Below are 57,671 nucleotides of genomic sequence, written 5' to 3'. Positions count from 1 at the left end.
GAGCGGTCGATCGGTGCGCCCAACGGTCGCCATTTTCCTTGACAACGATTGACCTTCCGACCGGCCGAAAGTTTCTGCCGCGGTCTTGTCGATCCGGGCGGCTCTGATCCGACGTACCAGTAAGAGCGAGAAGCCGAGGGAGAGGGTCAGCATGAACGAGAACAGCGCCAACCAGATGATCGTCACCATGCTGGCCGAGGGGAACCCGGTCTGGTACGTCGCGGCGATGGTGAACATGCGCAGTCACGACGTGTACCTGATCGGCCAGGCGGCCGGGTATCCGGACCAGGCGAAGCTGCGGCGAACTGTCTGGGCCGAGAAGAACCGGGCTCGCGCCGCCGCGTGAGGCGGGTGGGGGCGGTGCACCCGGGGCAGGGACCGGATGCACCGCCGGCTGTCATGCCGTCTTCAGCAGGGACTCCATCCACCGGGTGACCGTCGGTAGCATCAGGCTGCCCGAGTGCGCGGCGCCCTCGACCACGTCGAAGGTGACGTTCAGGCCGTGGGTGCGGAAGTTGCGCTCCAGGGTGCGCAGGCGCTCGATGCGGGTGCTGCCGGTCTTCTCGACGCCGTCCATCCAGTTGGACTCGCCGGGGTTGTTGATCTCCCAGGTCTCGACGTCCTCGGAGCCGACGACCATCTGGATCGGGACCCGGCGCAGCGCGTCGAAGTCGATCGTCTGGCCGAACTTCTGCTCGAAGCCCTTCGTCCCCAGCCACCACTCCAGCGTGTCGTCGAGCTGCGTGATCCGCCCGGGCGCGCCGATCGACGCGGCGGCCAGCCGGTCGGGATGCAGGTAGAGGAACCGGTGGGTGAACTGCCCGCCGCCGGAGAAGCCGTGCAGGTAGAACTTGTCCGCCGCGACCGGGAACCGCTCGGCGACCTCGTCGACGATCGACAGCAGCATGTGGTCGAACCGGATGCCGTGGTACTCGATGAACTTGAAGTTGTGCAGGTCGTTCGGGTCGATCAGGCCGGCCGGGAAGATCGGCGTCAGGATCACCACGCCGTGCTCGTCGGCGAACGGCTGCAGGTGGTCGCGGTACTTGGCCGCGGTCCGCGCGGTCCCGTGCTGCACGACCAGCAGCGGCGCCTTGTCGTCGTCCCGCAGCTGCTGGGGCACGTACAGCAGGTAGTGCAGCCGGGGATCGACCTGTGAGGCGAAGATCGGGATCGAACCGCGCTGGTAGAACGTCGCGGTCGGGGCGACCCTTTGGGTGTCGGTCATGAGCGTCCTTCGGTGAGTGCGAATGCCGCGCGCAGCTCGGCCACGCGTTCCGGCTGCCAGCCGGGTCCGGGGGCGGAGGAGAGCAGCATCTGGGTGTAGGGGTGGCGGGGCCGGCGGAGCAGCTCGGCGGTGGTGTTCTGCTCGACGTCGTCGCCGCGGTACATCACCAGGATGTGGTCGGTGACCTCACCGACCACGGCGAGGTCGTGGCTGACGAAGACCAGCGCGATCCCGAGCGCGTCCCGGAGGTCGTTGAGCAGGGCAAGGATCCTGGCCTGCACCGAGACGTCGAGCGCGGAGACCGCCTCGTCCAGCACCAGGACCTTCGGCCGTACGGCGAGCGCCCGCGCGATCGCGACCCGTTGCCGCTGGCCACCACTGAGCTCGTGCGGCCGGGACGCCACCAGCTTGCTCGCCAGGCCGACCTGGTCGAGCAGCTGCCCGACCTCGGCGGCCGCGGCCGACTTGTCCAGGTCCGGGCGGTGCCGGTTCAGGACGTCGCGCAGGCAGGACTCGACGCTGAGCCTGCGGTCGAGCGAGGTGTAGGGATCCTGGAACACCATCTGGATCTCCCGGGCCCGGCGCAGCCGGGCTGCCTTGCCGCGCTCGGACCGGCTCGTCTCCCGGCCGTCGACCGTGACCGTGCCCTGGTCGGGGCTGGACAGGCCGACGAGCATCCGGGCGACGGTGGTCTTGCCGGAGCCGGACTCGCCGACGACGCCGAGCGATCCGCCGGCCTCGACCGCGAAGCTGATGTCGCGCGCGGCCACCACCGGCGCCTGGCCGCGCTTGCCGTGGAAGGTCTTGCACAGCTTCTCGACCGTCAGCACCGTCATTGCGCCACCACCTCGTCCTGCGCCGGGGATTGCTCGGGCAGCGTCGGTACGGCGTCCGACAGCTGCCGCGTGTACTCGTTGGCCGGGTTCTCGAAGATCGTCGCCCCGGGCTGGTGGTCGACGATCAGCCCTTCCCGCATCACGTACACGCGGTCGCAGTACGCCGCCGCCAGGTGCAGGTCGTGGGTGATGAACAGGACCCCGAGATCGCGCTCGCCGCGCAACCGCTTGAGCAGGGCAAGCACTTCGGCCTGCGTCGTCACGTCGAGCGCGCTCGTTGCCTCGTCCGCGAGCAGCAGCTTCGGGTCGATGCTCAGCGCGGCCGCGATCACGACGCGCTGCAGCATCCCGCCCGACAGTTGGTGCGGGTACTTCTTCAGCAGGCTCTCCGGATCTCGCAGTCCCACGTGCTCGAACAGCGTGAGCAGCTTGGACCGCGCGGCCTTCTTGTTCAGCCCGTGCACCTGGACCAGCCGTTCGGTCGCCGAGTCGCCGATCCGCCGCACCGGGTTGAGCGCCGTACGGGGTGCCTGGAAGATCATCGCCGCGTCGTTGGCGCGGATCCGTTGCACGGTCGCGTCGTCGGCGGACAGCACGTCCACTCCCCCGACGCTGACCCGGCCGCCGGCCTGGGCCTCGTCCGGGAACAGCCGCAGCGCGGCACGAGCCGTGGTCGACTTGCCCGAACCGGACTCGCCGACCAGCCCGACCGTCTCACCGGTCGCGACCTGCAGCGAGATCCCGCGCAGGATCTCGACCGTCGGGACGCGCAGCGTCAGGTCCTCGATCTCGAGCAGCATGCTCATTTCCTCACCGCCAGCTTGTCGGACAGCCGGACGCCGACGACGTTGGTCGCGACCACCACGATCGCGATCGTCAGACCGGGGATCAGCGCCGGGCCGACGATGCCCTGGATGACACCGGTCCGGCCCTCCTGCACCATCAGGCCCCACTCCGAGCTCGGCGGCTGCGAGCCGAAGCCGAGGAAGTTCAGCGACGCCAGACTCATCAGGCCCTCGCCGAACAGCACGACCAGGTAGCCGACGAGCGTGGGCATCAGGTTGGGCAGCAGGTACCTGGCGCACAGGACGGCCCCGCCGACTCCCTGCAGGCGGTACGCGTCGACGTACGGGCGAGCCATCTCCTCGAGCGCGATCGACCGGGTGAACTTCGCGATCGCCGGCGCGTAGGCCAGCGCCATCCCGAGCACCGAGGTCAGCTGACCGCGGTCGAACACGGCGATCACCAGGACGACGAACAGCAGCCCCGGGAACGCGAACATCACGTCGGTCACCCGGCTCAGCGCCGTGTCGACCCAGCCGCCCTTCCAGGCCGCGGTGATGCCGATCAGTACGCCGAGCACGGTCGCGACCGCGAGCAGCGCGATCGCGCCGAGCAGGCTCGGCCGGGCCCCGTGGATGATCCGCGACAGGATGTCGCGGCCCAACTGGTCGGTGCCGAGCCAGTGCGTCGCGTTCGGCGGCTCCCAGAGCGCGCCGAAGTCGGTCTGGGACGGGTCGAACGGCGACACGACCGGCGCGAAGACCGCGGCGATCACGGCCAGCGCCAGCACGGCGGCGCTCAGGTAGAACGGCCACTCCTGGCGACGGCGGGCCGTCGTCGCGGTCAGGACGGGCGCGGACAGATCAACGGTCATGAGACGCTCCTGGCCAGGACCCTTGCGTCGAGCAACGGATAGATCAGGTCGACGATCACGGTGACGGCCATGTAGGCGATCACCATGTAGAGCAGAATCGCCTGCACCACCGGGAAGTCGTGGGTGTTGATCGCCTCCACCAGCAGGCTGCCGATCCCGTTCAGCCCGAAGACTCCCTCGACCACGACCGTGCCGGCCAGCATGCCGGCCAGGATCAGCCCGCACATCGTCACGATCGGGCCGAGGGAGTTCCTGAGGACGTGCCGCAGTACGGTCTTCCGGGACTGAAGACCGTAGCTGCGGGCCGCCTCGACGTGGTCGAGACTCTGCTGCTCGACCATCGTCTGCCGGGTGACCCGGCTGACCACCGCGATCGCGCCGAGCGCGAGCGCGATGGCCGGCAGAGTGAGGTGGTGGATCCGGCCGAGGAACCCCTCGCCCGGACCCGACACCGAGAACCAGCGCAGCTTCACCGCGAACACCGAGATCAGCACCACCGCGACGACGAAGTTGGGGATCGAGGTCGCGAACGTGGTGACGCCCGTGATGAGCGAGTCGACCGCGGTGCCCTTGCGCAGCGCGGAGAGCACCCCGAGCGCGACACCGATCACGATGAACAGCACCCCGGCGTACGCGACCAGGGACAGCGTCACCGGCAGCCGGCTGCCGAGCAGGTCGGTGACCGGCTGCTGGTAGATGAACGACGACCCGAAGTCCCCGTGCAGCAGGTCCTTGGCCCAGATCAGGTACTGCTGCAGGAACGACTGGTCCAGGTGGTACTCGGCCCGCACCGCGGCGATCCGCTCCGGTGTCATGTTCTCCGGGTTGCCGATCAGGAACGCGACCGGGTCACCGGGCGCCGCGTACATCCCGGCGAAGATCACGAACGAGCTGATCACCAGGGTGAGCACCATCGCGCCGAGGCGCCGCAGTGCGACCATCGGTCAGGCCCCCTTGGTCCCGAGGTCGGCGGCCCACGGCGAGTAGCGGTAGCAACCACTGGCCGGTACGCCGGTCACCTTCGACGACAGCGCCACGGTGCTCGGGCTGTCCACGACCGGGATCCACGGCATCGCCTCGGCCCACTTCTTGGCCAGCTCGATCGCGATCCCGGCCCGCTCGGTGTCGTCCAGCGCGCCGCGGCCCCGGTTCACCAGCGCGTCGTAGGCCGGGTCCTTGAGCAGCCACTGCACGGTCGAATTGCTGGCGCCGTTCTTGTAGAAGCCGACCGGGTCGTTCTTGGAGACGAAGTAGTCGTCGGTGAGGATGTCGACGCTCTTGCGCACGGTCTCGTCGTACGGGTCGTACTGCGCGGTCGGGATCTGGGTGATCGTTGCCTTCAGCCCGATCTTCTGGGCGGCGTCGACGAACGCGTTGGCGATCACGTTGCGGACCGGCGAACCGTCGCTGGCGATGATCAGCGGCTGGGTCTGACCGACCTCCTGGACGAGCTTCTTGGCCGCGTCCAGATCAGCCTGCTCGGGCTTCGCCGGGAGGCCCGGCAGGGCGTCGTACGCCGCCTTGAACTTGTCCTTCTCGTAGCCCCAGGCACCGGAACCGACCGGCTCCTTCCACGGCTGACCGAGTCCGGAGAACGCGGCCTTCGCGACGCCGGCACGGTCGATCGACATCGCCAGCGCCTTGCGCAGCCGGACGTCCTTCAGGCCGCCGCGGTCGGTGATCATCAGGCTCCAGACCCGGGTGTCCGGGCCCTGGCTGACCGTCGTCGTACCGCCACCGGCGAGCTGCGTCGCCGACGACAGGTTCTCCAGGTACGAGCCGGTCGCCTCGCCGGTCTTCAGGGAGTTGACGATCACGTCGTCGCTGCCCCACTTGAAGGTGATCTCGTCGGTCTTCGCGGCCTTCGGCTTGTTCCAGTAGTTCGGTGCCTTGGTCAACGTGATCGACTTGCCGGACTGCCACTCCTTCAACTGGAACGGACCCGTGCAGGCGTCGGTGCCGGTCGGCGTACCGAACTTCTTGCCCTGGGCCTCGACACCCTTGCGGCTCAGGACGACGCCCGCGTCACCGGCGATCGCCTCGACGAAGACGGCGTCGGACTGCTTGAACTTGACCGTCACCTCGTTCGGCCCGGTCTTGGTCACGCCGGTCACGTTCACGTACTCGTCGGACTCGGCGGCGCCGTCGGCGCGGTGCCGGTCCAGGCTCCACAGCACGTCGTCGGCGGTCAACGGGGTGCCGTCGTGGAACGTGACGCCCTGGCGGATCGTGAAGACCAGCGTGGTCTTGTCCTTCCAGGCGTACTTCTCGGCCAGGCCCGGCTTGAGCGTCAGGTCCGCCTGCAGCTGCAGCAGCCGGTCGCAGACGTTGGCCATGATCAGGTCGCTCTGCGAGTTCGCCGCGTCGTTGTCCAGGTCGAGCGAGCGCGGCTCCTTCGCCATGAACCAGATCGCCTTGTCGAGCTGACCGGCGGCGGCCGGAGTGCTGTTGACCAGCTTGATCTGGTCCAGGGCCGGGGACTGCGCGGGGCTGCTGCCGTCACCGCACCCGGCGGCGACGAGCACACCGGCCGCGGCCAGCGCCGTACCGGTGGTGAACCTCTTCCAAGAGGAGGCGGACATGGGTGCTCCTAGTCGTAAAGATTGAAGGGCACGAGCTCGTAGTCGTGCTCGCACGGAGTGCCTGCTGCGACGCGGTAGTCGCCGGTGGTGAGATCGACCAGGCTGGACAGCACGGTCGACCATTGGCTCAGCGCGCCGAGCCGGTCGTCGGGATGGGCGCAGAGCGAGTCGGGCTGCCCCAGGTGGTCCGACATCGCCGTACGGACTGCTTTCGGTACGTCGCTGGTGGTGGCCGCCTCTTTCAGGCCTCTCCGGGCCTGCGGCACCCGGAGCAGGGAGTTGGGTGACATCGGGCGGTGCTGTGCGGCCAGCTGCGGCGGCACGAACGCCTGGTAGTGGTTGCCGTGGACAAGCAAGCCGTCGACCGGGTACTCCCAGCCGTGGGCGCCCGGCGTGGTCTCGAGGTCGATGCAGAAGCCGGATCGGTCGGTCAGCAGGGCGTTGCTCGCGATGTGCGCTCTGGTGCGGATCAGCACCTGGAGGGCGTCGGAGATCGTCGTGGAGTCGAGAACGAGGCGGCGGATCACCGTCTGCGGGACGCCGACAGTGTCGTCGAAACGGCCGCCGAGGCCGTTCGCGTTCAGCGCGAACCCGTTGCTGCTGGCACCGTGCCGGCCGATCTGGCCGGCCTCGGTCTGGATGATCACGGTCGGCTTCGGGGGCTGGACGATCTTGAGGACGACGACGGTGTCCCTGACGGCGTGGCGCCAGTCCCAGTTCTGGCCGGCGTAGACGTGGGCGTCGGAGGTCGCTTCGCCGGTGAGTGCGAAGGAGGTGCAGCCGTCGGTGCTGTCTTCGTCTGGGCGGCTTGCTTTTCGGTACGCCGCTGCGTCGTACACGATCTCGCCGCGGCAGTTGAGCACGACGACCTCGCGGACCGTCGTACCGGCACCGGCGGCGATGCCCCGCATCTCCTCGTACAGTTCGGGGAAGTCGGAGGCGATCAGTCGTTCCCACGGCGCGGACAGGGCCTGGATCTCGGTCCAGGTCCGGCCGAGCTGGCTTTCGAACGCGGCCGCGTAGTACGCGATCGACGCTCCGACCAGGTCGGCAGCTGCGCGACCGTACTGCAGTCCGCGATCATAGGCCGACGGACTCGACACCTCGATGATCCTCATCAGGACGGAACTCCTTGTGGGGACTTACCATTGCATTACAGGGGGGCCGTCTTTTGAACGGTTTGTTACACGCTCGATGGGATCGGATGATACACAGATGACCGATGAGGTAACAGGGGCTACAGCGAAGAATCCCGCGATCGCGGAGCTGCGAGCGCGGATCCGTGACCACTGGGACGAGTTCACCCCCGCCGCGCAGGCGGTCTGCCGGTCACTGTCCGAGATCTCCCCCGAGCGGCTGCTCTACCTGTCGGCGGCCGATCTGGGCGTCGAGAGCCGGACCAGCAACGCGACCGTGATCCGGACGCTGCAGGCGCTCGGGTACAAGGGCCTGGCCGAACTGAAGGACCAGGTCGCCATGCCGTTCGGCACCGCGCACCGCGAGCAGCGGCTGCGGGACCGGATCACCTCGACCGGCGGCGACCCCAAGCACGTCTGGGACAAGGTGATCACCGAGGCGCTCGAGCGGATCGAGTTCCTCAACGAGGGCTTCCCGCTGGACGCGTACACCGAGGCGGTGCGCCTGCTGCTCGACGCGCGCGAGATCGTCTCGTACGGCTTCGGCGCGAACTACGTCGCCGCGGAGCACCTGACCCTGAAGCTCCGCCGCCTGGGCCGCCCGGCCCGCGCGATCACCACCTCAGGCTTCCGCCTGGCCGACGACCTGCTCGGCATCCAGCAGGGCGACGTCGTCCTGGTCATCGCCCCCGGCCGCCTGATCCTCGACGCCGAGGCCGTCATCGCCCGCGCCCGCGCGGTCGGCGCGCACATCATCCTGCTCAGCGAGCAGAAGGTCGCCGAACGCCTGGCCGGCGACGTTACCGTCGCCATGCACGTCCCGAACACGGTCACCGGCATCACCGCCGAGGTCCTCACCTCGATCGTCGTCACCGACGCGCTGGCCCAGGCGGTCGCTGCGGCGGACACGGAACACACGCTGGAGTCGGCCCACACGCTGGCCACGATCCGCCAGCAACTGGGCTTCTGAGCGCACACCCCGGCCCGGGCAAGGAGCTGCCGCTTCCAGCCGTGCACCAGCCACTACGCCTGACGTTCCATCCCACGGCGGAGTGGTCAGGCAGTACAACGACCGGCAGGTGCCCCGGGGGCTGCCGCATCCAGCCCTGCACCAGCCACCACGCCCGACGTTCCATCCCACGGTTGGGGTTGGGGCAGACGATGGTCGGCAGGTGCGCCCCGCCCCCGCGGGAACGCTTCGTCGGGGCGCCGCGCGCCTCACGGCCCGGCGCACTGCGGCTAGCCGCCGCACACCCTGCCTAGGCCGCCGCACTGCCGGGGCGGAAACCTGCCCGGGCGGCTCAAGTCCTTCGCGCTCGGCCAGTGCGACCTCGGCCCAGGCAACCTCATCGGCCGCCTGCCCGCCGACGTACGGCAACCGATTCGTCCGACCGAGCGCGCCCCGAACCGCGCGTACGTCGGTAACATCCGCTCCATGATCTTCATCACCGCGAAGTTCCGTGTGCTGCCCGAAGATGCCGGCAACTGGCCGAGCATCACCGCCGACTTCACCACGGCGACCCGCAACGAACCAGGCTGCCTGTGGTTCGACTGGTCCCGCTCGGTCGACGACCCCACCGAGTACGTCCTCGTCGAAGCCTTCGCCGACGACGACGCCGCCTCGGCCCACGTCACCTCCGACCACTTCAAGGCCGCCCAGACGAGCCTCCCGCCGCACCTCGTCGAGACCCCCCGCATCGTCAACTTCAAGCTCGACCAGAACAACTGGTCCGAACTCGGCGAACTAGCCGTCAACCGCTGACCCGTCCCCCAGCCGCTCCATCCCCGCGACGATGGAGGGCTGGCCCCGGACGAAGCACGAGGCCCCGAAGGTGTGCTTCGGTGGCTCCCGGACGCCGGTGCGGCGGCCGGGCGCGACCATGCCTACCACCGATTCGTCACTGTGCGCGACGGTTCGGCGGACCCGATCCGCGAACCTTGTCGGTTTCGTTACTCGGCGACGACGACCGTGTTCTGCGCGGCCGCGATCCGCCAGACGCCGTCGTCCTTGGCGAGGAAGTACACCGGGCTGCCGTGGTCGAGCACCTTGTCGCCGTCGCGCCGCAGGTAGGTCTGGTTGACGTTGAGCACGGCGATGTCCGGCCGGACGAAGAGCAGATGATCGGCCTCGTACGTCGCGTAGGTCTCGGCGGTCGCGCCGGGCAGGACCTTGCGGGTGAACTCGCCGATCGTGTCCCGTCCGTACAGCCGCTTGCCGTGCCCGGTCACCCAGAGCCCGTCCTCGCGGAAGACCCCGAGGAACGCGTCGGCGTCCTCGGTGCGTTGCGCGCGGTCGACCGTGGTCAGCAGCGCGAGGATCTGGGCGACGTCGTCCTGGCCCGGGATCGTTCCGATGATGTCCATGGCAACGATCCTCGGAGTTGAAGTCCCCTTGAGGTCAACTCCGGCTTTCGATCTCGTACTGGATCCGCAGGTCCTCGAACTCCCCCGGCCGCCCGGGCCGCAGCTCGACCCGCCGGTCGCCGACGACCGGCGCCACGCGCCGTACGATCTCGTCGGCCTTCTCCGCCGACGTGTAGAGCTTGAGCACCAGTACGTCGTCAGCGTCGTCGTCGCCCACCGTGAACCCCCACGGCACCTCGCACGGCCCGTCGTGCTCCTCCACCGGGCAGATCGTCCGCGCCACCGGCTCCTGCCACTCGAGCCCCGCACCGTGGATCCATACCTCGTAACCAGCAACCATGGCCCCGACCGTAGTCGGCGGTAGTTGCCCAACGCATCGGGATAATCCCGTTGACTCCCCTGACCCGATCGGGTGGGATCCCCTGATGAGCCCCCGACTCGTCGTTCTCTGCGGTACGTCGTACTCCGGCAAGAGCTCCTTCGCCGCGGCCCTTGCCGAGCACCTCGGCGCCCAGGTCGTCAGCCTCGACGAGATCAACGAACGCCGCGGCCTGTGGGGCGGCGACGGCATCCCGCTCGAGGAGTGGCAGGCGACCCACACGATCGCCACCACGGAAGTCCGCGACCGCCTGACCGCGCCCCCGACGCCCGACCGGGATGCTGTGTCGAGCCCGCCGGTCCTCGCAGCACCGACCGTGATCCTCGACGACACCAGCTCACCCCGGTTCCTCCGCGACGGCTGGCGAGCCCTCGCCGCGGAGCTGGGCGCCGAGTTCCACCTCATCCACCTCGACGTCGACCACGCAACCATCCACCAACGCCGCACCGCCAACCAGGCAAACCCCGACCGCCGCCACGTCTCCGACGCCGTACTGGCTCACCACCTGGCCGACTTCGAACCCCCCGAACCCGACGAACACCCCATCCGAGTCCGCCCCGACGACCCACTGCCCGACCTCTGAACGCCGCCGCGCCGATCGCTCCCCCAGCGACCGGCGCGTTGTCGTGTCAGCGGCGGCGGCCCCACTTGGTGGACGAGCCGATGCCGGCCAGGTGGAGGGCGATGCAGAGCAGGCCTGCCATGAGCAGGGTCTGCGGGGTGAAGGCGTCACTGACGGTGGCGTTGGCCCAGTCCAGAATGAGGGCCAGGCCGAAGATCACTGCGGCGATGATCGCGAACATCTAGTGCTCCTTAGCGGATACCAGCAGGCGGAAGGCGCTCATCTAACTCCCGAGCTGACGGCCGCACAAGAGCAGGGACCGTTAAGCCGCCGAAGACCTGAAGGACGGTTGAACTGGCTCGGCGAAGCGGCGTACGGGTCCGCCTTCGAGCGACAACCTCAGGTGGGCTCGAAGGGTGGGAGGTCGAGTACTGGGAGCAGGGCGGCCGGTGGGAAATCGGGCCAGTGGGTTGGGGCCGACTGGTTGGGATTGCGGAGGTGGCGGTCGATGAAGGCTTGGGTGTTGCGGAGGACCTTGACGGCGGTGAGGGTGTCGATCGCGCCGGCTTGGAGGGCGTCGCCTAGTTCGTCGAGGTCGAGGAGGTCGTAGCGGATGGCCTGGGGTGAGATGAGGAGGTCGACGTACAGGTCGTGGACGATCAGGCGGTTCGGGTGTTGCTCCTCGAGGTCGATCAGGTCGATGTACCAGCCGCCTTCGTAGGTGCCGGTGAAGGTGTTGGGCTTGGTGAGTTGGACGCCTTCGTCGGGGAGGACGAAGCAGCGGTCGGTGGTGGGGCGGCCGGGGGCTTGCCACTGCGGGAGGATCGGTACGTCGTACGCGATGACGTTGCCGGGTGTGCGGACGCCGGGGCACCACTGGTTGGTGCGGTGGAGGACTGTGACCTCTTCGAGGATCACGGGTGCGAGAGTCGCAGGATGAAGTAGTCGGCGTCGGGGGCGGCGGGGTGGCCGGATTCGTCTTCGATGGCGGTGACGCGCAGGCCGGTTTGGTCGCAGAGGGTGCGGGCTGTGGACTGGGTCTGCCAGTGGATGACCCAGTCGCGGTCGGCGGACTCGGCAGGGCCGGCTGGGGTGTGGCGTTCGTAGCGGACTGTTGTGGTTCGGGTCCGGTGGAGCTCGTCGTAGGTTTCCGAGAGTGGCGTGTAGGTGAGGGTTGCGCCCTCGTCGTCGATCGCCTGGCGTTGGACGCCCAGCTCGGACGGTGGGGTGGGCTCGGGGATCCAGAGGGGGATCAAGGCCTGGCCGTCGGGAGTGAGGTGGTCTCGGATGGACCGGAGGGCTTGCTGGGCGGTGTCGTCGTCGGGGAGCAGGTTGAAGGTGGGGCCGGCCAAGTAGATCGAGCGGTAGCGGCGGGGCAGGCTCAGGGCTTCCATGCGCTGGTGGTGCAGGGTGACCTGCAGGCCGAGAGCCGCCGCGTTGGCCTGGCAGCGGGTGAGCATGTCCTCGGACGAGTCGACGCCTTCGACGTCCAGACCTGCCTGGCGCAGCGACAGCATCGGTTCGCCGTCTCCGCAGCCGATCTCGAGGGCCGGTTCGCCGGCCGCGGTGACGAAGTCGGCGTACGGCGCTGGGTCGAAGCTCGACGACTTCAGCTTGGCGTAGGCGTCGACGACGATTCCTGTGTAGAACTCTGCGGCATCCATGTGCTCCGGAGCCTAGGGCTCCCCCACAGCCGGCGGCCAGCGGGTTTTCTCGCGTCAGAGACCGGCTCTGACCGAGGCCGCTGTGGCGGGCGGGGTTCCCAGGTCCTCGACCGGTACGTCGGTAGCAGGCTGGGTGGTGAGGGTTGCGCGGTCGACGCGGTCGAGCCGGAACCAGCGGATGGCTTCGCGGGTCCGGCAGTAGGCGATCAGGAACCAGTGACCGTCCCTGAAGGCGAGCAACTGCGGGTCGACCCGGCGCGATGTCGGTTCACCGAGCTGGTTGCGATAGCGCAGGGAGAGCACCTTGCGTTCCTGGAGGGCGCGTTCGACGGCTGTGCGGTGACGTGGGGCCGCCGGCTCGGTGGTGGTGTGGTTGATCCAGATGCGTTCGGTCAGGGCGTCCGTCTGCTGGCGAGCGTGCGGGTCCATCACGCCCAGGACCTTCACCAAGGCCGCGCGGGCTTGCTGGTCGAACGGCTGGCCGCGGTGGGCGGCGATCGCCGCGGCGAGGGCGGAGGCTTCGGCGGCGGTGAAATTCACCGGCGGCAGCGTGGCGGCGGGATCGACGACGTACCCGCCGATCCGGCCCGTGCGGGACCAGATCGGGAACCCGGCCTGTTGCAGGGCGGAGATGTCGCGCTTGACCGTACGAACGCTGATCTCGAACGCCGTCGCGAGCTGCTCGGCGGTGCGGCCTCGCGGGCCGGCGCGGCGGAGGTCTTCCCGGATCGCGTACAGCCGGTCGGTGCGATTCATGGCTGAACAGTGCCATAAGGGTGACATCTGTTGCCTGGAGAATCTGGGGTATGAATCAGGAACCCCTGCTGTTGGTGAGCGGTGCCGGACTTCCGAGCTGGATCTGGGATCAAGTGCGCAAGGAACTGGCCCCATCACACCCGACCGTGGTCGCCGAGCGGCCGCGTGATGCCGGCGCTTCGCTGAGCCAGTACGCCGCTGCCGCGCTGGCCTCGGCACCCTGGGAGCGGTTCGCGGTCGTCGCGCACTCCAGCGGCGGGACGGTCGCGGCGGAGATGATTGCTCTCGCACCTGACCGGGTGACCGCGCTGCTTGCGGTCTCGGCCGTCGTACCGGAACCCGGGCACAGCTTCATCACCTCGATGCCGTTCCCGCAGCGACTCGTCCTGAGCTTGGCGATGCGCCTGGCCGGAACTCGTCCGCCCGACGCGGCGATCCGGCGCGGCGTGGCCGGCCGGGTCGACCAGGAGACCGCCGACCGGATCGTGGCCGACTTCATCCCCGAGTCGCCCGGCCTCTACCGGAACAAGCCACAGGGTCGCGCTGTCCCCGAACGCCGGGGCTACCTCTCGACCAGCCAGGACGCGGAGCTTCCGATCACGCTGCAACGCCGCTTCGCCCTGAACCTCGGTACGCCGTGCAACGAGTCCCTTGCCACCGGCCACCTACCGATGCTCGAAGCGCCCGAGGCGCTCGCTCAGCAGATCGAGAGCTTCCTGGCCGGCTAGGACGTCACCCGAGGTCGGGCATCGACCCGAAACGGCGAACCTCCTGGGGCCAGCCGCAGCCTTCCGCCACCTTGCCCGCCCACACCTTCGCGGCCTCGTCGTCGGCGACGTCCACCACACAGAACCCGCCGAGGAACTCCTTGGTCTCGACGTACGGTCCGTCGGTGATGAGCGTCTCGCCGGAGGTCGCGTCGGCGCTGTAGATCGGACCGTCCTCCTCGAGTCCTCCGGCGAACAGGTAGACGCCGGCCTCCTTCATGTCGTCCACGACCGCCTTGGCGAGCGGCCCGCGGCTGCGGAACCACTCCTCGGTGTGGTCGCCAACCCACTGCTGGTTGAAGTAGATGAGGTACTCGGGCATGCCGGCTCCTTCGGCTCGAGCGGACCCGCTGTCCGCCGCTACCTACGCTACGAACGGCCCCCGGCGATTCCGACAGGCGACCCGCGGGGATCTTCCCGGAACACGACGAAGGCCCGGACCTGTTGGTCCGGGCCTTCTGTGGTAGCGGGGGCAGGATTTGAACCTGCGACCTCTGGGTTATGAGCCCAGCGAGCTACCGAGCTGCTCCACCCCGCGCCGCTTTCTTACCTTCGTAAGTCTAGATCATGGCCCCTGAGCGTCCAAATCGGGTCCCCCGAAGGCGAAGGCCCGGACCTGATGGTCCGGGCCGATCACCACTCCAGATCACTGATCTTGACTCAGGATTCCTGTTCTAGACCGTAGCCTTACCCGTAGATTTCAAGTCGGTGTTGTGGCGCTCTCGATAGGCTGCGGTCACCGCCCTGATGTCGGTCTTGTCGGTATAGCTGGTCTCGTTCGTCTCGACGTCGTGTCCGAACTGAGCGGCGCGGTCGGCCTGCGAGACGCCGGCCTCCTTCAGGCGCATGTTAAGGGTCGTCCGCCACAGGTGGGTCCGCTGAAAGTCCATATGGACAGCCCGGGCCTTCTTGGCCACCTTCATGTACAGCTCCGCCAAGATCTGGCTGGCACCGCCGTTGCCTGTCTTGCCCCATTGCTTTAGAGGATCGGACGGAGCGCCGACAACGAACTCGTCATCACGCCGAGCACGCGCACGACGCTCCTCGAGACGCGTCTGTACGCGACTATCAAGCACCGCGGGTTGACGCGCGATACCGGTCTTTGCCACATCCTTGGACACGTTCACACGCATGACACCGTCTTCGTCGTAGAAGACGTCAGTCCACCGCAGCGCCAGCGCCTCCTTGAGCCGTAGACCAGTCCCGATCTGCAGAAGCGTCAGGTCGATGGCACACTGCTGCTTGGCTCTCCTGGTCTCATACGACCAACGCCCTCGCTGCTTTTGCGGAATCCCCTCGCCAGGGTCCAACTCGAGGAGATACACGAGGACCCGTTCCTGCTCAGCCTCGCTCAGGGCCACCCCACCGCGCTTGGGCCCTGTCAATTGCGGAGCGTGTATCCGCAGATTCAGGCTCATCCCCTCGATCGGATCATGAGTCAGTAGCCTGTGCCGCCGGAGCGGCTGGGCGACGTACTTTGCATGGAAGTGCTGCGCCTGTCGCCCGGTCTCGTGGCCATGCTCGGCGGCGATGCGCTGGATAGCCGTGACCAGAACGTCAGGCACCTCGGCTGTAGCGATGGCGTGGCCGGCCAGCTGCTCACGGAGCAGCTTGAGGAGCCGCTGATACTTGCGCCTCGAGTCGGGACGCAAACGCGCGTTCAGGATCTCCTGCGATGAAACCTCGTCGAGGTAGCGCTCAATTGGATCAGTCGGCGTCCATTGACTTCCGCCACCTTCGCTGGCGAGCAGTCTCTTGGCAGTCGCCTTGGCCTTGCGTCGAACCTCAGTGGCCGTACGGCCTTGGGTGCGCTTGTTCTCCAGCAGACGCCCGCTGAGGAGTCGAATGGACCAGTCCAAGACGATTACCTGTTGCCCCTTGAGAACCCGTTCGGTCGGCGTATTTCGGTCGATCGAGTGCTCACCCGGCTCAAGACGGGTCGTTGCGGCCCGACGCCGCGGCTTGCTTGTCATGGGCCATCACCGTGGCAGCGCTCAGCAGTCTCAAGGCCTTGAGGGTACGCACCCAACACCTCGACACGGCAGAAGACTCTGCCGTGTCGGACGCTCGCAAGGTTGCCCCCTCCGCGCCATCGGTCGAGTACGTGGGCAGCGTCAACCCGTTGAAGCGTCAACAACTCTTTGAATGGCAGACCAGCGCCCATCAGCAAGTGCATGAGGTCGACAGCCCACCGCTGTGTGTCAGTCCTGGACTTATACGTCGAGCGGCCATGCTGCTTCTGCTGAGTCCCCCTACCAGGGATCTGCAAGAGCAGGCGCATGAGAAACCGCTGCTGCTCGGTCTCTCTCAATTGGGCGGGCTTGGGCCTGAACATGGTCGCCTGAAATGCGTCTGCCTGCGGGTCCACGATGGGCCGACTGCGGATCATCGCGCGCTTCGTGCAAGAAGTCGGATCGAGGAATGCGGCTCGGTCGTTCGGTTCAGGACAGGTCGTGGCAGCCCCAGGAGAAGGCAGTTGTGTCACTGGCTGCCACCATGCTGATCGATCTCATGATCGCGAAGGTAAGCATCTAGGGCCTCGACGCGGTAGTAGATCTTCCGGCCAATACGGCCAAACGGCGGGCCTTCACCGCGGTGACGCCACTGAGCCAGTGTTCCTTCTGTCGAGTCGATGTACGCCGCGGCGTTCTTCGGTGACAGTGCCCCACGTCGATTCATAGTCGGTTCCAAGGATGTCGACATCGTATGGCTCCTCTTCCGCCCGGCGGAGAGGTGTCTCGATCTGCTCGCAGCAGGACACCTCGCCGGCGCCTCAAACGCACCGCCTGCTTGGCGGACGCCCAGTTGTCCAACCGCTGCCCCACCAACCTCGAACGAGCTGAGGGCAACAGTGGCCAACTCGACCGCAGTCGACTGCGGCTGTCATAGATAATACGGATAGATCATTCGGAGTCAATCCCAATGATCATCTAATGATCTATCGACAGAGGCGAGGTCTGAACTCGCTCACCGTCTGAAGACGCTGCTCGGCATACCCGGACATGCAGTGGCTCGTGGCCTCGACATCGAGCCAAGCTGGCTCCAAACAGTCTTGGCTCCAGCGGAGCCACGGCCGCCCGGATACGTAGATTCCGAGCAGCCACCGATGGGCGCACGAGGGGCTGCACCGTGTCTCTACAGCGTGCGTAGCCGGTCTCTGGGGCGTACTCACAGGGACAACGAAACCTCCTGGACTATCCCGGGTTCTTATCTGGTCGCAACGACGGCGTTCCCCCGTCTCAAAGCAGCGCTCAGCGCCGTATGGTCTAGCGACCAGGTCCGACTCAGGGCTGATGACTGTCAGATCTAGCCCGTCCCCGAACACAGTCGAAACCATGAGGGCCCTCTGATGCACAGGCGGTGGTCGCCTTCGGGTCTCGACGCAAAACGGGTTCCGAGCAGCCTTATTTCTGCTCGGGCCTGGGTAACGCGTGCTCGCGGTATGTGAGGGCGCTTTTGACCTGCCGCCGGGCAGGCTTTGGCGGCGTCGATGATGGCGAGGTGCGACATACTCGCCCCATGACGCTCGTGGAGTGGACCCGCCTCGAACCTGGCCAAGTAGAAGCCGTGGTCGCGATGTTGATCAACCGGGAGCACCCAACGTCTGTGCGCATAACGCCCTCGCGCGGAGACGGTGGCGTCGACATCCTGGACCGTGGACAGGGCTCAACCGGCGGCGATGTCGTCTACCAGGTCAAGAGCTACACCGAGGGTCTGATCCAGCGACAGAAGGACAACATCGAGGATTCCCTCACCACGCTCGGAACCGACGAGCGATGGGCCGGCCTCACTGTTGAGGAGTGGCGACTGGTCACGCCGTGGGACCCCTCGCCCGAGGCCGAGAACTGGCTATACGACCTCGGCCAGGCCGCCGGTCTAACGACCGTGTGGCACGGCCTGGACCATGTGGAGCAGCTCGCTGCCAAGTACGGCGACGTCATCGACTACTACCTGCGCGGCGGCCAAGCGCGCATCGCTGCCGCGCAGGCCGAGGTTCTCTCGCTTGTGGGCCTCGAGCGCGTCAATGACCAGCTTACGGTTGAGGAGGTGGCACAGCGCATCCAGCAGGCTCTCGGTGTCCTCGACCACGACCCGCATTACCGGTTCGAGTTTCGCTTCGGTCAAGGCCCATTCCCGGCGCCCAGCGAGCGGCCGGGGCTCGTCATGCACAGCCTTCGAGGAGACCAGGCCGCCGACCGATGGGTCACGATCGACATCATCGCGCGATGCGCAGCCTCAGCCGATGTCCACCCCATAACCATCAACGGCACCATCAACATTGAACGCGGCACATCGCTGGCCGAGCAGTGGGAGGCCTTTGTGACCTATGGAGCCCCGGTCACCCTTCCCGCTGGCTCATTCGCCGGTGAAGTGAACGCGCCGGCGGGGCTGGGCGGGTCGCTCGACGGCGCCGTCCTTCGAACCGGTCCCGCCGCGCACGCCGAACTCGGCGACAACCCCGAGATGTACCTCGAAGTACTGGACCCCGAAGGGCACGTGCTCGCCTCCGCCGACATGGAACGGGTCGAGCGAAGCCAGGGCATCGGCGGCGGTATTCGCGCTGTGCTCCGCGAGACCCACGGCATTTTCACGATTGAGGACCGCTACAACCTCGCGGAGACAAGCACCTCTCGCAACCTCAGCGTCAGCGACATCACCGGCCTTCCCGTCAGGACCGCCCGAGCTGGCGTCGAGGTCGTTTTCCACCTCCACGCGCCCAACCAGCTCCGCATCAGCACCCGGCACACGCCGCCGGAGCGCGGAATTATTGACACCAATGTCGGGTTCGAGTGGGAAGCCGAACGGTCCGCCAACCTCGGAGCGATGCTCCGCATCCTCGAAACACTCTGCGAGATCCAGGCTGGCACTGACACGCTCCTGCGGGCGCCAGACTTCACCCGCGCGAACAGTTTCAGAACTGGCGAGTCGCCGCCGCCCTACTGCGTGGCGAAGAGGTCAGGGGCCTATACCCGGTGGGACACGGCCTGACCATCGACCTTGCCACCGAGGTCACACCAGGCGAAGACGGCCTCGGCATCTCGCTCCCGCACACGGTCCAGATCGACGACCAGATCATCAACCTCGGCCGCTACGAACTCTGGCTCGCGAATCCGACACTGGTCGATCGCCGAGAAAGTCCGGAGGGCGGCGTGGCGCACACGTTTACTACTGCCGATCGCTCCTTCATCTGGCGCCGCCACGACCCAACAGACGATTAGCCTTGGCGATGCCGTTGTTGCACCCGCAGGCCTCGACGAGCCAGAGGGCCGTGGTTATCCGCTCGTCGGCAGATCCGCTGCGGCCGGCTTCCCCATGTCGTTGCCAGACATCCCGCCCGCCGCACATCAGCTGACGGAATTGTGCAGCCAATCCATTAGCGGATCACAGGAGGCCAATCAGGACTTGCCGCAGGCCCAGCCCGTCTCTCGAAATACACGGCGCAACAACCTCGGAATAGACTCCACCAACGCGCAACAGCGCAATGTGTCCTGGCCCTGCGGCCGGGCCTTATTCGTCGCGGACCGGGGTTGCACCCGCGGCACCCGATCCGGGCCGGCCGCCTAGCTCGTTCGTTCCACTGACGCTCTGGATCAGTCGGGTGAGGCGGCCGATCTCCTGGCGCGTCTGCTCCCACTGGTGGTGCGCCGCGGCGAGATCCGCTAGGTATTGCTGCTTGAGCGCCTCGTTCTCTTCGGCACTCTGGTCGGCGAGGAGTGCAGCGAGCGGGACACCGAGGACCCTTGCCATCGCAACGGCCTCATCGAGCTGTATGGCGCGGGTCTGCTGCTCGATGCGCGTCACGGCGGATGGATCGATATTGGTCCCCAGCACCTCAGCCATCCCCTTGGCGAGCTTCGCCTGGCTCATGCCCTGCCTTTCTCGCTCGATCCGGAGACGGCGGGCGAAGGCATCGGAGGGCAAGGAGGACATAGGAGGCTTCCGGGTTCTGTCGGGGCGCTGCATGGGGTTGGCAGTACGCACCGTACCGAATGAGGCTGGCCGCATCTACAGCCCCCGCGCGTCGACCTCCGGCCCGATTCGGGTCGTATCCGTGCCAAAACCTGCGATCTAGTCCACGGATAGCCGGCACCCAGCCCCGGTGAAACTTCCACAACCTTTACGAAGCGACCGCCAGGCCTCCGATCCAGCAGCAGCAAGGTCGCCGCCAGGCAGGCGCCCACCCGGAGCCGTCCTCTTTGTCCGGGTATCGCAGTTGTCACGACTCATGTTTCAATAGTCATTCGATAGATCAGTCGATACGCTGTCGATTCAAGTCGAACCGTGCACACGGCTCTGGCGACTGGTCGATACATGAGGGGAAGAAGATGAATTGGATCTGCGAGACAGCCGTCCTTGCGCTCACTGGAGCCCAGGGATCCCTGCCTGATGCGGCCTGGGACGTCAAGTCGTTCCTGGAGAACGCCAGGACCTACATCCAGACGGTCGGTGGCCTGCTGCTGATGTTGCTCGGCGCAGCCGGCCTGATCTGGGGCGGTGTTCGGCTGATCCAGAAGCTGATGGGCGGTCAGCAGCACGGCCAGAGTGAGGGTTGGGGGCGAATCGCCGCCCTCATCCTTATCGGCGGTGCACTGGGAACCGGCGGCTGGACGCTCATCAGCGCGGTGGGTTCCGGTGGTCAGACCACGATCGAGGATCTCGGCGGCGGAACGATCGTCGTCGCACCCGGACCACTCGAAGGGCGGTAGCTAGTCCGCCGGCTCCACCCCCACTCGAACGGACGACGCACAGGACAGACATGGGCATCCAAGACAGGCTCGCGAGGTTCGGCAAGGTCTTCAGGCTCGACTCGCACCACACCATCGAGCGCTTCGGCCTCTTCTTCGGCGCACTCACCTTTGCTGGTGCGCTCATACTCATCGCGTCGGGTTTCTCGGCGCTCATGGCGGGTCGTGACACGCTCGCCGAGACCGCGTTGTGGACCCCGAAGTTCACGACGTCGAAGACCCAGCTCAGTGGTGTCGTGGACGGTGTCTACACGAACGAGCTCAAGAGCAGAGTGCTCGTGATGATGCACTTCGATGACCGGGCGAAGATCTCGTACGACGCTTCCGACTACCGGGCTTTCCTGCTCGGATCGGACGACAACCTGAAGTCCGAGAGACTGGGAACGCCTGGCGTCACTGGGTCCTTCTACGTCTTTGGTGCGACCGGGTACGTCGGTGTCGTTCTCGAGGCCAAGCAGCCGTTCGCGCCGCAGGTGCTCAATCTCACCGTCCGGGCAAACGCGGAACTGTCGTTCAGCAACTCGCCGACCGGCCGCGCGAACACCGAGGACTCAGTTGGTGATGAGTCGTTCGCGAAGTACGACCAGTGGCGCGTGTTCCTCAACCCGGGAGCGTCGCGTACCACGGCCATCGCTGCGCTGGAATCTGCGACGTTCGATCCGGCCAGCGCCTATTACGAGGTCGTTCTCAAGGCGCAGGAGGATGCGGCTCGGTCCGAGCTCGACGACAAGCTTGGCGAGATGCGCACGAACCTCACGCAGATCAGCTCGTATAGCAGGGATCTGGCCACCACGAAGGTTGACGGCCTCTTCCTGCGCCCGCCAGCCGTTCCGGCGATCATCGCCGGGGATCACGTCATCGGAGAGACAAAGGCAGAGTCCAAGAGTGGCGCTGCGACGCTCGCACTGAACACGAACCAGGTCGTGCCGGGTGGATTTCAGTTCGATTGGCGCTCGGGCAACATCGGCGACGGCTACCTCAATCAGCTCATGCCGAAGGGCCAGAGCTACGTCGAGTTCCTCCAGAACAAGGCCACGGAGACCTCGGGCACGAGCAGCACCTCCAGCGGGATCGGGAACATTGCCTGGATCTTGTCGAACGGGAAGAACCTCGCCGCCGACTACCGGACCTCGGACGTGACCTTGCGTCCTCTGACGACAGTGATGAACAACCTGTCCCAGGCCTACCAGGACTACTACACCAACAAGTCCACGTACCAGTCCGACCTCCTGCTTGACCTGCTCAAGCTCGAGGTGGACCTGCGCGACGTGCGTTCCAACAGCACGACCAACACCGGCGAGGCCTTTCTCGTCACCTACGACTGACCGCTCCGACTGCGCCGGACGACGGGGTGCTCGATCACTCGGACGATGTGGCGTCTCGTCGAGACAAGGAAGAGGGAGACATGGGGGACGACGTTTCGAGAGTCCCGGAAACCAAGGAGCACACTACGAGCGCGGCAGGACAGCACCAGGCGGACTTACGCGACGCACGGAAACGCGATGACGCTGCGACGCCGGCGGACGGCACAGGGAACACCGGACCCATTGGTGACGTGCCGGTCGACAGCCGTATTCCTGCCGCAAGCAAGTCCAGGGACAGCAAGAGCGTCGCGGCGGGAGCTGCAGCTGAGACCGCCGTTGACGGCGCCGTCGGCGAGCGACTTTCTACCAGTAAGAAGCGATTCCTGACTGCTGCGGCCCGTGGCGCCGCCGAAGGTGCAGTGCAGGGTGGCGCCGCAGCTGCGGGCACCGGGGCTGCGAAGGAAGCCGGTCTCGAGGCCGTGCGACATTCCCGGGAGCGGGAGGGCCCGGCCGTCGAACCAAGCATCAGTGACCGAGCCGGCGACGACCAGTCACATCCCTCGGCACCACCGCCCGGTGAGGCGAGGTCCGGAGAGGACCTCGGAGCAGGCGGAACGAGCTATGAGCGCGACCAGCTCGCCGCCGATGCCCTCGCGGGCGGAGCCAGACCTGGTGCGGGTGGACCCCCGACGGCCAGTCGCACCAAGGGCGCTGCCCTGGCCGGAGCCGCGTCCGCCACGCCCCCAGCTGCACTGCTCGCATTGCTCACTCTGTTTCTGAACTGGCTCAAGTCGTTCTTCTTCGCCATGCTCGCGCAGGCACTGTCGTTCCTGCAGTTGATGCTGCAGTGGATGATCAGCGCGGGCACAGCGGTATGGAACGTCGCCACGAAGCCGTTCTTGGCGGCCGGCGCCACAGTGGCCAAGGTTGTCGCTGCACTCTCCGGCGGAGCAGCGATCTCAACGACTGTCGCGGCGGCGGGCGTCGCAGCTGTGTCCGGGGTCAGTGTGCTCGCACTGATCGGCGGCCTCCTCGGCATCCTCAGCACGACCTTGACCGTGCACGACGGCACCCCCGCCGCGGACTGCAACCAGTCCGGCAGCAGCACGCTCCCGGTCGGCGACAGCGGGCGCGTCGATGCGAATGCCGACAAGAACGCTCGAGCCGTGTACTCGGTATTGAAGACCTGGGGCATGCCCGACGAGAACATCGCCGGCATCCTCGGCAACTGGACCCAGGAGTCCGGGATCGATCCGACCAGCGTGCAGAACTTCCCAACCGGGACGTACGTCATGACCGACAAGAAGAAGAGCGCTGCACAGAACACCAGTAACGGCATCGGTCTTGGCCAGTGGACCTTCGGCCGCAACACCCTGCTGCGCAACTACGCGACCGCTAAGGGCGCCGACTGGTGGGATCTCGGACTGCAGCTGCGTTTCATGGCCGACCCGAACGGCGGCGACAACCCTGGAGACGTCCAGGTCTTCAAGGGCATGCTCGTCACCTCCCAGGGCAGTCCGGCACGGGCGGCGGTCTACTTCCACGAGAACTGGGAACGGTCGGCCGACGGTTCTGCCGGGATCGTGGCTCGCAGCGCGAAGGCCGAGATGTGGTTCGCGAAGATGAGCGGCTGGACAGTTGACAAAGGGCTGGTCCGCCAGATCGTCGGCGACTTCCTCGATGGCGGAAGCCAGATCATCGATCTCCTCAAACCCGCAACGTGCGCCAGCGGGAACAACACCGGAGCTGTCTCGCCGAAGAGCGGCGGCATGTCCCAGGACGAGGCACAGGCGCTCGTCGATCTCTTCAACCAGGAGGGCGACAAGTTTCTCGACAGCAGGTACGGCGATCAAGGCGGTCCCGGATCGTGTGGCAGTAATCACGCCATGAACTGCACGAGCTTCAGCACGTACTTCGTGAACAAATACACGTCGTTCCAGGCCTACCCCGCAGGCGACGGCATCCGGACGGCGTACACGATCGCGGAACAGACCGGCAAGAAGATGCAGTCGACGCCCGTCCCGTACTCGGTCGGCTCCGGCCCGGCCTCGACCTCATGGGGTCACACGCTCGTGGTGCTCGGCGTCGAAGGCGACAAGGTTATCCTCGGCGAGGCGGGATATTGCGCCTACATGGGCAGGGTTCGCGTCGACAGCGCCGCAGCAATGGCGGCCGAGGGCTGGATGTTCGTGGACGTGTCGGACCTAATGCTTCCAGCCGACCAGGTCAAGAAGTCATGACGCCGAGGGAAGAGTCAGAAAGTCTCGAACAGGCCGAGATGATCGGCGAACCGAGCGACCCTCGGGCAGCCACCACCGACGCCGCCCCGGACAAGCCCTCCGTACCGAAGGTCGAGCACCGCAAACTGACCGGGCCCGAACTCGAGGCGCGGTTCTCCACCTGGGCGACCCGTCGACACGAACGCTTGGCCGAGCGGGCCGCCGCACGTACGCCCGAGATCCGGGCACAGACAGCCCGGCGAGGCATCGCTGTGACGCTGGGGCTGGTCCTGGCGGCCACCGCAGTGCTCAGCGCGGTCTCCAGCACTGCCTACGAAGACCAGACTGCGGCAAACGCGTCGCGGATCGCTTCGCTCCAGAGCCAGGTGCCTAGCCCGGAGACCACACCAGCCTCAACGGCCGAGCCCGTCGGCGCCAAGGCGCTCGCGGCTCTGAGCGTGCGAGCCGCACAGATCGCGCGGGAGGTGGCCGAGAAGCAGCAGCGGTACGCCGCTCTCTTCCACGCAGTCAACGATGCGCCGAGTGCCGGCAACGGTAGTCCGAACGAGGCAACGCTCAAGACCGTCAGTCACCGTAGGGCGTTGGCACCGTACTGGGACGCAGAGTCCTTTGTCGTCGAGGACTCCCTGGCCTACACCTTCACGACGACGCCGTACTTTGACCGGGACGACATGGACCCGCGCTTTCCTTGGTACATCCGCTACGACGGGCTTAAGGCCTCAGATCCACGCTCGTACAGCTGGAGAGTCGAGTCGGTGATGCCGACTATCGACGCACCGTCAACGGCACGCGTCGTGTGGGTCAGCAGGGATGTGCACGGCACGGTGCTCGCCTGGGCCAGCGCCACCTACACCGACTCAACGCGGAGATTCAGCCGCCTCGAACTCGTCGTCACGGCCGCCGGGCAAAAGCACCAGTACGAGACGGATACCGCGAAGGCCGACAAGATGCCGCGGCTCAGCGAGGGCACGGAGCAGACGCCATGACGAGGAGAGACATGACTGGATTCTGGGCAAGGAACAGCTGGGTCCTCCTGCTCGGAATCCTCGTGGCCGCCGGGGTGGTTGCGGCCGGCACGAGCGCCGCGACCCGGTCGACCGCTCTGGCAGCACAGAAGTCTCAGATCAGGTCCCTCGAAGACTCGCACTCCCACGAAACTCAGAGGAAGGCCGACATCTCAGAGAAGAACGGCCTTGAAGGACTCGGCCTCAGCGCATCCCGAATCAAGGCCGACTCAGCAACGATCGCCCAGTTGCTCACCATGGCATTCACCTGGGACTCCGGCCTGGCGTACGAGACCGCCCGCGAATCACTCCAAGACCGCTTCGACCTGTCTGACAAGAGCGCCTTCTTACAGACCTTCATGCCTCCGTCGCGGTTCAACCACGACGCCAATGGTAAGCGGTACTACTACATCGACGCGGTAGGTCTGAACTCGGCGCTCGGTCGCAACATCGACACCGAGGTCGTCGCAGTGACCGGCACGCGGTATCGCTACGCGGTCATGGCCGACGTCGTGGTCAGCGCTGACGGACCAGCACAGACAGATAGTCAGGGAACAGCACTCCCGCCATCCACGGCGACCCGGCGAATACTCCTCTACATCACACTCGACGCTCGCGGGACTATCTCGGACCTGGTCGGCGTCCCTCCATCCGGCCCAGCCCGGACCTCACGTTGATCCACTCTCTATCTGAATGCTCTTTCGACTCATCTATTGATAGCTTTGAACCGATCTTTGATTGATCCGCCGGCGCGTCCCACCGGTCACGTACCGGAGCGCTCTTGAATCGGCAACCACGAACCCAGACGAAGGACCGGACAGATGGCCACAATGACCGACGGCAAGAGGCCGGCTATGAAGACCGCAGAGCGCGCGGGCAGCACGCGCGCCCGGACAGGTGCCGTTGCGCGGATCCCGTTCGCAGCACGATGGGCGCGAGTCAAGATGGTCACGCCGGTCCTGGTGTGGGCGGTCGCGATCCGGCTGGCCACGATCCTCGTTGACTACCTGCTCGTCGTGACGACAGCGCTGAGTGTCATCCCGATGCTCGGGGCGTACCTGCACCGACAGTCGGGCGCGTCATTGGGCGAGCCGACAGCGAGCGGCGCGGTCGCACTGTGGCTTGTGCCGTTCCTGTTCGTTGTCGCCTTGCTCGCCGTCGCGCAGATCGCCTTCATGCGTTGGCTATGGCGGACCGGATCTGCCCGGATCGCGGGGATCAAGCGCGCCCGGCTCCACGACCAGAGACAAGACCTGGGCAAGGGCGGCCGCTGACATGAAGATCGCGGGAATTCCCATGAATGACATCTGGGCACACCGGGTGCTGCGCGAGCGGGGCGTGGAGACCGCACACACCGAGAACGGCAGCGCGGACATTGTGGTGCTGGTCGAGTCGATAGCACTGGGGCACCACGACGCCGGGCAGAACTACCGTCCGTACCTCCACCTGAACGGCGAGTTGCGCTCGGTGCGCCCACACCAGCGGTTGCCCTACGGTGTCGACGAGGTCACCTTTCCTGCCGGCGGTGGCGAGACTGTCGACGTCTTCTACGAGTTCGACGACGAACAGCTCGCACAGCTGACCCGGAAGGGGTACTTCTCCCCCGCGTTCACCCTGCCCAAGCAGGTGACGGGTATCGAATGGGAACTGCCGGCCACGATTGACGCGCTCGTGCTCGCCCCGGAGGGCGACCCGGTGACCTCGGCGTCGGACGCGCCTGACGTGCCCGTGGTGTTCGTCCGCGTCCACGACCTCGGCAGTCTCGACGTCGACCTTGAATCGTCGGGTTACGACCTCGCCGAGTACTTCGCCGACCGCAGCTCGGAGGCCGGGCAAACACCAAGGCAGCGTTCCGCCGATGAGGTAGGTATGCGCGCCCGTTCGGACGCGATCATCCCTCTGTTCGACGAGGCCGACCTCGAGCGGGCGCAGACGAACAGGGCTAGGTGGGTTCCTGCGACGGAGAGCGACGCCGCCAAGGGTGCTGTTGCCGCACGGATGGAGGCAGTCGCCACCGCGCTGAACGCCGAGGAGGAGCAATTGCGCCTCCAACGCGAGGCGCAAGCCGGCACTTCCGAGAACATCTACCGTTCCCGCGTCGCCGGCGCCCTGGCGGACCCGCCCACTGCGGCAGAGGCCACCGAGATCCTCACGCCTGTCAAGGAACCCGGAGTTCTGGACCTGAGGGGGGACGAGGCCAATCAGCTGGGCGTCGCACCGGTGCGTAGCGAACGTCCGGCTGACACGGTGCGGCTGAACGAACTCAAGCACGAGGTGACGCTGCGCGCGGCTGATCTGGACCTCGGCGACTCAGAGCAAGCTGCAGAGCAGCAGCTCTGACCCAAAGGCCGACCCACGGCTCCGGCACGCGACCAATTCCGCTGCTGTGACCGCGGTCATGGAACACCAGGAGACATCGACGTGGGCCTGAAGCAGGACGTAGTCGTCGTCAACGAGTTCTCGATCAAGATGCGGGATGGTTCAGGTTCCCGGGGCGCGACACCGGGCAGCTACGTCGAGCGCTACATGGCGCGACCGCAGGCCACCGAGTCGCTCGCCCCGGTGCAGCGGCTACGCACCGACGATTTCATCCTCCGCTACATGGCCCGGGCGTCGGCCGTCGAACGCGCAGGCTCACGCGTCGAGGTCAAAAACACGATGCGCCAGGCACAAGGCGACGGCGGCGTCGCGTTCGGGTACGGCTCGGTGTCATTGTCCGACGAGCAGCTGCGCGCGGCCAGCAAAGACATCCAGCGCCACTTCGACGCCGGGCGTACGGTGCTCAAGACCGTGCTCTCGTTCGACGAGGCGTACTTGAAGAAGCACCGCATCGTCGATCAGGACTTCCGCTGCGAGGCCCGGGGAGACTACCGCGGCCACATCGACCAGATGAAGCTACGCATGGCAATCATGCGCGGCCTGGAAAGAATGAGGTCAGGCAACAGCGGCTTCGACGACCTCCGCTACGTGGGCGTCATCCAGGTCGACACCGAGCACGTTCACTGCCATCTGGCGATGGTCGATGCCGGGACCGGCACAGTGACGCAGAACGGCACGCAGCGGGGCAAACTCTTGGACCGGCACAAGTCCAGACTGCGCAGGGGCATCGACTCGTGGCTCGACGAGAAGCAGGTGGTGGCGCACCTGTCCAGCGCCGTCGGCTACGAACGGCGCAACGTCACCACCTTCATCAAACGCTGGGCGCATGAGCGGATGCTCAATGATGCCCTGCCCCAGTTCCTGATTGCCTGCCTGCCTCAGGACCGCAGGCTGTGGCGCGCCGGTAGCAACGACCACAGAATGCGCAAGGCCAACCAGCTGGCGACCGAGCTGGTGACCGAGCAGCTCGAGCGTCCCGGCTCTCCAATGCCGCAAGCGATGGAGCGAATCGTCGACTATGCGAACGAACGTCGCGTGAAGGAAGCCTTGAGCACCGCCGAGTGGCGGCAGCTCGTGGACCGCGGTCGCGCCCGCGTCGTCGAGCAAGCGGTCAATGCCGTCTACCAACTTGTCAGATCACTGCCGGCCAACGAACTGGTCATCCGCACGCCCATGCTCGACGTCATGGGCATGGACTACGAGCAAATGGCCGCTCTGGCTCGCGATCAAAGCACCGACGGCTCGACCGAAGAGACAGATTTGATCTCGTTCGCCTTCCGGCTGCGCAGCTACAGCTCGCGGCTGGAGCACCACAAGGAGCGCGCCGCGGCATACCGGGATCTGGCCCGGCAATGGGCTGAAGCCGCAGCAGCTGGCGTCGCGGCCGCAGACTCACGTCCGCTGTACGACTTCTACCGCTTCGAGCTGGAGTACCACCGCAAGCTCATAGCCAAATACCAGCACTTCCTGCCGTTCGTCGCCGACACCGGGACGTGGTACGACAAGCACAAGCAACTCTCCGACTACGGGAAGCGACTCCGGTCACTGATCAGCCTGCGTGGGGACGCCTCGTTGCAGCGGATGAAAGACGCACACGAGGCCGAGCGGATCGGCAGGGAGATCTACCGACAGCCTGGGGGGCGCCTACTGACGGAAGGCACCAGCGGCAGGGCTGCGCTCGACCACCGGATTCTGACGATGCAGCGGCTCTACAACGAGCGTCTGGACCAGCTGCGGACCGATCTGTACGGATCCGGGCTGGCACTGAGACCTGTTCGCGCTGCCGGCGGGCCACCCGACGTAGAGATCAGACGAGGCGCAGACTACAAGTTCGACGACGTCAAAGCGCTCGACCTGCACCATCTGGGCTACGACTTCTTCTCCGATGTCACGGTCGGCGTCCAGGCCCGGACGGCCTTCGCCGCCGAAGCTGGGCAACGCCGGCGATTCTTGGTCGCAGCCATGGCCTATCTGGACGATTCCGGGCAGTCGCAGGCGATCGCGGACCTACCGGTCGACGACGTCGCGGCCATGACAAAGGTCGCCTCCCAGCTCGCACGCTCGGCGGACCCAGCGGGCCGAAGCGTGCTCCCGAGCCGCTTCGCGCAGCTGCGCGCCCAGCAGGAGCCCACCCACCGACAGACGACCTCGGCACTCGACGCAGGCCTGGTTGTCCGGCTCCAACAGCAGATCGATCAAGCCGTGGTCGAAGCGGGTATCCGGCCGAGCCCCAAGGCGCCGGACACCCACAGAAACGAGCCGGACCGGGAGTCCGAGACCAGCCGAACGAACCAATCATGGCTCGAATGATCATTCGAGGCTCTATCGACTCTTGCGCGAATCATTATTTGCGAACTAGTCTATGGATCATTCGCAGGCTGGGTCGAGTGCCCGCAGCGGATGTTGCCGATCGAGACCGGCTCGTGGTCGAGCTGGGCCGAACCAAGGAGAAGAGATCATGGCACTGCTCAAGGGCAAGGGCGCGATGACCGGCGTCAACCTGCTGGCCAAGACGTTCAACAACAACCTGACCAAGGACGGCAAGACGCGGTTCATCGATGTCCAGGTCGACCACCGCGACCCGCGCGGACCGGAGCAGACGAACCTGCACCTGGTCTCCCAGCGCACGCAGGACAAGGACGGCCAGACCCGTTTCAACAACGGCGCACCGTACTCGAGCGGCCAGTTCGTCAAGATCGTCGATGCGGCCGGTCCCAACTCCGAGCCGATCCTGGACAAGGACGGCCAAGAGGTCGGCCGCGTCTACGCGGTCAAGGCGAACGTGATGCCGTCATCCAAGGGGAGCGGGCTCGTCCTCAACTCGGAGTCACTCACCCAGTCGGACTTCAAGATCGACGCCAAGACAATGGACGGCCAGTTCGCCTCCATGAAGGCGGCGAAGGAGGCCGCGGGTAAGCCTGCCGAACAGCAATCGGCGGGGCCCGTCGCCGAAGCGCAGGCGACCGCCGAGCACGGCGACGTGCCGCTGTTCGAGGACTCCGCGATGTCTGCGGACGCCGAAGAGCTCGCGGTGGGCTAAGCGGGATCACGTCGCCCACCAGGCCCGGACGCGGGATGGGGTTCACCCGGTCCTCGCAACACCTCGATGGAGGCGTTGCGAGGGCCGTTTCATGACTGCAGACAAGGAGCAGCCGACGATGTTCGACGATGACCGGCTGGATGCGGCCTACGGACTGCTTGCTCGCCTATCCAGCCCTGTGAAGCAGCCCGAGCGGGAGGTCGTGGGCCGCGGATACGAGACGACGCAACTTCTGTCGGCGATGCGCCGGGCCGAGCTCTGCAACGCTCTCCTGCTGGCTCCGGCCGGTTCTGGCAAGACCGTCCTCGTTCAGGGCCTCAGCCAGGTGGATACCGAGCGGCTGTACCTCGAGGTCGACCCGTCGCGGATGATCTCCGAGGCCGGCAGCTCCGACCAGATGGCCGCGCTACTAAAACGCTTCTTCGACGATGCCGAACGCTTCGCCGCCGCCGAGGGGCGCGAACTGGTCCTCTTTATCGACGAGTTCCACCAGATCATCCAGCTCTCAGACGCAGCGGTCGAGGCGATCAAACCCGTGCTCGCGGCTTCTGGAGCCCGCGGCATCCGGGTGATCGCAGCGACGACCTACGAGGAGTTCCACCAGCACGTCGCACCGAACCAGCCACTTGTGGAACGTTTGCAGCGCATCAACCTCTCACCTCCGGACGAGGAGACCACGGTAAAGATCCTCCAAGGCATGGCCGCGCGCTATGGAGTCGTGGACCAGTTCCCCGACGACCACATCTTCCGGCTGATCTACGAGTACACCCAGAGGTACATGCCAGCGAGCTCACAACCACGCAAGTCCATCCTGGTGCTCGACTCGATGGTCGGCTGGCACCGGCACACGAAGCGGGCCATCGATCGCGACCTGCTCTCAGATGTACTCATGGAATCCCTGAACGTGAATGTAGCGTTTCGGGTAGATGGCACCATGATCAAGCAGCAGCTCGATCAGAAGGTGTACAGCCAGGATCTGGCCACGTCGGTCGTTGCGCGGCGGCTACAGCTTTGCGTTGCGGATCTCAACGATCCGTCGCGGCCGATGGCGTCGATGCTGTTCGCCGGGAGCACCGGTGTCGGGAAGACCGAGCTCACCAAACAGCTGGCGAAGTTGCTGTTCGGCGACGATCAGCGACACCTGATCCGGTTCGACATGACCGAATTCGCCTCGGACGACTCCTTCGGCCTCTTCCGCTCCGAGCTGACCAAGCGCGTATGGGACCTGTCTCACGCCGTGCTTCTGTTCGACGAGATCGAGAAGGCCTCGCCGATGGTCACCCGCGTTCTTCTCCAGGTCCTCGATGATGGCCGGCTGTCCGACGACAACAACCGCGAGGTGTCGTTCCTCAACGCCTACATCGTGCTCACGACGAACGCAGGCAGCGAGATCTTCGCGACGATCGCGCAGTACGAGCCAGATGACACCGGCTCGGGCAAGAAACTCAGGGACTACGACAAGCTGATCCGACGATCGATCTCGACCACCGCAGGCGACAATCGCTTCCCGCCCGAGCTGCTCGGGCGGATCGACTCGATCGTGCCGTTCCAGCCACTGTCACTGGAAACGCAGCGAAAGATCGTGAAGAACAAGCTGCGGAGCCTGGTCCAGGAGGTCCTGGTCAAGCACAACACGCGGGTCGTCGTCGACGAGCGGGTCCTGCAGTACCTGGTCGACGACAAGGGCGACTCCGACTCCGACGCAGGTGGCGCCCGGACGGCCGTGGCGAAACTGACCGACGAAGTCAGCACAGAACTGGCACGTTTCATCAACCAGTACCCCGGGGAGCGCCGACTACGGATCGACGTCGAGGGCCAGCTGGCTAGCGATCACAAGTCGATGCGGACCTCGGACGCGCACATCGTGGTCTCGGCGATGAGATAGCCAGCTCCCCACCTAGCGTACTCTCGAATGATCTATCGAGTGATCTATTGAATGATATATTCGGATGGTGTGGCATAGACCCCCTGGTAGACGAGGCAGATCGCGCTATAGATCGAAGGGACCCACTGGCATGAGCATCCTGACAGGGCCGAAGCATGCCGTCCGGAGGAAGGAACGGCAGAAGAAGCCAGACGAACTGCTGTCCTCAGTGGTCCGGGAGACCGCAATCCCGGCAGCGGTCGAGTTGCTCCGCAGCAACGAGCGCTTCACCTTCCCGAGCGGGACGGCATGGGTGGTGCTGGTGCTTTCGGCGGAGAGCATCGGCGGCCTGAGCAGACGCCACGGCCGCGACGAGGCCAGGGGTTCCATCATCGAGCTGATCGAGAACGACTCGATCCGTACCCTCGCGACAAGCGACATGCTGGACGAGCAGATCTTCGGGATCATCCCGACGCCCGGGACTCTCGAGCGTATGGACGAATACGGGTTGCTCACTGGCGCGGACTACACCTGGGCCGTGGTCTACCAGCGCGGCGCGCAGGAAGTTCAGGTCGAATTGGCGGCGGCAGCAACCTTCCCGCAGGCGCAAGGAGTCTCGCAGGGTCGGATCGATCTCAAGGACGTGGTCGGCGCCGAAGCGTGGGCCCAGCACAGCGGCGAAGCGAGCGTGGATGGCGGGTTTGCCGAGGCGGCGGACGGCGGCGATGTGGACCTCGGTACTCTCACCGCCGCCACGAACCCAGGACGTGGCGACGAGGGCGACCCCCTGTTCGACGAAGTGCCAGCATTCGGCACCGGACTGGACGAGGACCCTGACTTTTCGGTTGCCCTCGGTGATGACGAGGTTCTCGACTCCCCCGCCTTCGAAGAGGCTGGTATCCACGACGAGGTCTTGGATGGCCAGTCCGGGGAGATCATTGATCCCGGCGAGGCCCTAGGCGACGAGGCGTTCGCCAACGAAGCGTGGAGCCGGCCTACGGACGACCTGGTGGAGGCTCCCGTGGCAGACCAGGCTCAGGTGCGCGGAAATCTGGCCCGCAGGTTCCTCAGTGAGGACCTCGACTTGCAGATCACGCTGGACGAGTTCGCGGCATCGTTCGGTGTCGGCGCGCTGACAGTTCAGATCGAGGTACCCACCGAGGCGACCTCGTGGCTCGGGGACCAGATTGCGCAACTCGTTCGGCAGGCGAACGCCCAGCTGGCACAGCTGCACGCGGACGGCGAGACGACTTTGCAAACGCACTTCGTCACGCTGATGAGCCTGCACGCCGAGCAGGTCATTCGTGAGGTCTCCATCGACCGTGACGGCAGCATCTACCGGGAGCTCACGGCCGGCGCGAAGGCCGAGTACCGAGACAGCCTCGCCGCCAAGGAAGACACAAGCCGGCAGGCTCAGGCCGAGATCCTGCAGGCCTTCGAAGCGGCCATCACTCGGATCGGCCAGCAGGCCGCGGCTCACGCAGAAGGTCAGTACCGCGAACGGAACAGGGCACGGATCCAGCGTGAGCAAGTCGACGCCGTCGCGGCGATCGAAGCGAAGATCGAGAACGACTACGCCTACACCCAGCAGGAGATCCTTGGTCTGCGCCGCAAGGACGCGCAGCGCAAGATGGCCATCGGCATGACGCGGGTTTTCGAGGTGCTGGCCGAGCGTCAGGAGGAGAATCTGGCAGCCGAGCGTGCGCTGCTGGTGCACCTGACCGACGAGATCCAGCGTGTCATCGACGAGAACCGCAAGAACGACATCAGTCGTGCGCAAGCGCTGCTCACCGAGCAGGCCACCTTCGACCGGGTCAGCGCGCTCGAACGCGAACAAGCCGAGATGATCGCGCGGCTGCGCGCAGAGCACGCGGAACAGCTGCGGAGGGCCGAGGATGAGTTCGAGCGCGCGCGCCAATCCGCGATCGAGCAGTTGCGGGTCCGGGACGAGGAGTGGCAGCACGCCCTCAGCCTGGAGAGGGAGAAGTCGACCTCACAGACGAACCGTGTGACCGACCTGCTCGCCCAGATGGACCACATGGGCAAGTCGTTCCGCAAGCAGTACGACGCGCGGATCAATGATCTGCAGGCAGACCGCCAGGCCTACATCAAAGATCTGGAGCGCTCGAACCTGATGCAGTCGCGATCCAACGAGGCACTGATCGCGATGGCAGTGATCCTCGCGTTGCTCATGCTGGCCGGCGGGTTCGTCATCGGCGCGGCCGTCACCTGAACACATCGCAGCACCCGAGCGGCTTGCGGACAGAAGCAAGGATCGACAGCAGCGCCCGAGGATCATCTCGGGCGCGCCGTCGTCGACGACTCAGCGATAGCGGAACCACGAGGAGTGCACCATGGCGCGAGGTAAACGGAAAGCGGCGCGGCCGACGGCAAGCAACTGGGACAAGATCTCGGCCCGGGAGTCCGGCCAGACGCTGACCAACCGCGACGTGCACGAGGGCCAGCAGCTCGACCGTGGCCAACTCAGGACGAGGCGCTCCAAGCGCGCCGGGATCATCGCCGCGATCGTTGTCGGCATCATCGTCGCGATCGTGGCCTGGGTTCTGTACTCCGTGATCGCCCTGGCAGCGACAGGGCTGGGAACAGTGGTGTCGAACGCCGGCAACGGCGACGACCAAGGCCGAAAGTACTACGTCGAGTCGACGCGCACCGTTGAGGGTGGCGGTGTCCAGGCGTGCTACCAGCAGCTCGACAAGAACGGTCAGCCCGCCGGGAGTTGTTACCCGCAGATCGCCGACGTACCTGTGCCGAAGTGGTATACCGCCAAGCAACGCGACGCTACGAATCCCGGACATGAGGCCGCCGCTACGACGAGCCTCGGCACCGAACTGGCCGAGGGGTCCGGCCTCAAGCTGTTCGTCTCACTGGGAACCGGACTTCTGTCGGCAGTGGCGCTGGCAGCCTGGGCTTCCCGGCGGGTGGACGCCGCCAACCTTATGCACGACACCACAGACATCAACCAGTACGAGAACGACCAGCACATCGCACTTCCCGAGGAGATCCAGCGCAAGTTCGACTGGTTCCCCGATGCCGGCGCGCACTCGGCTGTGCAGGTCTCCTCGATGATCAGCCACATGATGCTCCAGAAGAAGGGGCTCAAGAAGGTCACAGTGCCCCGCCGCGCCGGCAACGACGTCCTGGACGAGGAGGGCAACGTCGTCTACTACGCCGGCGAGGCACTCGACGACGACAACGGTGATCCGCTGGTCGACTCACTGCCGATCATCGACGAGCAGTTCGGCGACGACCTCTTCGAGACGTCCGGGCTGCCGAGCGACCGGCGCCTGCGGACCAAGTACAGCACCGCGGCGATCCCGTACAACGAGGATGGCAAGGACCGCGACAAGCTCGGGCCGTACAAGAGCGTCGCCGAGCTGATCAACGACGACTGGGAATTCCCCGCCTATGAGGTCCAGCGCCCCGCCGGGGCGTACATCGTCGACACCGCCCCGGTGAACACGATGGTGCTGGCCATCACCCGCGCGGGCAAGGGTCAGACGTACATCGAGCCGATGCTCGACATGTGGTCGCGCGAGAAGCGCCCGTCCAACATGGTCATCAACGACCCCAAGGGCGAGCTGCTCGTGAAGAACTACATCCCGTTCGTCACCCGCGGGTTCGAACCGGTGCAGTTCAACCTCATCAACGCCATGAAAACCGACATCTACAACCCGCTCGGTATGGCAGCCGATGCGGCCCGCGAGGGTGACTCGACCAAGTGCGCCCTGTACGTCGAGAACATCGCCGATGTCTTCTTCCCAGTCGACGGTGGCGAGGACCCCGTGTGGCCGAACGCGGCGAACAACGCCTTCAAACGGGCGGCCTACGGCCTGATCGACTTCTATCTCGAAGAGGAGCGCGAACTGCGCGAGCACGCGGCGGCGACGCGCATGGATCCCGAAACGCTCGAGAAGCGGCTCGACGACATGTGGGGGCACGTCACCCTCTACAACTGCTATCAGCTCTTCGTCCAGCTCACGAGCAAGAAGCTCAAGAACCCTGAGGCCGAGCTGGAGAAGAAGGTCAAAGCCGGTGTGTTCGAGAACGACGAAGCCGGGCTCGAGGCAGCCCGCGACGATGCCGAGCGGCAGGCGTTCCTGTGGGAAGGCAAGGCAGAGCAAGACATGCTCACGCTCTACTTCAACGCGACCGAGGCGCTACCGACCAACACCATGCGCACGCTCATCGGCAACGCCGACAACGCCCTGCGCGCGATGGCCGGGGCCGAGAAGATGCTCGCCTCGGTCTACGGCATCGCGATCACCGCTATGAGTTTCTTCACCGACCCCACGATCTCGACCCTCACGTCGGGCAGGCCCTCGCAGAACACGGACCTGGGCGGGCTGTCATTCCCTCGCCGGCTCGGCGTGCGCTTCTCGATGAACTACCTCAAGCGTGACCACCTCATCGGCCAGCAAGCAGTGTGGTCGGCCTACGCCGACCCGAAGTTCAACAAGCCCCTGGGCGCGGACTTCGACCACTCCGACATCGTTTCGCGCGAAGGCTGGGCACGGTACTACTTCAAGGGGAAGTTCCCCGGTGACGAGGCCTGGCTCAAGCTCGAACTAGTGAACCCGCAGTCGAAGATGCTCGTGCGCACCTTCTACTTCCACTTCAAAAAGAACTATCAGGTCTCGCTCAATGGCCGCCACTACGTCGCCGAGCCCGTCACAGGAAAGAAGATCGTCAAGAACGGTGTGATCCGCGAGCTCCGACCGATCCACCAAGACGGGAAGCCAGGCGGGACGATCACTGGATTCCAGCCGGCCGACACCACCTACCCACAGGATCGTCTCGACCTCACGGCATCGGGTGCTCCCGAGAAAGTCAGGGGACGGGCGCGCGCCATTACACAGACGATGGTGCGGTACTCCGAGGCCCCGAAGGCCGTGTTCCTGGTGACCCCACCACACCTGATGAAGTACGCGAAGCTGATCTTGATCCTGATCAAGCAGCTGGTCGACCTCAACTTCGACAAGTCGTACATGACGAAGAGCAATCAGAAGCCGCTGTACAAGACACGGTTCATGCTCGACGAACTGGGCAATTTGCAGTCCGACGGGAACGGCATCGCCGGCTTCGAGACGATGCTCTCCATCGGCCTTGGCCAAGAACAGCAGTTCACCCTCATCCTGCAGACACTGCAGCAGTTGCGCGACGTCTACGGCGAAAGCGTCGACAAGATCGTCCAGGGCAACACCAGCAACATCGTGTTTCTCAAGTCGACCGACGACTCCATGCTCGAGACGCTCGAAAAGATGAGCGGCACCACACACAAGTCGTACATCGACTCCAAGCAGGTCAGCCAGGACCTGGACAAGGTCATCGGAGGCAGGACCGAGGGCCGGGTGTCCTACACGATGAACACCAAGGAAGAGCCGCTGATCAAGTACAACGACATGGCCTTCATCTCCGAGCGGAACTCGATCGTCTTCCGCGCGGGCGACGCACCGGTGTGGAACCGCAACGCGACGAGCCTACCGATGGCGTACCGGCTGTTCAGGGACACGATTGTCCACCCCGGGCACGACTACTCGCTGCAGACCATCCCGACGTTGAGCTCGGCGCTGGAGTTCGACGTGCGCATGAACCAGCCGGACTTCCGCAAGATGCTCGACAAGCGGATGAAGCAGGCGATCCACTCCGGAGCCGCGAAGAACGTGTACCAGGAAAGCTACGGCTACGCCGATGTCGACATCGCGCGACTGGACCCGGACATCTATTCCGACGAGGTCATGGAGATCGTGCAAATGAAACTCAACGTCGAGCAGGGCCGCGACCCGCACGCAGTCCCCGAGATCGACGCCGACGAACTCGACGTCGCCCTGATCTACGACGACGAACAAGTCGTCGACAACGTTGAACTGGCCGCAGAGGTCGCTGCGCGCGGAGCCGCGGCAGCGGCACGCGAGCGCCTCATCTACGCCGAGGGCACGATCAGCAAAGACATGCTGGTCAAACCTGACGGGACCGCGCGGATCAAGAGCCTGGACCGGCAGATCACCGAGGCCTACAAGTCGGCACTCGTCGAACTCCATCAGGACCGAGACCACTTCTCGGTCGGCCCAGGCAACGAACTGCGCAGCGCCGACGGTTCCCTGACCTACATCCGTCCACTGCGCTCATCCAGCTTCGCCGAGGCCGCTCACAAGCTCAACGACGCGGCGCGCGCGAGCGACTCGCGTGTCTATCTCGACGACGAACTGAGCCTGACGGACCTGCAGACGCTGGCAACAGTGGAGATCTCCGCGGACTTCTACCGGTTCCTCGCCTCGCTGCCGACCTGGGAACACCTGGCCGGCGGCGCCTTCGACCGAGCCATGGCAATCGAGATGCTGGGCCGCACATCCCCCTAGACAGCACCATCGTCGATCCATCATTGAATGCTCACTCTAGTCATTATTCGGAGTCTTCCGATACTCTCTATTGGATGCTTATGAGCCGATCACTCCGATGGAGACGATGACGATGAAGACAGGGCACGGACTGCGGCGGTACTTCTACGAGTACGTCGCCTACGAGGCGATCCGGCTGGCACGTGAGAGGACTGGGCGGATCATCCCGATCTCCCAGGCCAAGGCCGTCAGGCGGCGGACCGACGACCGTCTGGCCGAGCAGGGCAGGTCGGTTGCCGACCCGAACCTCGGCGTGCAGGACCTCCTAACAGCTTTGGAGGCGTCAATCCGGGAAACTGTGCCGGGCTGCGAGCCGATTTTCGCCGACCACTCGGTCATGGACCCCCTGCTACAAAGCCTCCAGGCACAGTTCATGCGCCAGGTAGGGCTGGGTGATTCGGCCAAGGCGACCCCGGCGCTGCCCATCAGCCCGTACGACCCGCAGTGGTCCCAGCGCGCAACCGTCAAGAGCGCCGGCACAACTATGGTCTACCTGCCCGACGAGACGATCGAGCAGGACATGGGCGGCGAGACCAGCCGTGCGGCGAGCCCCAAACACGGGCAGGCGACGCTGTGGATCGCTGACGGCGACGGCAAGCTGTCCGAGGCCGGCCCAGCGATGACCGACGAGGACGCCTGCGGGCTGACCGCGCTGCGTGACCTGATGAGCGTCCGCGAGTACCAGCAGGTGCGCCAATGGGTACTGGACGGCGGCCGCGACCCGCGCACCGGCCGCGTGGACCGCGACAGGTTCATGTCTCCTCTCGCCGTCGAGCGATCCGTCGCGATTCTGCGCGAACTGCAAGACCAAGGTCTCGGCTATGAGGTTCGCCGCGACCAGAACCCCGGCCAGATCAAAGCCCGCGTCTCCGGAACCGGGATGGAGATCCGCCTCACCGAGCCACGGGCGCGCGAGGACTACGCCGGCGCGCGCATCTACGACAACGGCCTGGTCGTGCGCTACTCAACCAACCACAAGCTTGAGCGAGGCAAGACTGCGGTCCACTCCCCCACGCCTGACGAGGCCGTCGATCTGCTTCGCTTCGCGCAGGGGCGGGCAGTGCCGCGCCGCGACCGTCCCGAACTCCTGGCCGGCCAGATCGGATCGACGCACCTCGAGACGGCCCGCAGAGGCCGCCGAGGAAGTGCGGAGTCGACCGAGGTCGAGGACAGCTACCACGTCGGCAAGGAGTCGATGTTCGTTGTCAAGGACTACCGCGCACCGGGCCAGCATCAGCGCGAGGGCTCGAAGGTGATGCTCCGCCGCGAGGCGGCCGACCGCAGCCTGCCCGAGTTCTTCGTCAACGCCGAAGTCGCCGAGCAATACCTGTCGCAGGCCGTGGAGAGCGCGCGGGTGAATCTGCGGATCGCGCTCGACGCCGAAGGCCTGATCACCGCGTTCGAACAGCAACGAGCCGATGGACTCAACCTCGTCGAGTTCGAGCCGCCGGAGCATTCCAGCGACCCTGAGGTCGCCGCCGTGCAGCGCGCCTACTGGGACGTTCTCACCGGCCATCGCACCGAATTGCTACGCCCCGGCGCGACGGCCGAGATGTACGAGGAGCGTCTCGGCATGATCGGGGAGTTCCAGGCCGCCGGGCCGGGCATCCAGCCGGACTTCGGAAACCTCGTCTACGGCGGCACCGCCGAGGAGAAGGTCCGTGCGCACGCCGAGGAGATCCTCGACGAGCTGGTCGGCAACCTCGAGCCCGAACCGCGCTTGGTAGACGACGACCTCGTCGAGCAGCGCTTCGACCCAGTGCGCGTCGCCAAATACATGACCAGCCCGAAAGGCCAGTGGTCCAACCTCGACGAGCTGGCCCAGGCACTGCGCCGCCTCCATGCCGGACCGAGCGAGATGCTCGGTTCCGGGTTCCAGACCGACCGATTCAAGGACCGGCTCGTCCGTTTCGACCAGACGACGGCGGTGCCAGTGGACACGCATGGTTCGGCGTTTCTGCGCCGCATCGGCCAGACAGTCCATTCCAGTCTCGCGCGCAACGCTACCGAGCCGGGCGAGGTCCTCATCGACGAGCAGGGCGTCATCAGATGGACCGCCGAAAAGATGAGGCGTGACAGCTCAACCACGGCGGTGGCCGGCGAGATCGGCCAAGTTTTCGAGCCCGGTGAGTACGGTGAGATTCTGACCCGTTTCGCCAGCGGCGACAACGGTCTCATCGTCCCCGGCTACGAGGCACGGATCGCGCCTCAGGTTCCGGGTGAGACCAAGAGCGTAGAGGAACGGACGCTGCTGCGCGGCTACGAGCAGGCCATGACCGAGCGGATCGAGTACCAAATCGCAGGCGATCTCCTCTCCGGTCGTAGCGAGGTCGGAGAAGGCGCGTCGCTCAACCGTGTGTACTCACAGCTGTACGGCACCAAACACCCGGTCGACTTCATCGACCGCGCCCGTGGGGAGAAGTCCGGTGAACTCGATCCGTGGGCGACAGCCATCCTCGCCACCGAGGCCAGACGCGTCCGCTACTCCAACGAGATCAAAGCCGGCTCGACGGTCTACGCCGAGCACCAGGCGGGGAAGGGGGAGTCCGATCCCGCCGACGACAACCACTTCGACGCTTGGAAGCTCACCGGCGGCCGGAACATGGCAGTGCTCACGGGCAGCGACCAGAACGGACTGACCGCGCCCGGGGGCTACTTCGACCCAGTGATGACCGGCGGAGCAACCAACCAGGGCATCGCCCGCTACCTCACCGAAGACGCACAGGTGCGCCCGGACGGCCGGATCGTCCCCGGCGACCCGGCGACGGCGACCGGTGCGCGTGCCCCGCTGATGAACCGCCCCGAACTCGAGACGCTCCGCTATGACCCGTTCGACCGTCAGCAGATGACGGCATCCACCCTGATGCAGTCCTCGAAGATCACCGCGGCCACCGGCACCGCGATGATGACGTTCGGCGGCTGGACCGCCGATGACCCGATCGTCATCAGCCGCGAGTTCGCACAGACCAACCAGATCCGCGGTGCGGGCGGCAACCTGCGCGACCTCGTCGTCGGCGACAAGCTCTCGGACCTGCACGGCAACAAAGGCGTGGTCTCGCTGATCGTGGACCGCGGCATAACCACGCAAGCCGCCGAGCGGGAGAACCTCGGACGCGAGGCCGCCTGGTTCCGCGCGAACCCGGACCTGCACGTGGTATTGAGCCCGTTCTCGCTGATCTCGCGGCGCAACGCAGGCTCCGGGCGCGAGCTCATATCCGGCGGTGCCAGCGACCTGGTTGCCCCGGACGGGAGCGCGCAGGCGGGAGGCCTGGGACGGATGCGGTTCATCGTCACGCACATGGCGGTCGACGAGAAGACGAAGGTCTACGACGACGGGGCGGTGCTGTCCGGGAAGGGACGCAAGGCATCCTCGCAGCTGGCGTGGGCACTCGGCGCCCAGGACTGCCCAGCGATCATGCAGGAGTTCTACGGTTCCAACGCCGGCGCCGAGACCAATCTGCGCGAGTACATGCTCAGCGTAGGCATCGCCATGGACGCCGACGGCACTCTGCACGTGGTCGGCCTTGGCGAAGAAGACCGCGGAAGAAGCCAGGACACTGGCGACGAACTGCCCGTACGTCGGCTGTTCGCGATGCCCGAACTGACGCGGACCTCGAACGGCGGACTCCACACCCTGGCAATGCGCCGAGCCTTCGGGGCACTCATCGGCGACAAAGGCGGCGACCTCGAGATCCCGTTCCCGCTCAGTTACCCGACTTCAGAGCAGACCGAGGCAGTCTCCGAGACTTCCTGGAAGCTGCCGGTGCTCTCCTCCCACCTGCGCTCGGGGCAGGAGTTCGACGACGGCAGCGTGATCACCCACGACTACACCAACCGCTACCTAGACATCCATGAACAGGCGTGCCGTTACCGCTGGCTGCAGGAAAAGCTCGAAACCGGCGGGTCGCTCAGCCAAGGCAAGCGCGAAGAGCTCGTCGACGGCATGAACGAGGCCGCCGCACGTGCCCAGCGCAGCTTTGAGGCCATCAACTCCGACCTGGAGCAACGGATCTTCAGCGGAAAGCACAACATCTTCAAGACAGGACTCATGTCGAGCCGACTCGCTGACTCCGCGACGGCCGTCTGGACCGCCGATCCCCGCCTGGACATCGACCAGATCGCGCTCAGCCCGGTCATGGCCGACCAGCTCGGCCTGGCCGAGGGCGACCACGCGCTGGTCTGGCGCGACCCGGTGCTGCGTGATGCAGGCGTGCGCTACCTGCGCGTCGCGGTCGACCAGCGCCTCACCGGCGTGGCGATCAACCCGGTGATGGACCAGTGCTTCGACGGCGACTTCGATGGTGATGCGGTGGCCGTGGTGAAGCTCCACAGCCAGGCCGCCAGGATCGAGGCCATGGCGAAGCTCTCTGTGCCGGCGAATCTCCTGGACACAGGAGCCCTGAGCCACCGCGGCACTCACCCGTTCGCCATGCAAATCTCCCTCGACACGCAAGTGGCGCTCTCGAAGAGCCCCGAACTGCGCCAAGAGCTGGACCGCCTGAGTGGTGCGACAAACCTCATCAAACAAGGTGCAGGCCATGAGGACGCCGAGACGACTCGCGCGCGCCAAGACGACGTGACGAGGCAGCTGAGTGGCTTCTACCGCAGCGCGCAGCGCAACGAGTTCGGAACCGCTTTGTCCTTCGCGGACCTGCAGTCGCACCTGAACAGCGTGCGCGATGTCTGCGTCACCACCGGCGCCAAAGGCAACGTGCAGAAGCTGACCGACTACGCCAGGTACCTCGGCGGCCGCAGCGGACGCTCAGGCATCACCCAGGCCGACCAAGAGGCCTCCATGTTCGCCACAGCGATCAAGACCCACGGCACAGGACTCGGCGGCTCCTACAGTCAGCGCGCCGTCCGCGCGCTGCGCAACGCCGACCTGAAGGCGGTACTCGAGGTCACCTATCCCGTCACACAGTCGATCCTGCAGGCCAAGCACGACGCAGGCGAGGCCAGACACAAGTACGAGATGCTGCAAGGCCCCGGCCGCGATCTGTGGCGCGGGCGCCTGCTCGAACACCTCGGCCCGGGCAAATGGCGCACGGTGTTCGAGGACGGCGCACCGGTCCAGGCAACCAAGGAGCAGTGGGCCGACCAGTTCGTCGACTTCTACACGGCAAGAGACGGCTTCGGCGTTCTGGTCAACCCCGAATACGTCGACCGGGTCGCCGAGGCTCTGACCGACCCCAGGACCGGACTCGTTCGCAACCTGGAGGACGACCCTTCGCTGCAGGGATCACTGATGGATCGCATGGCCTACGGCGGCACCCTCGGCGACCTGATCATCGCCGCCGCCAAACGCGAGAACCTTTTCGACGGCGAGAAGAACGAACAGTTCTGCTGCGCCGCAACGCGGCGCTCCCGCCGGACTCCAACTGCACAGCCGGAGGACCTGGGTCACAGCACCGGACCCCGCGCACAAACCATTGCCCCTGCTCTCGTGTGGCGCGACGTCGTCCCCGACGAGCACGTCGCAACGCAGGCACGAGGCAGCCAGCGCGGCTCGGCACACGCCGTCGCCATGACCACACGGCAACGGCCAGCCCGCATCCCGCCCCGGTCCTCTGTGCCCTCGATCGACATCGACCCGCCGGCGACTGCCGACGGCTCTGACTACGAGATGGGGAGCTGAGCACCATGGCAGAACGAGACAACCGAGGCCGGAAGGCTCTCCCGATCACGCCCGCCAGGATCGACGAACCAAGGCACAACCGGGACCAGCGGCCGACGGCCCAGGGAGAGCCAGTCGACGCCGAGTGGTGGGAGGAGGACACCGCGGATGGGACTGGTGGCCCCAGCTGGCAGACCCGCTGGGACCGCACCCGAACGTTCTTCACGACAAAAGCGCAACGCCGGCACGAGGAGCGCGCCCGCCGACGCGAAACCGAGCGCGAACGGGCAAACTCGGCAGAGAATCTCACCGAGCACGAGCACTTGAGACTGTTGCGGGACAACGTCCGCGACGCCGGCGACAAGTACATGGAGTCGCTGCGCAGGTCGATGATCCTCGTGCCCGGGTTCAACGACGACGAGCGCACCGAAAAGCTCAGCGCGATGCAGCGCGTCTACGCCGAGACGATGGTGATGGCCGGCATGCGCCCTCTCAGTGAGGGCGTCACCGCGGCGTCGGTGGTTCGCGTGATGTCCACGATGGCAGCGATGTACATGCTGTCGCCGAACTTCCGGCACGTTGTCAAGGAACGCTTCGAACCGATCTCGACCGCCATCCAGCAGCGGATCGACGCCAAGGCCGAGTCGAAGATGCACTGGGCCCACCAGCAGGCCGCGCAGCTCAATGCCGACATCATGAACACCAACCCCGCTGCGAAACCTGTCGATCCCAACGCCTACCTCTCCAAGAAGTGGCAGCAGCGATACGACGACCTCAAGTTCCGCGAACGTGGGCACCGTGAGATGTATACCGCGCGCTCTGCGGGAATGACCGAAATGGCGCTAACCGAGAACGCGTTCGCGGCGCTGCGCGAGCCCGGCGCGGACACCGAGACGATCATGGCGAGCTACACCACGATGATCGACAGGCTGTACCGGCAGGCCGAGGAGGACGGCGTGAACCGGGAAGAGGTTGCGGAGGCCTCGCGCGTGGTGCTCGGAGAGCGCATTCTGGAGGACCCTCGTGTACAGGTGATGGTCGACGGGTTCGCCCACGGCCAGTGGCGCATGTCTCCCCCACATGACGTGCGGATCACCGGGACGGACCATGTGCAGAAGGTCTGGCGCGGCGACTTCCAGGACTGCACCGGTTGGCCGGTCGATCCAACTCGGTACGAGGACGCCGAGGGCCGCAAAGGCGTGCTGGGCGCATTCACTCTTCGGCCTCAGATGGGTGAGACGGAGCACCAAGACCGGATGGCAGAGACCATGGCTACGACCATGTCGCATGCTGCAGCCCGAGGCGACTTGGAGACTTTCAACCAAGACCTCGTCGGCTACATGCTCGGCTGCGTCGCCCGCGCACAGAAGGTCGACGGCGAGGAAATGCCCGGCGTGATGCCGCAACGCCTTTTTCAGTCGCGCACGATGCAGGCAGCGATGGCCGCGGACGGCGTCAGCGAGAAAGGGCAGCGGCTGCTCTACTCCAACGCCTACGCCGATGCGCTGGAAGCTGTCGACGCCGCCTACCCGGAGTTCGCCCGTCAGTGGGCACAGCGGTACGCGCAAGACTGGCAGCAGTTCACAACCCACGTAGGCAACGACCCGGCTGAGGCCTACGACCGGTGGCACGCACAGCAACGAGGCAGGCCAGGTGCCACATCCAGGTCAAGCAGCCCGAGGGCCGGCCAGTCTTCACCCAGGCCGGCAAATGAGTACGAGTACCAGACCTGACCCGAGCGGACACCACCAACGCTGTGGCCGAACCAGACATACCGGCAACGGCAATCGCCGCCCACGGCGCGCAGTCCGTGCACCAGCACGGCGCAACGGTCTCGTCCTCACCGCCCCAAACCCCCAGGACCACAGCCACGAGATGGAGAGTCTGAAACCATGAGCAGTCAGCAAAAAGGCAACGGGCTGCCCCGCCCGAGCCAGATCGCCTCCGGATTCGGTTTCGTCACACCGAAAGACCGAGCCGAATGGGAACAGGCCCGGCAGCACCAGCAGGAAGGCCGGACGCGCTCCGCTGCAGCCGAGTTCGTGACCTCATCGATAGCGGCCGCCTCCGAGCTCGGCCGCGAGGGAATACAGGCCAAGCTGCGTGCCGCGCACCAGGTCGCAGCCCACGAGGAACGCGACCAGGCCAAACAGACCCGGCGAACCATCACTCAGATCGAAACCATAGACATCCAGGAGCGTGATGGCCGGGACCGCCTCGAGGAGGGCTTCGAGTTCTGAGGGGTGAGCCAGCGGACCGGATGCGAGTGACTTCTCGGAGAGCCAGATCGATTCACTCCGGTGTCCACACCGATCGGCCTATATCAGCGCGAACCGTTCTTTCGCAGAAGTAGAGAAAGCAGGGGCCATGACCATGAACATGTCCGATCAGCGTCAGCGCATCTCGAAGCGAGAGTTCATCTCGCGCGTCGCAGCGCGCAGCGGATGGCCGATCAAGACGGTGAACTCCGTCTACGAAGGGATTCTCGACGAACTCATGGACGCGGTCTCTCACGATGAGACGGTCGCGCTAACTGGCTTCGGACGCTTCTACCGCCAGACGCACAGGGGCCACAAGGTGCACTTCGGACAGTCCGAGGTCGACGACTACGCGGTACTGAAGTTCTCCGCCTCGCGGATCGTGAACCGGCAGCTCGAGCCACAGTCAGCATCCGAATCCGGGCGGAAACTCGTCGGCTCGGCGTAGGCACAGGCTCGAAAAGAGAACCCCGGGCGCAAAAGATCGCGCTCGGGGTTCTGTGTCTATCAAGGCCCAGGTAGATGGTCGTCAATCGTCGGAGAGAACCGCGATGATGACGAAAATCACGACCAGCGGCACAACGACCGCCGCCGTCGCGGCAACGAGGTGATCCAGGTCCAGAGGTGCCTGCAGCCAGGCGAGGAAACGGGTGCAGGTTCTGCTGGCGCCGGCAATGACTCGGCCGAAGAATCCAGTGAGCCAACCGACAAGGACCGCGGCGATGCCGCCACCGAGCACACTGACTGCGACGAAGCGGCGAGTCGTGCTGAACATCAGCCGGCTTTCTCGTCCTGATGGTCATCACCCGCGGCCTGGTCGCCGACATATCCACTGAGGAAGCTGTCCTCCAGCGGGTCGAACCCGCTCTGCCCTGTGAAGTCCTCGTAGTACTCGACCGGATCTATATCGCCGGGATGGGGGCGCACATTGGCGATTGCGTTCGCGATCCACGTTAGCTCGTCAGCGCCCCGCCACTTCGGCTTCGTGCCAAGTCCAAGCGCGATCGCATCGACGACGTCGGTGTCGGTCACATCTCCTTGGGCACCGGCACGCCGAGATGGCGGCTCGGAGGGCTTCAGGACGAAGCCGACTGCCTTGAGCACACCACCAGGGAGTCCCTCTGAGGCGCAGATCGCGAGGTACTCATCGCTGGGCGCTTCGCCATTGGAGAGGCCACCAGCGAGGTAGGCACAGTAGCCACCGATCGTCAGCGACGTTGTGCACCGGCCCTCCAGCGCATTCTTGAGGTCGTCGAGAACGCGGCGTCCATGCGTCTTGAGCACCTCGACGTCGGTGAACTTGAGTGAGGGCTCTTCGGGGATCTCGCCATCTTCGTCGACAAACTCGTCCTCCAACTCGAGGTCGAATGGGTGCCAGCCGAACGCAAGGGGATCGGCGATCTCCTCCAGAGCGGCTGAGCCGGCGCGCCAGTTGAGCTCGGTGTCGGGAAGCGAGGCGACGTACGCCACGCACATTTCTTCGCCCATGGCGGGCTCCTTACATGGGTTGAGTATCGAGTGGTGAGAAGCAGGTCAGGCGATGGCGTGCGGGAGTCGCCAGGATTGGTCGTAGTCGCACGGCTCGGTGTCCAGCGGCGCGGCTTCCCCAGTTGCTGCAACCTGGGTTCACGAGTACGTCCGGTGGGCAGAGCCACCTGGCCCAACTACCAGGAGGCTGGGCCCCGCGACACGGAATGGCACCGACCACCGTATCGAACGCGACGAATGGAGGAACGTGTTCATGGGTGGTCCTCCGATGCGGTCTGGCGCAGTTGCTCGAGCCCTTCGGCGATGTCGTCGCCTGCGAGGTGGCGTACGAGTTGCAGGCTCTTGTTGTTGCCCTTGGTCAAGTAGGTGATGGCCAGGTCCGAGGCTGCCTCCAGCGCGGTCATCCGTCTCAGACCGGCGGCGTGCAGGGCCTGTTTGACGGCGGACTCGATCTTCGTGCGGGTCTGGCGATTTCCGACATTCGGGTCTCTCGCCGAACCGATGATGTGATCGCGGCTCACTGGCTACGTCCCTCCTAGGTGGAACCGCCCATTGCAGGCGGACGGAATGGTTGTGCCCCGGAGCCTGACTTGTCCTGCCCCGGGGCGGCCGGTCAGTACTTTGTGCGGCGGCGCTGCAGCCGCCAGCGATACAGCGCGCTCGGAACGCGGTTCGACTTCCGCTTGTTGTGCCGGTTGCAGAGCAGCTGTCCGTTCCATAGGGCGGTCTGTCCGCCGCGGCTCCAGGGGACAATGTGATCGGCTTGTGTTCCCCGTGCTGGGCAGCGACGCCAAAGAGGTGACTTGTGTTCGCAGCGTCCGTTGGCCTGACGGATCAGCAACTGCTTGTCGGGCCAGCTGTAGAACCGGATCGGGTCCCGCCAACGCCGTTCGCGACAGGTGATGGTCGCCAGGACCAGGATCCCGGCCGCTGCGATCGCCAGGCAGGTGATCAGGAGATGTGTCTGCATCGCGCTCACTGCAGATCGTTGCTGAAGGCCACTACCGCACGTGCCACGGCCAGGACGCCCTGCCACCCGGTGGCCGCGGGATCGTCGGTGAGCCGGCGGATCTCGGTACCTCGGGAAACGTGGAAACCGCGCGCATGGTCGTGAACCTCGACCATCGCGTAGGGCTCGTCGAACTCATTAGCAAGTACGGAGATGTCCAGGCCGGGCACGAACCCGGACTCGCGCAGGCCGAAGACGACCTGTGCGACGACGGTGATGAAGTCAGGGTGCCGGTGGAGCGGTAGGTGGTCGTCCTTGAACGTCTCGGGAGCTACAAGGGGCTCGCCGGTCGGCGAGCAGTCGGCCTCGCTGAGGGCACGGCTGAGTCTCTCGTCGGAGAAGGTGTGCCCGGGATGGAGCTCCTCGACGGTGGTGATGCGGCGTTCACAGTGTGGGTCGGTATGCCGAGCCTCATTGGCGGCTTCGGTCAGGCTCCCTGCTTCGACGACTGTCACGATGCGGGCCTCGTCCAGGCGCAGGCGGGTCCCGCGGGAATCGCGGCACTCAGTGCCGGGATCCAGTTCGGAAATGACGCGATACTTGGGCATGAACAGGCCTGCTTCCCGGTCGGTGTCAGAAATCGATGGACTGTTGTCGTGTCCGGCGCAGTACCACCGAGATGGCGGCACGGGGCTTCTCGTCGTCCTGCCGGTCTTCTTGGTCGCGGGTGTCGACTGTCTCGAAGGCACCGCGCGGCAAGAGGTAACCGTCCTTCGACGGCACGGCGTCGCGCACACGGAATCGCAAGGAGATCTCCAGATCCCAGACGTCGATCGACTGCATGCCGTCGCGGTTGAACAGGTCGACCTGACCGGAGACCACATCGGTGTCGCCGTCGTCCCAGGTGATGTAGGCATCCACGTACGGGGTGAAGCGCTCGTTGCGCTTGATATTCAGGTCGCCGATGACGTCGGCGAACTTCTCGCCCAGCCCGAGTTCGAAGGCGATCGCGCGTAGGTGGTCGAAGTTCACGTCGTACTTGCGGGAGAAGTCGACGATCTCGGCGATCTGCTCGTCACGAATTCCCGGCACCTGATCGCGGAGGTAGTGGGCAACCATCTCGGCGTCGGGGTACGCGAAGCGCATGTGATAGTGGAAGCGGCCGGGACGATTGATCATGTAGTCGCTGATATGACGCAACTCGTTGACCGAGACCACGTAGAGACGCTTGGTCGTGCTGAGCCCGTCGAAGAGGCTCAGGAACTGGTTCTGTGCTTCGTTCTCGCCTTCGTTCGGGAAGACCTTCTCGAACTCGTCGAACACGACGACGGCCTCACCCAACTCGTCGAGGAACGAGGCAAGTCCCGGGGTAGAGTGCTGGACGAGCACGGTTGGTAGGCCGCGTTCATCGCGCATTCTCTCGGCGATCATCCGGACCATAAGGCTCTTTCCCATGCCTTTGTCACCGGACAGGATGACTCCCAGCGACCGGTTCATGGCCGCGTAGCCGCTGGCGATCCGGCGTACGCGCGCCGCGTGGTCGCCGTAGATGGTCTCCTCGCCCTGCGCTAGGGGGTCGGCGCGGTGCAAGGTGTAGCCGCTCAGCTCCGAGAAGGCGATCGTGTAGGTGGCGACCGGCAGTCGCTCGTAGGTCTGCACGGAGTCGCCGTACAGGCGGTACGTACCGCCGGAGGAGACGATCGTGGAAGCAGGCATGAAGAGCTCTCGCTTTCGCAGGGTGTGTGAGTAGTTGAGGGCTGGTGCACTCAGCAGTGGTTGCTCACTCGGCAACCCCAATGCCCTCGCGTGTCAGCCGGCTACCTCGTGGCCGGTCGGGCGTCAGGCGACGACAGCTCGTCGCTGACGTCCAGCTCCGCTTCGTGGCGTGTACGCCGGAGGGGCGCACCCGGCCGATTCGCTGGGCTCGCTTTGTAACCAGTTGGGCCGCCAGGACGGAATCGACCGACAGCGACTGTCTCGTCAGCTCCGTGCACCCGGTCACAAGAACAGTTGCGCTTGGTGTCGCGAGGTCCACTGCGACTTCCGTTGCCGTGCTCCCGTCCGCAGGGGCACTTCTTCCACCTGTAGTCCGGGAGGAGTTCGGCCGTAATTTCGGCGTTGCTGGTGTCCATGGGGAGCTCCTTTGACTGGGCGATCGGCCCAACCTGTATCGGCTGGTCGCGCCGGCGGCCGATCCTGTCCGCGTTCGAGAGACGACAGGCCCAGCCGAGCGACTGTCGGTAGTGGCTGGAAGACTTCTCGTGAGCCACACGAAACGGGTCTATGCCAGCTATCACGAAGCGTTCTGGGGAGGTTGCGATGGCGGCGAAACACAAGCCTGAGGACTACGCCCGATGGGGCATCCCCAAGCTCGCCAAAATGCCACAGGTGTATGCGGTCGATGTGTCATCGCAACACCGGCGAGTGGTCTTCCTTCGCGCAGGTGGCAAGGACCAGCCTGTGCCAGGCGATGAACCCAAAGGCACCATCGCAGAGCGAACCTCCAACAAGGCTAAGAAGCACTTCCACTGCTTGGTTGACGGTTGTGGACCGTTCTCCCATGTCCAGGCCGGCAGCAAGAGAGATGGCTGGGTCCACCCGCGCGACAACGACGCGAACACGCAGGACGACCACAGCCCGGAGAGCCTGTGGCATCGCCACGTGAAGCACATGTTCGCTAGCTGGGCCTGCGACGAGCTGGGCAGCAACAACATCAGCGTCTGCCATATCGACGACCGGGTCTTGACGACACCGCTTGGTGAGGTCAAGCCCGACGTGTATATCGAGACCCTCGACGGGCGGCGGATCGCGATCGAGATCCAGCGATCGGCCGGTAAAGCGATCAACATCGCGGACAGACACGAACGCTACGAGTCAGTCGGTGTCGTCGACTGGTGGATCTTCTCCAGCCTTCAGGAGACCTGCAACGTGTACCGCGGCGGAGGGCTATATCAGCGTGTCGTGCCGACCGCCTCCCAAGCCGACATGATCAGCCGCGGTCAGCCCTTCTACTGGTTCAATCACGCGACCAACCAGCTAGCGACGCCTTACAGCTTCCACCAGCCGCGGTATGAGCACCGAAGCGACGAGGCCTGGGACGGTATCGATCTGCCGGGGCTGATGCACAAACCGATGAGGGGCCGTCGGCACAAGTCCTACATCTACCTCTACGTGGACGATCTCAACGCCTGCGAGATAACACCGCAAGGGCATCTGTGGTCCCCCGGCGACGAGCGCATCGTGCGAGCTCAACGCAAGGCAAAGGCGATGGAGCGGGGATTCAGGCAGAGAGCCGCGGCGCAGTACCGCGCACTAGCTGCGGCGCAGGCGAGCGCTACACTCCATGTTGCCCTGACTGTCGCTGCCGACTCCGCGGACCCGCGTGTCGAATCGCCTCCGACGCCCTCGGCAGCCCGCCCTCTGCCCTCCCAGGTGCTGGAGGCTCCACCAGGTGCGGCCCAAGATCGCGGTCGACCAGACATGCTCGCGCCCGCGAGCAAGGCGCGAACGTCCGGCAAACCGATCTCCTCACCGAGCACTGCCCAGCGAACGTCCCCGTGGCGTCGTCTGCTGCGCCGATTGGGAATGGCAGCAGAATGAGCGCGGAAGAACCTATCGCCGTCGACGACGGCAACACAGTCGTTGAAGACCTTGTTCACTAGTAGGGCCGCATCGTGGAGCAGAGGCCAGAGCCCAGCCGGGCGGACACAGTCTCCGCCTACTTGAACGCATGGCCGATCGCAGGGACGATGCCGCCTCAGCCCAGCCACAACGATCCAGCAGCTCCAGGCTGTCCAAGCTCAGTCCTAATGCCGACAACACGCTGCACCGAGGCGACGGTCCTAGCTGCTTCAACAGCAGCCCTGGATGCGCCAGGTTGGCATCAACCGGCCCTGTTGTTCGGGCTGAGGACTCGTCGCAGGGGGGTGGGGATCTCGGTCGGCCGGTACACGCCGTCTGTTTCGTCGAGTGCGGACTCGGTGAGTGCAATAGTCGCCGGCATGAGGAAGGTCGCCACGAGTGCGGCAAGTCGCTGCTCGTCCGACAGGACGAGGTCCGGAATCTGGCCGGGAGCGGCAAAGAACTGTTCTGCGCGGTCGGCAAGACTCGCTGTGCGGGACTCACGGTCGGGAAAGTGCTCGGCGATGGTCTGGCCGGGACCGTATTCGGTGATGACCGAGAAGAGCATCTGCGGTGCCGTGATCCGGTCCGAGGCGACGGCTTCGCAGCTCCGCCTCGAGGTTGTGCTTTCGTAGACTTGGACGTCCCATCGTCGGCATAGTTCGGCGATCTTGTTGACGACTCTGTCGGGGTCGGTTCTCCCCTGTGCCATGTGCAGGTCGCGCAGTTCGTGGATCAGGGAGGCGCGTTCGGCGGTGATCGGGCCGGCCAGGAGCTCGGAGCTGGTGAGGATCCCGATGCACTGACTGAGTCGTTTCTCGCGTGTCTCGTACTGGTCGCGAAAGACAATCCTGTTGTCGTGGCAGATGATGAGGTCGTAGGTAGCGAACCGGCTCTGGATGAGTTCGTCAGGCTCGTGGCGCATGCCGATAGCAGTCATAGCGAACTCCTTTGAGCTGCGGTGTAGACGTGGACAGGGAGAGAAACCGCAGGGGTGAGGTGGCTGCTGGAGGAGTCACCTCACCCCTGCGGTCGGTGTGCGGCAGGTCGTGGTCAGACGGCCTGGGCGACCGTGGAATAGTCACCGGCCACGTCGGGATCGGCCTCGTCATCGTCCAGAAGATCCGGGTCGATGCCGGCGGCACGTGCGGCGGCTTGGGCATCACGCTTGGTGAGCAGGGTGATGATCTGCTCGTATCTGCTCTCGATCGGTGGGTTCTTCACCGTGCCGTAGGACAGGATGTATTCGGTCTTCTTGGCGCGGGTGAACGCGACGTAGAACTCACGGCGGCTGGCCTGAGTCATCGCGGAGTTCTCCTTGTGCAGGACCACGACGTTGTCGAACTCCATACCTTTGGCACCGTGGATCGTCGAGACCAGCAGATCAGCATCCGACTCGGCGTTCTTCGCCTTGCGCTCGCGGTTCTTCTGGTTCACCATCGACTGGCGTACCGCGTTGTGTCGGATCTCGAACGAGAGCAGGCTGTCTCGCAGGCGCTCGAAGAAGTCGGGTTGCGTGAGCGTTCCCTGTAGGTAGAGCTGTTCCCATCCACGGACTGTCGTGGCGTTCTCCAGCCACCACTTCGACACCATGCCGATCACGGCCGTGGCGACCTTCTGGTTTCCGGCGTTCCTGGTGAGTTTGTCCAGGTTGTCCTTGATGCCCTGTGTCACTACGAATGAGGCGTCGGACGGGCGGACCTGGAGGACGTCGTTCCAGAACAGCTTGATGTACTTGGAGAAGACGTCGGTGGCGAAGACCTTGTCGCTCACGAGCGAGGCGATATGCCGTTGCGGGTACTTCTGCTGAAGCGCGGTCTGGATCACGGTCACCTCGCGGCGCGAGTACGCCAGGAAGCACACTTGTTCGCCGCGGTCCAGGCAGTCGTCCACGTACCGCGAGATGGTGCTGCTGACGATGCCGGCCAGGTCTTGGGTGACGAACGAGGTCAGTTTGGAGACGGCTCGGTAGTCGAGCGTGACCTTTTCCTGGAAGGATTGGGCTGTCGGGACCGCCAGAGAGTTGGCATGTAGCTGGATTCCGGCGAACTGATTGGTCTCCAAGTCGCCCAGGACGACGTTGGCAAAGTCCAGGATCTCCTGGTTCGAGCGGTAGTTGGTCGTCAGCTTGAAGGTCGCGAAAACGCCGGAGCCTTCCAGTGTGTTGAGCGCGCGGGGGTTCGCCGAACGGAATTCGTACAGCGTCTGGCTGGCGTCGCCGACGATGAACAGTGACTGGGCGTGCTTGGTGATGTACTTCAGCACATAGATGAACTCGAAGATCGAGTTGTCCTGTACCTCGTCGATGATCAGGTACTTGCACTGCACGTGCGCCGGCTCGGCCATCGTGTCGATCCGCTGGTAGCAGATGATGATCTCCAGCTCGAGCGACGTTTGCTTGATCGTGTCGAGCATGGCGATGACCTCGTCGAAGTGGTTCTCGATGTAGGTGTTCAGCGCCGTAAACGCACCTGTCTTGTTCTGGTCGACCTCGAGCAGGCGCATCCGGAATCCGGCGGCAAAGTTGCTCTTCGGGTAGAAGATGTCGATCGAGTTGATGATCGTGTCGATACTCGACAGCTCGTGGGTCGGGTGGTTCAGCTGGTAGATGTCGTTGATCATCCGGGCGATGGTCATCGATCCGACATCGGGATTCTTGGCGGTGATGTTGTCTGCCGCGGCGTTGGTGAAGCTCAGCACGGTGACGTCGGATGCGGTCACACCGCAGCTCTCGAGGTACTTGATGCGCTCGAGGATCACGGTGCTCTTGCCGGTGCCCGCGCCAGCCTGGACCATCACGAGGGGTTCGTGTGTGGTGAGCGCGGCGCGTTGCTGGATGGACAGGTGCGCGGGCAGGGCCGGGGCGCCTGCCGGCGGGCTGGCGGTGGTCAGCTGCGCCTTCATCCCTTCGAGGTGGGACAGTGTGTGGCTCATCAGCAGGTTGAGGTTCTGCTTCGAGAGCGCCGCGGCGGTCTCGTCGCTGAATGTGGCCTCGATCTTCTGGTGGATCGAGCGGTACGCCTCAAGCGGGACGTTGTAGTTCTCCAGATAGCGCAGCTGCACGGCCAGAGCGTTGAGTTGCTGGTCCGTCGCCGAGCCCGGGAGGCCGTCGATGTAAGCGAGGACCTCCTCGGCAATCACCTCGGAGTCCCAGATCTCGGCTTGGTGGGTGATGCGATCGTGGACGTTGAACTCGCTCGTCAGCCAGCCCGCCAGCACGTCTGGGTTGCGGTGCGTCAGGCCGACAGCCCGGAGAACGTCGGCCACGAAGGCAGCGGCGTTGTCCATTGGGCTGGTGTCCCAGCTCACGAGAACAGCCGCGTCGCGGCCCGCCAGGCCGGACGCCTCCGCAATGATCGGTGCACGCTTGGGCTCGGCGGTCGCCGTCCTGACGAAGAACAGCTCCATGCGGTACTGAACGATGAAGTCGCGGCTCATCCTGGAGACACCGTTCGCGCCGCCGTTGGCGTCTTCGAAAAGCTTCGCGCCCTGTGGTGTCATGTCGAAGGCGATGTCCCAGTCCGCCGAGCCGGTCTCGATGGTGCAGCGATCCTGAGCCTGAGGGGTCGCGAGAGTGAAGGCGCCACCAGGCTCGCTGAGCGCCCGGCGCAGCACCGGGGCGAACGGGATGCTCATGGTCGTGATTCCATGCTGGGTCGAGCTCGCCTTGACCTCGATGTGATCGATAGCGACCGCGGTGTAAGCACTGTTGTTCGCGACGCTGGCCGGGCGCAGCTCGCCATGCAGCAGGCCAGTCATGTGCTTGCCGTTGCCAGTGAGCTTCGAGGAGAAGAACTTCGGGTCGACTGCTCTGGCCGTCGTGGCCGCGTTCGTGAGATCGATGTCGTCAAGCAGGAGGGGCATGGCGCACGCTTTCTGGGATCCGGCGAATGTTGACTGGGATGGCGTGCCGCGAGGCACCGGTGTGCTGTGTGTGAGAAGTCAGAACTCTGTTCTCTTCACCGACAGAAGGGCCGGCAGTGCGTATCGGGCACGGCGCTGGCTGGGCGCGCAGCGATGAATGCGAGGTCGAAGCCGCCCCTGGCTGACCGCAGTCGGGCAGCCGGAGGCCAAGGTCTCGACGCCCCACCCGTCGGGGCCGTCAGGCCCCGAACACCGCGCGCCGCAGGCAGCGCGCGGTGGATCGCCGCCTTCACTTCCCTTGGCAGCCAACCGGCCTGCTTGCCAGCTGGGCTCAGACGCTGAGCTCCAGGTCCTCCCCGGTGCCGCAGATCTGGGAGGCAGGCACGACTGGGTAGGCTGCTTGCGCGGCGATCAGGGTGTTTTCGATCCAGGCTCTGATGGCGCGTGCCGCGGGACGCGCACCGTGACTAGGCACGAAGGTCTGCTCGGCAATGGCAGACAGCTCACCGTCCGGGATGGTTGCGGGTAGCACCTGGCCGAGCCGCGGCTTCGTAGCAAGGATCCGACTGCGCTGTTGCACGTAGTGCGCTGTGAGGATCTGGCAGTAGACCTGCGCATCGATGAAGTTGAATCCGACGATCAGTGAGAACCGGCCGAGCAGCTCGGTGTCGAAGAACTGCGCGAGGGCGGTGTTGAGGCTGCGCTTCGAGACGGTCTTCTGGCCGGAGCCGAAGCCGATCTGCTTGCCGTCGAGCGAGTCCCGCGCAGCATTGGTCGTCGCGATGACGAATGCCTTGGAGAAGTCGATCCGTTTTCCCCGGGCGGTAGTGATGTAGCCCTCGTCGAGCGCCTGCATGAACAGGCGCTGCACCGCACGGTCGGCCTTTTCGAACTCGTCGAGCAAGACGACTCTGTGCGGGTTGGATTCGAGTGAGTCGAATGGCAGCTCGGCG

50 protein-coding genes and 1 tRNA gene (1 of these 51 only partly in view) are annotated in these 57,671 nt (G+C 65.4%); 24 read left to right on the top strand and 27 right to left on the bottom strand.

All coding sequences use genetic code 11. The annotated features are described in order from the left end of the window. Positions 1–151 precede the first annotated feature (151 nt). Positions 152–346 carry a hypothetical protein gene (locus ACLQ2O_RS15820; RefSeq protein WP_425831839.1) on the top strand — a complete coding sequence of 65 codons (195 nt, stop codon included), beginning with the start codon at positions 152–154 and terminating at the stop codon, positions 344–346. A 51-nt stretch (positions 347–397) separates the two neighbouring features. Here ACLQ2O_RS15820 and ACLQ2O_RS15815 read toward each other — a convergent pair whose 3' ends face one another. Genes ACLQ2O_RS15815 through ACLQ2O_RS15785 form a run of 7 tightly spaced genes read right to left on the bottom strand, consistent with a single transcriptional unit; the run spans position 398 to position 7,421 of the window. After that, complete coding sequence (locus ACLQ2O_RS15815) at positions 398–1,228, bottom strand: alpha/beta hydrolase (protein WP_425831837.1); 831 nt, start codon at positions 1,226–1,228, stop codon at positions 398–400. Continuing rightward, positions 1,225–2,064 (bottom strand): ABC transporter ATP-binding protein, encoded by an 840-nt coding sequence (locus tag ACLQ2O_RS15810; RefSeq protein WP_425831835.1) that lies wholly within the window; start codon positions 2,062–2,064, stop codon positions 1,225–1,227. Before ACLQ2O_RS15810 ends, ACLQ2O_RS15815 begins: the two co-directional genes overlap by 4 nt. Then, complete coding sequence (locus ACLQ2O_RS15805; protein WP_425831833.1) at positions 2,061–2,870, bottom strand: ABC transporter ATP-binding protein; 810 nt, start codon at positions 2,868–2,870, stop codon at positions 2,061–2,063. The genes ACLQ2O_RS15810 and ACLQ2O_RS15805 overlap by 4 nt, the downstream gene beginning before the upstream one ends. Continuing rightward, positions 2,867–3,721, bottom strand: coding sequence for an ABC transporter permease (locus ACLQ2O_RS15800; protein WP_425831831.1), 855 nt, complete (start codon positions 3,719–3,721; stop codon positions 2,867–2,869). The genes ACLQ2O_RS15805 and ACLQ2O_RS15800 overlap by 4 nt, the downstream gene beginning before the upstream one ends. Next, positions 3,718–4,662: an ABC transporter permease gene (locus ACLQ2O_RS15795; RefSeq protein WP_425831829.1), complete on the bottom strand. Its 945-nt coding sequence runs from the start codon at positions 4,660–4,662 to the stop codon at positions 3,718–3,720. Before ACLQ2O_RS15795 ends, ACLQ2O_RS15800 begins: the two co-directional genes overlap by 4 nt. Positions 4,663–4,665: 3 nt before the next feature. Continuing rightward, on the bottom strand, positions 4,666–6,303 hold the full coding sequence (locus ACLQ2O_RS15790) for an ABC transporter substrate-binding protein (protein ID WP_425831827.1): 1,638 nt from the start codon (positions 6,301–6,303) through the stop codon (positions 4,666–4,668). Between the two features lie 8 nt (positions 6,304–6,311). Then, positions 6,312–7,421: a C45 family autoproteolytic acyltransferase/hydolase gene (locus ACLQ2O_RS15785; RefSeq protein WP_425831825.1), complete on the bottom strand. Its 1,110-nt coding sequence runs from the start codon at positions 7,419–7,421 to the stop codon at positions 6,312–6,314. Between the two features lie 97 nt (positions 7,422–7,518). Between ACLQ2O_RS15785 and ACLQ2O_RS15780 the strand changes: the two genes are divergently transcribed. Together ACLQ2O_RS15780 and ACLQ2O_RS15775 are read left to right on the top strand one after the other, a co-directional pair. Further along, a complete protein-coding gene (locus ACLQ2O_RS15780) occupies positions 7,519–8,409 on the top strand; it encodes a MurR/RpiR family transcriptional regulator (RefSeq protein WP_425831823.1) in 891 nt (296 codons plus the stop codon). A 465-nt stretch (positions 8,410–8,874) separates the two neighbouring features. After that, positions 8,875–9,201, top strand: coding sequence for a putative quinol monooxygenase (locus tag ACLQ2O_RS15775; RefSeq protein WP_425831821.1), 327 nt, complete (start codon positions 8,875–8,877; stop codon positions 9,199–9,201). Between the two features lie 188 nt (positions 9,202–9,389). On the opposite strand, the gene ACLQ2O_RS15770 is transcribed toward ACLQ2O_RS15775, so the two are convergent. Further along, a complete protein-coding gene (locus ACLQ2O_RS15770; protein ID WP_425831819.1) occupies positions 9,390–9,803 on the bottom strand; it encodes an SgcJ/EcaC family oxidoreductase in 414 nt (137 codons plus the stop codon). 34 nt (positions 9,804–9,837) lie between these two features. Beyond that, positions 9,838–10,143: a hypothetical protein gene (locus tag ACLQ2O_RS15765; RefSeq protein WP_425831817.1), complete on the bottom strand. Its 306-nt coding sequence runs from the start codon at positions 10,141–10,143 to the stop codon at positions 9,838–9,840. 85 nt (positions 10,144–10,228) lie between these two features. On the opposite strand from ACLQ2O_RS15765, the gene ACLQ2O_RS15760 reads away from it, so the two are divergent. Beyond that, complete coding sequence (locus ACLQ2O_RS15760; RefSeq protein WP_425831815.1) at positions 10,229–10,765, top strand: AAA family ATPase; 537 nt, start codon at positions 10,229–10,231, stop codon at positions 10,763–10,765. A 46-nt stretch (positions 10,766–10,811) separates the two neighbouring features. Here ACLQ2O_RS15760 and ACLQ2O_RS15755 read toward each other — a convergent pair whose 3' ends face one another. From ACLQ2O_RS15755 to ACLQ2O_RS15740, 4 genes are all read right to left on the bottom strand, one after another. Then, a complete protein-coding gene (locus ACLQ2O_RS15755) occupies positions 10,812–10,985 on the bottom strand; it encodes a hypothetical protein (protein WP_425831813.1) in 174 nt (57 codons plus the stop codon). A gap of 158 nt (positions 10,986–11,143) precedes the next feature. Continuing rightward, on the bottom strand, positions 11,144–11,662 hold the full coding sequence (locus ACLQ2O_RS15750; RefSeq protein ID WP_425831811.1) for a DUF402 domain-containing protein: 519 nt from the start codon (positions 11,660–11,662) through the stop codon (positions 11,144–11,146). Beyond that, positions 11,659–12,408, bottom strand: a complete 750-nt coding sequence (locus ACLQ2O_RS15745) for a class I SAM-dependent methyltransferase (RefSeq protein WP_425831809.1) — start codon at positions 12,406–12,408, stop codon at positions 11,659–11,661. The genes ACLQ2O_RS15750 and ACLQ2O_RS15745 overlap by 4 nt, the downstream gene beginning before the upstream one ends. 54 nt (positions 12,409–12,462) lie before the next feature. Continuing rightward, positions 12,463–13,164 carry a helix-turn-helix transcriptional regulator gene (locus ACLQ2O_RS15740; RefSeq protein ID WP_425831807.1) on the bottom strand — a complete coding sequence of 234 codons (702 nt, stop codon included), beginning with the start codon at positions 13,162–13,164 and terminating at the stop codon, positions 12,463–12,465. 50 nt (positions 13,165–13,214) lie between these two features. Between ACLQ2O_RS15740 and ACLQ2O_RS15735 the strand changes: the two genes are divergently transcribed. Further along, positions 13,215–13,892 carry an alpha/beta fold hydrolase gene (locus tag ACLQ2O_RS15735; RefSeq protein ID WP_425831805.1) on the top strand — a complete coding sequence of 226 codons (678 nt, stop codon included), beginning with the start codon at positions 13,215–13,217 and terminating at the stop codon, positions 13,890–13,892. A 4-nt stretch (positions 13,893–13,896) separates the two neighbouring features. Here the strand turns inward: ACLQ2O_RS15735 and ACLQ2O_RS15730 are convergent, their stop codons facing one another. The 4 genes from ACLQ2O_RS15730 to ACLQ2O_RS15715 all read right to left on the bottom strand — a co-directional run bounded on the left by ACLQ2O_RS15730 (position 13,897) and on the right by ACLQ2O_RS15715 (position 16,610). Next, complete coding sequence (locus ACLQ2O_RS15730; protein WP_425831803.1) at positions 13,897–14,253, bottom strand: YciI family protein; 357 nt, start codon at positions 14,251–14,253, stop codon at positions 13,897–13,899. A gap of 139 nt (positions 14,254–14,392) precedes the next feature. Next, a tRNA-Met gene (locus ACLQ2O_RS15725) sits at positions 14,393–14,469 on the bottom strand. A gap of 136 nt (positions 14,470–14,605) precedes the next feature. Then, on the bottom strand, positions 14,606–15,904 hold the full coding sequence (locus ACLQ2O_RS15720; RefSeq protein ID WP_425831801.1) for a hypothetical protein: 1,299 nt from the start codon (positions 15,902–15,904) through the stop codon (positions 14,606–14,608). Between the two features lie 508 nt (positions 15,905–16,412). Beyond that, on the bottom strand, positions 16,413–16,610 hold the full coding sequence (locus tag ACLQ2O_RS15715; RefSeq protein WP_425832622.1) for a helix-turn-helix domain-containing protein: 198 nt from the start codon (positions 16,608–16,610) through the stop codon (positions 16,413–16,415). Between the two features lie 840 nt (positions 16,611–17,450). On the opposite strand from ACLQ2O_RS15715, the gene ACLQ2O_RS15710 reads away from it, so the two are divergent. Both ACLQ2O_RS15710 and ACLQ2O_RS15705 read left to right on the top strand, forming a co-directional pair. Next, positions 17,451–18,920, top strand: coding sequence for a hypothetical protein (locus ACLQ2O_RS15710; RefSeq protein ID WP_425831799.1), 1,470 nt, complete (start codon positions 17,451–17,453; stop codon positions 18,918–18,920). Beyond that, complete coding sequence (locus ACLQ2O_RS15705; RefSeq protein WP_425831797.1) at positions 18,905–19,150, top strand: hypothetical protein; 246 nt, start codon at positions 18,905–18,907, stop codon at positions 19,148–19,150. Before ACLQ2O_RS15710 ends, ACLQ2O_RS15705 begins: the two co-directional genes overlap by 16 nt. Positions 19,151–19,439: 289 nt before the next feature. Here the strand turns inward: ACLQ2O_RS15705 and ACLQ2O_RS15700 are convergent, their stop codons facing one another. Beyond that, positions 19,440–19,862, bottom strand: coding sequence for a helix-turn-helix domain-containing protein (locus ACLQ2O_RS15700; RefSeq protein ID WP_425831795.1), 423 nt, complete (start codon positions 19,860–19,862; stop codon positions 19,440–19,442). Between the two features lie 395 nt (positions 19,863–20,257). Between ACLQ2O_RS15700 and ACLQ2O_RS15695 the strand changes: the two genes are divergently transcribed. The 16 genes from ACLQ2O_RS15695 (at position 20,258) to ACLQ2O_RS15620 (ending at position 47,244) form a co-directional block, all read left to right on the top strand. Continuing rightward, complete coding sequence (locus ACLQ2O_RS15695) at positions 20,258–20,638, top strand: hypothetical protein (protein WP_425831793.1); 381 nt, start codon at positions 20,258–20,260, stop codon at positions 20,636–20,638. A gap of 320 nt (positions 20,639–20,958) precedes the next feature. Beyond that, a complete protein-coding gene (locus ACLQ2O_RS15690) occupies positions 20,959–22,002 on the top strand; it encodes a hypothetical protein (RefSeq protein WP_425832620.1) in 1,044 nt (347 codons plus the stop codon). 230 nt (positions 22,003–22,232) lie between these two features. Next, complete coding sequence (locus ACLQ2O_RS15685; protein WP_425831791.1) at positions 22,233–24,221, top strand: phage tail tip lysozyme; 1,989 nt, start codon at positions 22,233–22,235, stop codon at positions 24,219–24,221. After that, positions 24,218–25,207 (top strand): hypothetical protein, encoded by a 990-nt coding sequence (locus ACLQ2O_RS15680; protein WP_425831789.1) that lies wholly within the window; start codon positions 24,218–24,220, stop codon positions 25,205–25,207. Before ACLQ2O_RS15685 ends, ACLQ2O_RS15680 begins: the two co-directional genes overlap by 4 nt. 11 nt (positions 25,208–25,218) lie before the next feature. Next, a complete protein-coding gene (locus ACLQ2O_RS15675) occupies positions 25,219–25,902 on the top strand; it encodes a hypothetical protein (protein ID WP_425831787.1) in 684 nt (227 codons plus the stop codon). A gap of 153 nt (positions 25,903–26,055) precedes the next feature. Beyond that, positions 26,056–26,499 (top strand): hypothetical protein, encoded by a 444-nt coding sequence (locus ACLQ2O_RS15670; protein ID WP_425831785.1) that lies wholly within the window; start codon positions 26,056–26,058, stop codon positions 26,497–26,499. Between the two features lies 1 nt (position 26,500). Further along, complete coding sequence (locus ACLQ2O_RS15665) at positions 26,501–27,565, top strand: hypothetical protein (RefSeq protein WP_425831783.1); 1,065 nt, start codon at positions 26,501–26,503, stop codon at positions 27,563–27,565. Between the two features lie 81 nt (positions 27,566–27,646). Next, positions 27,647–29,914, top strand: a complete 2,268-nt coding sequence (mobL, locus tag ACLQ2O_RS15660; RefSeq protein ID WP_425831781.1) for a relaxase MobL — start codon at positions 27,647–27,649, stop codon at positions 29,912–29,914. Between the two features lie 148 nt (positions 29,915–30,062). Then, the gene (locus tag ACLQ2O_RS15655; RefSeq protein ID WP_425831779.1) at positions 30,063–30,644 is read left to right on the top strand and encodes a hypothetical protein; all 582 of its coding nucleotides are present in this window, start codon (positions 30,063–30,065) and stop codon (positions 30,642–30,644) included. 91 nt (positions 30,645–30,735) lie between these two features. Continuing rightward, positions 30,736–32,529: an AAA family ATPase gene (locus ACLQ2O_RS15650; RefSeq protein ID WP_425831777.1), complete on the top strand. Its 1,794-nt coding sequence runs from the start codon at positions 30,736–30,738 to the stop codon at positions 32,527–32,529. A 130-nt stretch (positions 32,530–32,659) separates the two neighbouring features. Continuing rightward, on the top strand, positions 32,660–34,741 hold the full coding sequence (locus ACLQ2O_RS15645; protein ID WP_425831775.1) for a hypothetical protein: 2,082 nt from the start codon (positions 32,660–32,662) through the stop codon (positions 34,739–34,741). 121 nt (positions 34,742–34,862) lie between these two features. Then, a complete protein-coding gene (locus tag ACLQ2O_RS15640; RefSeq protein WP_425831773.1) occupies positions 34,863–38,885 on the top strand; it encodes a type IV secretory system conjugative DNA transfer family protein in 4,023 nt (1,340 codons plus the stop codon). A gap of 97 nt (positions 38,886–38,982) precedes the next feature. Next, positions 38,983–44,559: a hypothetical protein gene (locus tag ACLQ2O_RS15635; protein WP_425831771.1), complete on the top strand. Its 5,577-nt coding sequence runs from the start codon at positions 38,983–38,985 to the stop codon at positions 44,557–44,559. Between the two features lie 5 nt (positions 44,560–44,564). After that, positions 44,565–46,271: a hypothetical protein gene (locus tag ACLQ2O_RS15630; RefSeq protein WP_425831769.1), complete on the top strand. Its 1,707-nt coding sequence runs from the start codon at positions 44,565–44,567 to the stop codon at positions 46,269–46,271. A gap of 159 nt (positions 46,272–46,430) precedes the next feature. Continuing rightward, positions 46,431–46,778 (top strand): hypothetical protein, encoded by a 348-nt coding sequence (locus tag ACLQ2O_RS15625; RefSeq protein WP_425831767.1) that lies wholly within the window; start codon positions 46,431–46,433, stop codon positions 46,776–46,778. Positions 46,779–46,905: 127 nt separating this feature from the next. Further along, complete coding sequence (locus tag ACLQ2O_RS15620; RefSeq protein WP_425831765.1) at positions 46,906–47,244, top strand: HU family DNA-binding protein; 339 nt, start codon at positions 46,906–46,908, stop codon at positions 47,242–47,244. A gap of 81 nt (positions 47,245–47,325) precedes the next feature. Here the strand turns inward: ACLQ2O_RS15620 and ACLQ2O_RS15615 are convergent, their stop codons facing one another. The 6 genes from ACLQ2O_RS15615 to ACLQ2O_RS15590 form a co-directional block, all read right to left on the bottom strand. Further along, positions 47,326–47,571, bottom strand: coding sequence for a hypothetical protein (locus ACLQ2O_RS15615; protein ID WP_425831763.1), 246 nt, complete (start codon positions 47,569–47,571; stop codon positions 47,326–47,328). Next, positions 47,571–48,284, bottom strand: a complete 714-nt coding sequence (locus ACLQ2O_RS15610) for a hypothetical protein (protein WP_425831761.1) — start codon at positions 48,282–48,284, stop codon at positions 47,571–47,573. Before ACLQ2O_RS15610 ends, ACLQ2O_RS15615 begins: the two co-directional genes overlap by 1 nt. Positions 48,285–48,535: 251 nt before the next feature. Continuing rightward, positions 48,536–48,805 carry a hypothetical protein gene (locus ACLQ2O_RS15605; RefSeq protein ID WP_425831759.1) on the bottom strand — a complete coding sequence of 90 codons (270 nt, stop codon included), beginning with the start codon at positions 48,803–48,805 and terminating at the stop codon, positions 48,536–48,538. A 92-nt stretch (positions 48,806–48,897) separates the two neighbouring features. After that, entirely contained in the window at positions 48,898–49,254 is a 357-nt protein-coding gene (locus ACLQ2O_RS15600; protein ID WP_425832618.1) for an HNH endonuclease, read from the bottom strand. A gap of 5 nt (positions 49,255–49,259) precedes the next feature. Next, positions 49,260–49,841 carry a hypothetical protein gene (locus ACLQ2O_RS15595; protein ID WP_425831757.1) on the bottom strand — a complete coding sequence of 194 codons (582 nt, stop codon included), beginning with the start codon at positions 49,839–49,841 and terminating at the stop codon, positions 49,260–49,262. 25 nt (positions 49,842–49,866) lie between these two features. After that, a complete protein-coding gene (locus ACLQ2O_RS15590; RefSeq protein ID WP_425831755.1) occupies positions 49,867–50,892 on the bottom strand; it encodes an AAA family ATPase in 1,026 nt (341 codons plus the stop codon). A gap of 660 nt (positions 50,893–51,552) precedes the next feature. Here ACLQ2O_RS15590 and ACLQ2O_RS15585 point away from each other — a divergent pair. Beyond that, entirely contained in the window at positions 51,553–52,833 is a 1,281-nt protein-coding gene (locus tag ACLQ2O_RS15585; protein ID WP_425831753.1) for a hypothetical protein, read from the top strand. A 283-nt stretch (positions 52,834–53,116) separates the two neighbouring features. Here the strand turns inward: ACLQ2O_RS15585 and ACLQ2O_RS15580 are convergent, their stop codons facing one another. The 3 genes from ACLQ2O_RS15580 to ACLQ2O_RS15570 form a co-directional block, all read right to left on the bottom strand. Then, a complete protein-coding gene (locus tag ACLQ2O_RS15580; protein ID WP_425831751.1) occupies positions 53,117–53,794 on the bottom strand; it encodes a hypothetical protein in 678 nt (225 codons plus the stop codon). A 113-nt stretch (positions 53,795–53,907) separates the two neighbouring features. Then, the gene (locus ACLQ2O_RS15575; RefSeq protein ID WP_425831749.1) at positions 53,908–56,775 is read right to left on the bottom strand and encodes a UvrD-helicase domain-containing protein; all 2,868 of its coding nucleotides are present in this window, start codon (positions 56,773–56,775) and stop codon (positions 53,908–53,910) included. 274 nt (positions 56,776–57,049) lie between these two features. Continuing rightward, on the bottom strand, positions 57,050–57,671 hold the end of the coding sequence (locus ACLQ2O_RS15570; RefSeq protein ID WP_425831747.1) for an AAA family ATPase. 1,328 nt of this gene lie beyond the right edge of the window; only the last 622 of its 1,950 coding nucleotides appear in the window; its start codon lies beyond the right edge, outside the window; the stop codon is at positions 57,050–57,052.

Origin of the sequence: Kribbella sp. DT2, assembly GCF_049844575.1 — a bacterium.
Lineage (GTDB): Bacteria > Actinomycetota > Actinomycetes > Propionibacteriales > Kribbellaceae > Kribbella.
Note: the sequence above shows the minus strand (reverse complement) of the source record. Positions and strands in the feature narration are given on the sequence as shown.

Coding starts and splice junctions, on each gene's coding strand:
- ACLQ2O_RS15765 (WP_425831817.1), bottom strand. CDS start 10,143: ATGGTTGCTGGTTACGAGGTATGGATCCACGGTGCGGGGCTCGAGTGG.
- ACLQ2O_RS15645 (WP_425831775.1), top strand. CDS start 32,660: ATGAGCATCCTGACAGGGCCGAAGCATGCCGTCCGGAGGAAGGAACGG.
- ACLQ2O_RS15610 (WP_425831761.1), bottom strand. CDS start 48,284: ATGGGCGAAGAAATGTGCGTGGCGTACGTCGCCTCGCTTCCCGACACC.
- ACLQ2O_RS15730 (WP_425831803.1), bottom strand. CDS start 14,253: ATGCCCGAGTACCTCATCTACTTCAACCAGCAGTGGGTTGGCGACCAC.
- ACLQ2O_RS15600 (WP_425832618.1), bottom strand. CDS start 49,254: ATGCAGACACATCTCCTGATCACCTGCCTGGCGATCGCAGCGGCCGGG.
- ACLQ2O_RS15790 (WP_425831827.1), bottom strand. CDS start 6,303: ATGTCCGCCTCCTCTTGGAAGAGGTTCACCACCGGTACGGCGCTGGCC.
- ACLQ2O_RS15715 (WP_425832622.1), bottom strand. CDS start 16,610: ATGAATCGACGTGGGGCACTGTCACCGAAGAACGCCGCGGCGTACATC.
- ACLQ2O_RS15735 (WP_425831805.1), top strand. CDS start 13,215: ATGAATCAGGAACCCCTGCTGTTGGTGAGCGGTGCCGGACTTCCGAGC.
- ACLQ2O_RS15775 (WP_425831821.1), top strand. CDS start 8,875: ATGATCTTCATCACCGCGAAGTTCCGTGTGCTGCCCGAAGATGCCGGC.
- ACLQ2O_RS15780 (WP_425831823.1), top strand. CDS start 7,519: ATGACCGATGAGGTAACAGGGGCTACAGCGAAGAATCCCGCGATCGCG.
- ACLQ2O_RS15795 (WP_425831829.1), bottom strand. CDS start 4,662: ATGGTCGCACTGCGGCGCCTCGGCGCGATGGTGCTCACCCTGGTGATC.
- ACLQ2O_RS15720 (WP_425831801.1), bottom strand. CDS start 15,904: ATGACAAGCAAGCCGCGGCGTCGGGCCGCAACGACCCGTCTTGAGCCG.
- ACLQ2O_RS15745 (WP_425831809.1), bottom strand. CDS start 12,408: ATGGATGCCGCAGAGTTCTACACAGGAATCGTCGTCGACGCCTACGCC.
- ACLQ2O_RS15820 (WP_425831839.1), top strand. CDS start 152: ATGAACGAGAACAGCGCCAACCAGATGATCGTCACCATGCTGGCCGAG.
- ACLQ2O_RS15815 (WP_425831837.1), bottom strand. CDS start 1,228: ATGACCGACACCCAAAGGGTCGCCCCGACCGCGACGTTCTACCAGCGC.
- ACLQ2O_RS15755 (WP_425831813.1), bottom strand. CDS start 10,985: ATGTTCGCGATCATCGCCGCAGTGATCTTCGGCCTGGCCCTCATTCTG.
- ACLQ2O_RS15640 (WP_425831773.1), top strand. CDS start 34,863: ATGGCGCGAGGTAAACGGAAAGCGGCGCGGCCGACGGCAAGCAACTGG.
- ACLQ2O_RS15760 (WP_425831815.1), top strand. CDS start 10,229: ATGAGCCCCCGACTCGTCGTTCTCTGCGGTACGTCGTACTCCGGCAAG.
- ACLQ2O_RS15805 (WP_425831833.1), bottom strand. CDS start 2,870: ATGAGCATGCTGCTCGAGATCGAGGACCTGACGCTGCGCGTCCCGACG.
- ACLQ2O_RS15695 (WP_425831793.1), top strand. CDS start 20,258: ATGAATTGGATCTGCGAGACAGCCGTCCTTGCGCTCACTGGAGCCCAG.
- ACLQ2O_RS15650 (WP_425831777.1), top strand. CDS start 30,736: ATGACTGCAGACAAGGAGCAGCCGACGATGTTCGACGATGACCGGCTG.
- ACLQ2O_RS15740 (WP_425831807.1), bottom strand. CDS start 13,164: ATGAATCGCACCGACCGGCTGTACGCGATCCGGGAAGACCTCCGCCGC.
- ACLQ2O_RS15625 (WP_425831767.1), top strand. CDS start 46,431: ATGAGCAGTCAGCAAAAAGGCAACGGGCTGCCCCGCCCGAGCCAGATC.
- ACLQ2O_RS15675 (WP_425831787.1), top strand. CDS start 25,219: ATGACTGGATTCTGGGCAAGGAACAGCTGGGTCCTCCTGCTCGGAATC.
- ACLQ2O_RS15615 (WP_425831763.1), bottom strand. CDS start 47,571: ATGTTCAGCACGACTCGCCGCTTCGTCGCAGTCAGTGTGCTCGGTGGC.
- ACLQ2O_RS15710 (WP_425831799.1), top strand. CDS start 17,451: ATGACGCTCGTGGAGTGGACCCGCCTCGAACCTGGCCAAGTAGAAGCC.
- ACLQ2O_RS15700 (WP_425831795.1), bottom strand. CDS start 19,862: ATGTCCTCCTTGCCCTCCGATGCCTTCGCCCGCCGTCTCCGGATCGAG.
- ACLQ2O_RS15690 (WP_425832620.1), top strand. CDS start 20,959: ATGATGCACTTCGATGACCGGGCGAAGATCTCGTACGACGCTTCCGAC.
- ACLQ2O_RS15665 (WP_425831783.1), top strand. CDS start 26,501: ATGAAGATCGCGGGAATTCCCATGAATGACATCTGGGCACACCGGGTG.
- ACLQ2O_RS15585 (WP_425831753.1), top strand. CDS start 51,553: ATGGCGGCGAAACACAAGCCTGAGGACTACGCCCGATGGGGCATCCCC.
- ACLQ2O_RS15595 (WP_425831757.1), bottom strand. CDS start 49,841: ATGCCCAAGTATCGCGTCATTTCCGAACTGGATCCCGGCACTGAGTGC.
- ACLQ2O_RS15580 (WP_425831751.1), bottom strand. CDS start 53,794: ATGACTGCTATCGGCATGCGCCACGAGCCTGACGAACTCATCCAGAGC.
- ACLQ2O_RS15770 (WP_425831819.1), bottom strand. CDS start 9,803: ATGGACATCATCGGAACGATCCCGGGCCAGGACGACGTCGCCCAGATC.
- ACLQ2O_RS15620 (WP_425831765.1), top strand. CDS start 46,906: ATGACCATGAACATGTCCGATCAGCGTCAGCGCATCTCGAAGCGAGAG.
- ACLQ2O_RS15635 (WP_425831771.1), top strand. CDS start 38,983: ATGGAGACGATGACGATGAAGACAGGGCACGGACTGCGGCGGTACTTC.
- ACLQ2O_RS15800 (WP_425831831.1), bottom strand. CDS start 3,721: ATGACCGTTGATCTGTCCGCGCCCGTCCTGACCGCGACGACGGCCCGC.
- ACLQ2O_RS15630 (WP_425831769.1), top strand. CDS start 44,565: ATGGCAGAACGAGACAACCGAGGCCGGAAGGCTCTCCCGATCACGCCC.
- ACLQ2O_RS15785 (WP_425831825.1), bottom strand. CDS start 7,421: ATGAGGATCATCGAGGTGTCGAGTCCGTCGGCCTATGATCGCGGACTG.
- ACLQ2O_RS15655 (WP_425831779.1), top strand. CDS start 30,063: ATGGCACTGCTCAAGGGCAAGGGCGCGATGACCGGCGTCAACCTGCTG.
- ACLQ2O_RS15810 (WP_425831835.1), bottom strand. CDS start 2,064: ATGACGGTGCTGACGGTCGAGAAGCTGTGCAAGACCTTCCACGGCAAG.
- ACLQ2O_RS15680 (WP_425831789.1), top strand. CDS start 24,218: ATGACGCCGAGGGAAGAGTCAGAAAGTCTCGAACAGGCCGAGATGATC.
- ACLQ2O_RS15670 (WP_425831785.1), top strand. CDS start 26,056: ATGACCGACGGCAAGAGGCCGGCTATGAAGACCGCAGAGCGCGCGGGC.